Genomic DNA, 55,076 nt, shown 5'->3' on the forward strand with positions numbered 1-55,076 from the left:
CTAATCTTCGGGTGACCGATGCGATCAGGCGATGGCAGGACCTACGCTACCGTTTGGCTGAACCGAGCCGAAAACGCCGCTCACAGAGGGCAACGTTGCGTAAGATATTAAGTTAGCGCATATGCGCGCATGCGGGTATCCACAGAACGTGAGATCAGGCTGCGGTCTTTTCTTTGGCGGCAAAGAGCATGCAAAACTGCCCGTCCACGCGCAGTACCTCCATCGCAGGCAGCAGCCGCGATTGAAAGCCCATGGCCCTGCAGGCATAAGGTACCGACGGGATGTGCGTGATCGCGAAATTTCTGCATTGCCAGCAGTTGGGGCCTTTGGGAAGGGCAGAGTGCAAGATTTGCTGAGGCATACCTGCTTGACGTTAAGTCTTCATTTGAGACCTGCGAGATCTCAGGTTTCAGTTGCGCTTGAGTGACGTTTCATTGACAGGACACTTCCACCATATTCAGGCCAATTCGGCACTATGCTGTCAGCCTTTGAGCAGTTGCATGACGGTCTGAGGTTGTTGATTGGCTTGCGCCAACATGGCTGTCGCAGCTTGTTCGACAATTTGCGAGCGTGCGAGTTCGCTGCTGGCCTTGGCGTAATCGGCATCCATGATGCGACTGCGTGAAGCGCTGGTATTCAGCGATACATTGGCCAAGTTGTCAACTGCATACGTGATGCGGTTGATGACAGCACCAATGCCTGCACGCTCACTGTTGATGACGTCCAGAGCATCATCGACTTGGGTGATCGCATTGGCCGCGTTGTCACGGTCCAGAATATCGGTGCCACTGATCATGTCCAGCTCTCCGTCTGAGCTGAGGTCGGCAATGGTGTGAACGATGGTTTGTCCTTCATTTGCACCAACCTGGAATTCCAGTCTCCCATCGCTGTTGGTGCCGGCAGTACCGTCCAGCACGTTCATGCCATTCCACTGGGTATCTGTTGTGATCCGGTTAATTTCCGAAATCAACTGTTGAAACTCAATGTCGAGATATTCCCGGTCTGTTTGTGAGTAGGTGTCGTTTGATGACTGAATCGCCAGTTCACGCATGCGCTGTAGCATGTTGGTCATCTCGATCATCGCACCCTCAGTGGTTTGAAGCATGGAGACAGCATCGTTGCCATTGCGAATGGCTTGGTCGAGACCTTTGATCTGGGACGTCATTCGCGATGAAATCGCCAAACCCGCAGCATCATCACTTGCGCTGTTGATCCGCTTGCCTGTTGACAGCTGTTGCATGGCATTGGTCAGATCGCGGTTGTTTTTCACAATTGCATTTTGTGATACCAAGGATTTGATATTGGTATTGATGACAGTCATTTTGGGGATCTCCTGATAAATTTTTCAATGCGCCATGCTGCTGGCATGGATTAATGTGTGCTCAGCTGTTTCTGCACCCAGTGAAGACAGTTCTTCTTGGAGGGTTGACTCGTGTGGGTGTAACCGTATTGCTTTTTTTGCGAGGTCCAGCGCTTTTTGAGGTTCCAGTTGGCAGCGAACCACGCGGATCAGGTGATGCCAGACCACGGCTTTGCTGTTCGCCCCTTGCAGCTCCAGCAATTTTTCCAAATGTAGTTGTGCGCTTTGCCAATCTTGTTCCAGCTCTGCCAAGAGGGCGCTGATTGAAAGCATGTCTTCGCTTTCCGGGTAAAGGGCCAGGCCGGCTTCGCTCAATGCGCGGGCCATCTCCATATTGTTTTGAATGACCAGCTCTGCGATGGTTTGTCGAATTTCTGAGGGACTGAAACGCGAAGCGTAGTACCCAATGCGCGGCTTACCAAAGCTGGCTTCGGCAATTAATGTTTGTGTCAGTCTGGTCATGCACTACTCCCACCTCATGGTGTTGACGGTTTGGCCCTTCAGATTGAAGGGCACAATGACAGAAGCTAAGCAACTGTCGTGCCAGCTGGGATTCCGGCTAAAGTGCCGAGCGTAGTGTCTTGCGAATGCTGAAATCAGCTACTTGCAGATATTTTTGAGTATTAATATATTCAAAAAATTGGATGGGCTCATCAAGCCGACAAATCTTCGTCAAAGGTTTGACGCGTCAAGCGGCAACAGTTGGCCGCAATTGGATTGCAGAGAGCTGGAAGAGGTGGGGAACTCAGTAGCGTGATACGTATGTCAACGTAGCAGCGCCAGAACCAGCATAGGTCGATGGTTGGCCTGGGAGAGCATGGCCGTGCCAGCCTGATCAAGAATCAGAGCGCGAGCCATGTCTGCTGTGGTTTGCGCGTAATCGGCATCCATGATTCGGCTGCGGGAGGCATTGCTGTTGAGGGAGACGTTCAAAGCATTGTCTGCAGCGTGAACCAAACGATTTGAGGCAGCACCCCAGGTGCTGCGTGAGCTGGACAGTTGCGTCAGAGCATCGTCGATTTCTATAAGTGCACTTATCGCATCCGATTGTGATGAGATCAGGACAGTCGATTGCATGACATCGTGGACACTGCCGGTATCCAATGAGGACAGGTCTACTGAAAAGGAGTCATTGCTGGAGGCACCCACCTGGAACTTCACCAAGCCACTGGCACCTGCCTCTCCATTTAAAATTTTGCTGCCATTCCATTCGGTGTTGGTCACGATGGCACCCAGTTGAGTTTGAAGCGCTTCAAACTCGGTATGAAGAGCATCCCGGTCGCTTTGACTGTTGGTGTCGTTGGCTGACTGTATAGCCAGCTCTTTCATGCGCCATAGCATGGCGGTCATTTCTTGAGTAGCGCTGTCAGCCGTCTGAAGCAAGGATAGACCGTCATTGGCGTTGCGCACGGCCATATCCAGACCACGAATCCGACTGGCAAGACGATTGCCAACGGCCATCCCCGCCGCATCATCTGTGGCTGAGCGAACGCGCTGCCCGGTGGTCAACCGGCCCATCGCGGTTTCAAGCGCACGGTGATTGCTGGCCAACGCCTGCTGGATTCTCAGGGCAGGCAAGTTGGTATTGATGACAGAGCTCATTGTTCATCGTCCAGGGGCGTAACTCAGTTGGTTGGCAAAGCCTCAATCTGGTCAGATGTCAAAGCAGCCAGTTGGCTAGATGTCAATGCCTTGACTTGGGTCGAGCTCAGCGCGTTCAGCTGTGCAGTGGTCATGGCGCTCACGAAGTCCGAGGTCAAGCCATTGATTTGCTTCGTGGTCATGGCCGCTACATCTTCTGTGTCCAAGGCTGCCACATCATCGGAGTCGAATGCATTGAGTTGAGAAGAGGTCAGGCTCGCGACCTGTGTGCTGGTGAGAGCCTCAACTTGCTCAGAGTCAAATGCCGCGACTTGCGTGGTGGACAAGCGTGACAACTGGCTGGTGTTCAATGCCTGGATCTGATTTGTGCTCAGTTCGGAAATTCGATTGGTAGACAAGAATGCCATCTGGCTGCCGGTCAGAGCCTGGATTTGCGTCGTTGTCAATTCTGTGAATTCGTCTGCGTCAAAGGCTTCGATTTGCTCGTAGCTCATCACGGCCAAACTGGCTGCGCGCAAGGAGCGCAGCTGTTCTGTGTTCATGGCTTGGACGAAAGCTGTACTCAAACTCTTGATCTGCAGACTTGTCAGGGCGTCGATTGCCTCAGTGTCCAAAGCCCCAATGATGTCGGAGTTTGTGGTGTCCAAAGCGCTGATTTGTGCGGCTGACAGTTTGGCGATCTGCGCGGCTGTCAGTGCGTCTACTTGTTCAGAATCCAAACCATTCATGACGTCTGTGCTCAAGCCGCTGATGGCAGAGGTGGTCACATCGTCGATGAGATCGGCCGTCAGCAAGGACAGGACATCACTTGCTGCCAGTTGAGAAAATTGTCGTGCAGTCAGACCAGCAACTTGTACAGAGGTCAGAGCATCCGTCTTATTGGCTACCAGGTAACTCAGTTGCTCACTGCCAAAGTTGGCAATTTGTGAAGAGGTGAGAGCTGTGACTTGGTCGTCGCTCATGCCGTTGATCAGATCGGTGGATATGCTGCCCAGTTGTCGGGCAGTCAAGTTTGCCACCACACTGGTGCTCAGGTTGCTGATCACGTTGCTGTCCAACGCGTTCAATTGGGTCGTGGTCAGAACTTGGACCTGCGCAGACGTCAAGGATGCGGCCTGGGCCGAGTCAAGGTGAGCTAGAACCGCGGTATTGAAACCCTTGATTTGTGTGGTTGTCAGATTACCGATCAGGGCTTCAGTCAATCCTTCTGCTTGGTCGCTCGTCAGGTACGCAATCTGGTTTGAACTCAGGCCGGGCAGTTGTGTGGTGGCATCGAGCTGAGCAAGGTCATCGGACTCAAGGGCGCTGATTTGTGTCGAGGTCAAGCGAGAGAGTTGACTGCTTGTCAGCGCAGTAATTTGAGCAGAGCCAAGGTTGTCAATGAAGTCGGACGACAATTGTCCAAACTGCAAAGTAGAAATGTTGGCGACACCGGTTACCAATGCGGCCACGCCATCGCTGTTCAGGCTGTTGAGTTGTTCTGCACGAAGACCACCAATGGCTGTAGAGCTTAACGCCGCTACTTGGGCTGTGCTCAGCAAGGCCATGGATGCTGTGGTCAACCCCTTGACTTGCGTGCTGCTCAAAGCTTCAATCTGTTCGGTACTGAATGCACCCAGCAGGTCACTGTTGATGTTGTTCAATTGATACGAGGTCAGTCCGCCGATCTGTGCCGTGCTGAGTCCACCAATGTCTTCTGTGGCCAGTGCATTGATTTGTGACGATGTCAGCGCCGCAATCTGGCTGGACGCCAGCAATTGGATTTGGTCTGATGTCAACGCATCGATGAATCCGGTGGTGAGTCCCCGGATCTGGTTGGTGGTCAATGCTGACAGTGCTGTCGTCCCCATGGCTTGAATGGTGCCGCTGCCAAGATTGTTCAATTGTGCGGCTGACATGGCAGAAATCTGACTGCTGCTCATGGCCTGAATTTGAGAACTGGTCAGAGCTTGTGCTTGGCTTGTGGTCAGAAACTTGATCTGGGATGTGGCCAGATAGCCAATCTGGTCATCGGTCAAGGTTTGAATTTGATCGCTGTTCAAGCTGCCGATTTGAAGGCTGGTCAGCGCATTCAGTTGGGCGGAAGTGAGTGCGGTGATGTCATCGGTTTCAATGGCCGCTACTTGTGTACTGCTCAACGCAGAAATCTTCGCAGTCGACAAATTGCCCACTTGATCACTGTTGAGGTTGGCAATGAAATCGGTGTTGAGTTTTTTAAGAACGGCGTTGGAGATGTTATTCAGATCTTCGCTGTCCAGTGCTGCGACAGCACTGGATGACAAGCCATTGAGTTGTTGTGATGTGAGTGCGGCCACCTGTATGCTGGTGAGGGCGGCGGCCTGATTACTGCCCAACTCGGCTAGCTGTGTGGCAGTCAGACCTTTGATCTGAGCCGTCGTCAGTGCTGCGGCCAGTGTGGTTGTGAGTGCAGCCACCTGATCGGTTGTAAGGCCTTTGAGCTGGGGTGCCTTCAGCGCGGCCAGCTGTGTCGTGGTGAGGTTTTCAATGTCTTCGGTGTCTACAGCGGCCAACTGGCTGCTGGTCAAGGCGGCCATTTGGGCTGTGGTCAGCGCATTGATTTGTGTAGAGCTCAAGCCTTGGATGACGTCTGTGGAAATCGTCTTCATTTGAGCTGCACTGATGGCGCGCAGATCGTCCGTTTCCATCGCGATGATTTTGTCACTTGCGATATACCCCAACTGAGTTCCCGACAGAGCGGCAACCTGATTAGTCTGGAGAGCAACCAGCTGGTCGCTGGTGAGGCTACCCAAAAAATTGGAATCCAGGCTGCGGAGTTGCTTGGTCGTGAGCGCCTGGATTTGTTCAGTACTGAATCCTGCAATGACATCAGTAGCGAATTTGTTGAGTTGTGCTGCCGAAAAGTTCGCCATGTCAGCGGTGCTGAACGAGCTGATGTGCTTGGTGTTGAACTGACTGATCTGGGTGGTAGACAATGCCTTGATTTGGGCATTGGCCAGCAGTTCCAAACGGCTATAAATCAGCTCATCGTCCGCTGCCAGAGCCGTGGCGTCGAGGGCGCCAACTTGACTGGCACTGAGGGCCAGCATGTCATCGTCTTCCATCGCCGCAAGCTGAGTGCTGGTCAAGGCATTGACCTGGGCTGTCGTCATGGCTTTGAAATCGCTGGAGGCCAGATTCCTGATCTGGTCTGTAGACAGTCTGGAAATGGCCGTTGCGCTGAATGAACTGATGATCGACATGGTCGCTCCTAGGTTGAGTCGGGGGAGTGCCGGTGTGCGCTGGTCAATGCCAGCTGGACGCGGTCTACTCGTTCAGATTCAGAATCGGACGGGGCAGGAATTTCTTTAGCTTCCCATTTCCAATTTACGGCTCAATGAGCGGCAGATTCTTGCCGATTGGCAAGCGACTGCCCATTCATGACGGATTCTCGGCAGCACCTGGTATGGCGCGAATATTGCTTTTTGGTCTTTGAGTCCATTTTTTGTTTTGCTTATGAACGCTCCAATCGAACCGATCTTTGGCACATCCGACGACATGGTGGCATTGCGCCTGGTCGATTTGATGCACCGTGTGGAAGCTCTGCAGTCGCAGTCCAAGACTGAGGAGGCGTCCTTGCTGTACGAGCAATGGCTGGCTGTGAGCCAGGACCCAATGCGTTACGTGGCGCAGTACAACCATGCGGCCTTGTTGCAAGCACTGGGGCGGGTGGACAAGGCCGAAAAAGCGTATTTGCAGGCGATTGCGGCCAATCCCAGTTTTGGCCATGCCTACATCAACCTGGGCCTCATGTACGAAAAATTGGGTCTGCAAGACAAGGCGCTCGGGCAGTGGAACACGTTTGCCAGTCTGCGCTTCATCGCGTCCTCACTGGACACCGAGATGCTGTGTTCGGCCCTTAACCACATTGGGCGGGTACAGGAAAATAAGAAAGCCTATGACTTGGCCGAGCGTGCGCTGCGTGAAAGCCTGGAAATCCAGCCCGAACAGCCCGGTGTGGTGCAGCACTGGGTGCACATCCGTCAAAAAGCCTGCATCTGGCCGGTGTACCAGCCCTTACCGGGTTTGGACATGGCCCGCCTGATCCGCTACACCTCGCCTCTGGGCATGCTGGCCATGACCGAAGACCCGGCCATGCAACTGCTGACATCGCAAAATTTTGTTCACCGCATGTATGGTCAAGACCATAAGCCTGTGAAGGCCAAAAAGAAAATGGCCCACGGGCGTAAAAAGGTGGGGTTGGTGTCGGCCGATTTTCGTGAGCATGCGGTGGGTTTTTTGCTGCCCTCTTTCATGCAGGGGGCGGACCGCGGCAGTTACGAGCTGTATGCCTATGATTTCACCAAAGAGGAAAACACATCGCTGCGTCAGCAGTTCAAGCGTAGTTTTGACCATTTCGTGGACATTTCAAAAATGTCGGACGAGCAGGCCGCCCAGCGCATGGCCAATGACGGTATCGACATCCTGATCGATCTGCATGGCCTGAGCGCGGGTGCCCGGCCGGGCATTTTTGCCCGACGCCCGGCACCGCAGCAAGGCACTTACCTAGGCTTCATCGGGCCCACCGGTATGCCCTGGTTCGACTTCGTGATAGCCGACCGCGACGTATTACCGCCCGAGTTGGCGATCTATTTCACCGAAAAACCTGTGTACATGGACGGCTCGTTCATACCGTTGGACCGCCAGCAGTTGCCCATGCCGGTGACTGACCGCGCATCTTTGGGCTTGCCCGAGGATGCCTTCCTGATGGCGGCCTTTGGCAATGTGTACAAAATCACGCCTGAGATGTTTGCCGTGTGGATGAACCTGCTCAAGCGCATCGATAAAGCTTGTCTGTGTCTGATCGATGACAACCCGATCACGTTGCGCAACCTGAAAACGGCAGTGGCTGCTGCCGATGTGGACCCTGCGCGGGTGATCTTCCTGCCGCGCACCGACCACCCGACCTTTTGCTCACGCCTGCGGCACTTTGACGTGTTTTTGGATACCTACCCTTACAACTGTGGCTCGACCACCAGCGATGTGGTCAACGCGGGCGTGCCCCTAGTCACCCGTTATGGTCGCACCATGGTTTCGCGCATGGGGCTGAGCATTCTGCGTGAGATAGGGGAGGTTGAGAATGCGGTGAGCAGCTTTGAAGACTACGAGCGTAAGGTGGTAGAGATTGCCCTGCGCCGCCACGCTCAGCCTGACCGGATGTTTTCGACCAAGGTGGGCTCCCTGTTCAATCAGGCCATGCGAAGGGTCGTGCATCCTGAGCCGGGCGAGCCCTTGAATGCATCTGCGCAGCGGGTGCCCGCTCGGCATGCGCTGCAGCTGACGCGTCACCACTTGAGTGAAGCGACCCACGTGGGCGTCAGTGCATCGGGCTTGATGGTGCCTGCCGACGTTGATGCCCATTTTGAGCAGTTGCGTGGTCATTTGCTCGGTCGTCAACAGGCACATGGCGGTTTTTGGGCGTTCTTGCCCGATGCGCAGCTACAAATTTGCGGCCTCGATGTGGCAGCTCTGGAAAACCTGGTGCTGTCACAAGGGCCTCGCCACGACATGCTCATGTTCAACCCCTTCTGGGATGTGAGTGCCTTTCACCTGAACCCCTTCTTGCTGGCTGAGCAGATCCAGCCGGGCGTGCAGGAGGCGGCGCAGCTGTTTGCCGATGCGCTGGGTCTGGGGGTGAATCTGAAGCACTGGGTCAGCTGCAGCGACACTTTCTTGCTGGGACTGAATTTTGTGGCCAAGCGGCGAGTTTGGTTGGACTGGCTTGAGTTGGCTGACAAACTGTTGCGCAGCCAGGAGCCTCGTGTGGTCGAGCACCGGGATCTGCTGTATGCACTGTCTGGTAATTTCATCACGATGGCGAATGCCCCATCGCTGTACGCGCAGGACCCATTCACTTTGCCTGCACTGGCCGAGGGCTCGTCCACATTGCTGGAGCAGGCCATGGCCTGCGATGCTCTCAAAGCTAGTCATGTGCGTTCAGGTCATGAGCGCTGCCTGGCCCAGCACACCAAATTGGCGGCACTTGCACTAGTGAACTGAGACCGCGCTTTGTGCATGGTCACTTGTATTGATTTTCTCCGCCCTGAAAGGGGAATGACCCCATGAAATTTGACGCCAAAGTCACCCAACTGATGTGTGTGCTGCAGGAGGCCTTGCGGCCCGACCATCAGCAGCATCTGCCGTCCATCATTGAGCAAGCGGGTCTTGACAGGGTGATGGACCCTGAGTTGTTCAAGGCTGCACGCTATTTTGAGCGGCGCTCCTTGTTGATGTTTCTGGCCACCCTCGGCTTTGAAAACACCGAGGACAAGGCACACTACCGGCGCTGGCTGGCTGCGACGCAATACTTGAGCCAGCAAATCGATGTCGATGAGGCCGCGCGACTGTGTGCTGTGGGGCGTCCATTGATGACGGGTTTTTACCGCGACGTTCTGCAGGCTGTGGCCCAGCCGGGCGATGCCGCCAGTACCGTGGACTGGGTGGGCAGCCCTTGTCAAACTGCCGACATGCTGTTCGCAACCGAAGTGCTGCTGGACCATCAGGCAGTGCAATGGTTACCTGCGGTTTTACAACGCTGGCGGCAACTGGACACCAGTGGTGAGCCCTGGTTGTGGATGTGTCGAACCGTAGCCGAGCGGGTCGAGTATGCCCAAACGGCACAAAAAGCAAGGGCGCTGGCCTGGGCGCTGGACAGCTTGCTGCAGGAAGCTGCAGTTGAGCACCGCAGTTTAGCGGACACGCTGGCACCCCACCAGGTTGATCTGCATTTGCGAGCCGGGCAGCGTGATGAGGCCCTGGTGCTGGCACAGGTTCTGCACCAGCGCACGCCCAGCATGACCCATGATTACTGGTTGATGCGTTGCCATGCCAGTCGCAGCGAATTTGAACCGGCCATGACGCACGCCAGGGTCTTGCTCGGGGCCATCCTGGACAAGGCGATGCAGCCCACACCGTCGAACGATCAGGCGGTCACGGGTGCCCCGCCCGCCAAAAAACATGTTTTTGATGTGGACGCTGCCAGCGAAAGCTTGAAGACTGTCAATCGGGTGTTGCGCGAGCGGGGGCTGCAACCCTTCATGATGTCGGGCGTTTTGCTGGGTTATTTGCGCGAGGGACAATTGCTGCCTCACGACAAGGATCTGGATCTTGGGCTGATCGGTTGGGAGCACCAGTTTGAGGTGGCTCAAGCCTTGTTGGCGGCCGGTCACTACCATGTGTCCTGGCGGTATCTGCGCGGTGCGCAGACTTTCCTGATTGATGCGGTCGATCTGAAATACGGTGTGGCTATCGACTTTTTCTTTTTCCACCCCAAAGCCGACCACTTGCTGCACGGCATAGATTACAAATACGGTTTCACACAAAACTTGCGTTTCAGTCCGTTCGAGCTGACGGAGGTCGATTTCCTCGGGGAGCGTTTCTGGATTCCCGACAACGCCGATCAGAATTTGACGGAAAACTACGGGGATTGGCGCACGCCGCAATCCTCGTATGTGGTCACCGTCGAATCGCCTGCCTTGGTTGACAAGGGCAGCGAAAAACACCAGTTCATGGTGCTGATTGAGTTGATGCGCAGCGTACAGACTTTCAAGTCGGTCCGGCGTGTTGAGCGTATTTTGGCTTGTTGTGATGCCATGGGCATCCAGCCACTGTCAGATCAGTTGCATCGCAGCTTGTGCCACTGGATGGCGGTTCAAGCCTTGCACTGAAGCCTTGATTTCGGTGGTGGACACGCCTTCGGTGCGTGCCAGATAAACCACATTGCAGGCTTCTTGCATGAAATCGAATTTTCCGGTCCAGTCATCGCCCATGACGAAGACGTCCGCACCCAGTCGCCGGGCGTCGTTCAGTTTTTGTGACCAGTCTTCTTCGGCGAAGATTTCGTCCACATAGCGGCAGGATTCCAGCACGGTCTTGCGGTCTTCGTAACGCATGACAGATTGCTTGCCTTTTTTGGCATTGAATTCGTCGGTGGACAAACCCACAACCAGACGGCTACCCAAATCGCGAGCACGTTTGAGCAACTGCACATGGCCTGGATGAAACAGGTCAAATGTGCCGTAGGTTAAAACGATGCGTTCGTGGGTGGCAGTCATGTCAGTGCTCCAAGGAAAAAACAGGCCGGGGTTGCCCACCGGCCAGTCTGGTCAGGATCAACGCAGGAGAGACAGCACGCTTTGGGGCGCCTGGTTCGCCTGGGCCAGCATGGCTGTAGCGGCTTGCTGGATGATCTGTGAGCGAGCTAATTCAGTGGTTGCGCTGGCGTAGTCGGCATCCTGGATGCGGCTGCGCGAGGCCGATGTGTTCATCGAAATGTTGGCCATGTTGTCGGCAGCATAGGTCAGCCGATTGATCTTGGCACCCATATCGGCGCGGAAGTCATCAACCGCAGCAATGGCTGTGTCAATCTCAGTGATCACAGCTTGTATTTCTCCGGCCGTAGACGCAGATCCGATATCACCTGTAGCAATCGTCGCAGTGCCCAAGCTGGTTGATGTCAAGGCAATGAAGTTGACATCGATCTGATAGGCGGTACCAGAACCAGTCCCGACCTGGAACTTGGCTGCCACACTAGAAGAGAAGGTCGATCCATCGAGGATTTTTACACCGTTCCATTCTGTGTTGCCGGCAATACGGTCAATCTCGTTAACCAGCTGATCGTATTCTTTGCCGATTGCAGCACGGTCAGCTGCACTGTAGGTGTCGTTGGCACCCTGTACCGCGAGTTCACGCATGCGCTGCAGCATGTTCGAAATTTCCTGTGTCGCGCCTTCGGCGGTCTGAATCATCGAGATGCCATCATTGGCATTGCGCACTGCTTGGTTCAGGCCTCGGATTTGCGAGGTCATCTTGTTGCTGATTGCCAAACCTGCGGCATCATCGGCTGCTGAGTTGATGCGTTTACCAGTGGAGAGTTGCTCCATGGCTTTGCTCAGGCTACGGTTGTTGACGGTCAGAGCGTTCTGAGCGACAAGCGACTTGACGTTGGTGTTGATCACTGACATGGTCTTACTCCTTTAAGAGGGAAACTTCACTTTGGTTTGGCAGGAACCTTGAAGGGAGTAGGACCTGCCGGGTCTTGACAGAAATGCTGGAAGAATCTCTGTTACTTGATGAATCGGCACATTGTCGAAAGACTTTAGCCCGTGAATAAAACTGACATCAAATTTTTTCGTCATTGAGCAGACCCTTGAGGTCCGAAAAATGATGCGCCATCCGCAAAGCGGCCTCATTGGGCATCTGCCGAATAACGTCTCCGTTTTTAGAGTCACGAACGCGCACGATCACTTGATTCGATTGGGAGTCAACCGAAAAATTCAAGTTGTAATTGTTGCGTTGTGCCATTTCATTCAAATGGTCAATAGCCTCTGCCAGCTTTTTGCGCAGCAATGCAGGATCTTCCTGCGATGGTTTGGCTGTAGGATGTGCTGCCGGTTGCTTGGTTTCTGCGGGTGCATTGCCAGATGCATGAATGGAGGCTACCTGCACTGGTGTGCGAGCTTGGGGTGTAGGCGTTGGTTGCCCAGTTTGAATCGATGAAATATCCGAACTCATGACAGATCCTTTCAATGTCGTGCAAATTGCACGAAATGACCTGCAGGTCTCTGAAGGAGACCCGTCGGAGTATGAATCGGATGTGTAGGCTTTAACTTTAGCGCGAATCTATCGTTAATATTTTAAGAAAACTATAGAATTATTAATTTAATATATTTATATCAATTATTGTTGCTTGATAACATGGCGGCAAATGTGTTTTTCAAGCTGGAACGCATGCTGGTGCTTTCTCCTACGATGCTCTCCATGACACTGAACTGACTTGTGTACCGTGTCAGCAGTTTTTCCATGCGTTCTTCCAATTGTGTCAACTCTGCTTTGTAGGACTCGATTTTTGATTTGGCCGTATTGGTTTGCTTGGACAACAGACTGGTTGATCGCATCATTTGGTCGAGTGTTTTGACTGCGCGACCAGCCAGTCCTGCGGGAAGCTCACTGAAGACACTTTTGTTGTTAGTGCCCGCACTGAACATGGTCACTACTTCATCAAAGTGGTCCTGTAAAGACGCGTCAAGTTTGCTTTCGTCAAGTTTTAAAACACCCAATCGGTCAATGCTGAGGCCCACGTGCCGCGCAGCTTTGACCGTTTCACCTGGCGTGGAAGAAGTCGTGGTGATGAGGCTTCGAACCTGACTTTGGATTGCATTCAGAAGATTGTCGCCGGCAAGTACACCTCCAAATTCAGGAATTTCACTTTTGCGATCTCCCAGTATCTTGACGCTGTCTTGAAATTCGTTATAGGCATCGACTAAGTTTTGGATACTTTGTTTGATGTCGGTTGCGTCGCGTGTCAGATCAAGTCGAGCTTCGCTTGCAGTTTGCGTGTATAGATCCAGGGTGACACCATCGATCACATCATTGATTCGGTTACTCGGACGAATCACGGTGAGACCATTGATACTGATCTGCGCGTTTTGAGCGCTTTGATTGGTAGAGAAGGTCAGAGGTCTTTGAGCTTCCAGGGTCAGTACAGCATCCAGTGGAACGGATTCGCCGGACGGCAGGACCCATAGGCCTTCGACTTTTTCAAGTGAAATTTTTGTCGCTTCCGTATCACCATCTGCGATGTAGCTGACCATGACTGCAGATGCATCGTTGTCAGCACTCACCTGTAGGTTGTCATTCGATGTGGAGGTCACAACAGGCACATTGTTTGTTGGAATGTGCGCGGATGTGGCAAGTGAAAAACTGTTGACAAGACCTTCCTGACCAGTCAGCACCAATTGGAATCCGCTTCCAGTGTCTATGAGTTGCGCCGTAACACCCACTTTTGCGCCATTGATAGCACTGGCTATGCCTGCTGGTGTGGCGGTGGTGACGGTGATGGGGTCAATGACTTTCCCTGCGACTGTCAAATTCAGGTCAAATTTTTCGCCACTGTTGATCTTGGTGTTGCGAACTGAAAATTTGACGCTTTCACTGCGCTGAGCTTTAGCGAGTTGGTCAACTTGTACGTTGAAGGTGCCAGCTTTCGCTAGAGCACTTGCGGTCGCACTGAATGCACTGCTTTGGCTGGCTTTGGCGCTGATCGAGCTGAAGTCCGAAGCGTCGTTTAGCTTCTCAAAAGCTGCTTTAAGCGTGGAGAGAGCGTACTTGACGGCACCGTAGCCTGAAATCTGGGCCTCTGATTTGTTGATCTTATTTTCAATTCGTTGTTTCCGGGGGGCTCGCTCAGCTTCAACTAGGCTCTCTGCCAATGATTTAATGTCAATGCCAGAGCCCGCACCGAGGGTATTGACGATATTTGTAGAGTTGACCATGGATAAATTTATTTCAGGTGATAGTTTGCAGGACTTGGATCAACTCCGGATGTAATCGAAAAGTGATAATCCAGAGATTTTGGCAAAGCTGCCCATGGCGGCTTCCAGGGCCATCATTTCCTTGTTCATGCGGGTCACGGCCTCGGCATAGTCCAGGTCTTCGATCTCGGAGAGCGTCGATTTGATGCGCAGGGTGGTTTCGTCCAGCACGTCGAGCTGCGATTGCAGGACCGACTGGTCCGAGCCGTTTTGGGCTTGGGCCAGCGTGAGGTTGTTGTGCATCTGGGTGAGGTCGGCCACGCCTTGGTGGATTTTGACCGTTTGGCTGTTGTTCACGCCTTCGATCATTTGGTCCAGGGCATCAAAAAACACCACGGCCTGCCCATCGTCTCGCACCACGCGGCTGAACACGTCGGTGCCTGCGCGGGTGAATTGCACGGTGCGCTCCACACCCGCCGGAATGCGGGTTTGGGTCTGGTCGCCCTGGTAGATGACTTTGCCGCTGGCGTCTTCGGCAAATGCGGGCGTGTTCACCCGGGTGCCCGAAAACAGATAGTTGCCGCTGTCATCGCGCGTGTTGCCCAAGCTCAGCAGTTGGTCGCGCAGGGCTTTCATTTCCATGCCGATGGCCTTGCGGTCGTCAGGGGCCAGGGTGTCGTTGGCTGCTTGCAAGCCCAGCTCTTTCATCCGGATCAGGATGTCGTTGGACGAGGAGAGGGCCGTTTCTTCGGCCGTGTAACGGCGCATGGCCACCTCCAGGGTGCGCGTGTGGCTGTCCTGGCGCTGCACCTCGCCCTTGAGGCGCTGGATGGCGGCGGCCTGGTCGGGGGCGGCACTGGGCGAGAGGATTTGCTTGCCCACGGCCATTTGCGCTTGGGTGGTCGCCAGTTTGTTCTGGATGGTGCTCATGCGCTCGGTGGCGCGGTCAAACAGGAATGAGGTGGAGATTTTCATGAGGGCTCCGTTCAGCGCACTTGCAAGATGGTGTCGAACAATGCCATGGCGGTTTGCATGACTTTGGCGTTGGCCTGGTAGGCCTGCTGAAAACGAACCAAGGCCGAGGCTTCTTCGTCTAGGCTGACACCCGAGATACCGTCGCGGGCCTCTTGTGCTTGCTGATAGACCACGCTCAGAGCCTGCTCGGCAATGGCGGCCTGGCGGGCCACATTGCCCACCTGGTTCACGCGCTCGATGTAGGCCTCGGTCATGGTCAGGCCACCGGGCATGGTGCGCTTGGTTTCCAGATTGACCAGCCGCAGCATGGTTTCGTTGTTGCCGATGCCGTCGCGGTTGCCGTCGATTGTGAACTGGTCGCCGGCTTTGGGCGCGGTCGAAAAAGACAGCTTCAGACCCCGGTAGCTCAGGCTGGGAGTGGCTGACAATGGGTCGGGGATCAGGCGACGCTCGGCCAGCACGGTATTGGTGCGGCTGTCGATGATCTTGTAATCCTGGTCGCTGGTGAACTCGACTTGCAGGGCCGAAGCGCGCAAGGTTTGTTTCATGTCACCCTGGATACCGCTGAATTGGGCGGTGATGTTGACGGTGCTGGCTGGGGCATTTGCGCTGAGGCTTTGGTCAGTCACGAAAACCAGCAAATCATCGGGTGTGCCGCCTTCAATGCTGATGGTGGTGTCAAAGCCCAGGCGCTGCAAGTCGGCAGGTGTGCCTGAGCCCATGCCCAGGCGGATGTCATCGGTGGTGTTGCTCGCGGGTCGGCTCAAGACCAGCTTGCCGTCTTGTATGGATGCGGTGACCCGGCTGCTGACGGGGTCCGCTGCGGTGGCGTCGTTGATCCAGTCAACGACTTTGCTCAAGGTGATCGGGCCGTCTAGTGCGGGCAAGTCTTTTCCGTTGAGCGTGAGGGCACCAGCGGCAAAGCCATCGGTGCTGTTGACAAAGGTTTTGCTGGTCAGTGTGGCGGCGGTTTTGAGGGGGCTTTGTATTTCCCCGGTCACGGCGTTGAATTGTTGGCTCAGGCTGACGCTGGCTTTGGCCCCCATGAAAATGTCCATGCCCAAATAGCTGCCGGGATGCGATGCGTTGAGCGTGGTGGCGCTGTAGGTGGCGCCCGCCTCCATGCCGTTGGCTTGTTTGACCAACAGACCTTGCTGGGTGGGGGTCAGGGCGCTGCCCAGCAGGTGACGGCCGTCGCGGGTGAGCACCTGGAGGGTCTGGCCGGGGCCAGGTGATTGCAGGGTCAGGGACAGGTTCTGGGTGCCAATCGGGATCAACCCCAGGCTAGTAAACCCCTGACTGGGTTCGATGCGCAAACCGGTCAGCGTGGCAATTTGTGGCGCTTGTGCCAGAGCCAGATCGCCACGCAATTGGTTAGGCCCCTGGTAGTCTGGTGGTGAGTAAAGAATGCGTGCTTGGGCCGTGCCGCTGTTCAGCGGGTCGTCAATCACACGGAACTGACCGGCAGCGGCCACCCGATTGGCGTCCTGAATGACCATGGTCATGCTGGCGGCCTTGCCGTCTTGCCCCGGTGCAAAGCCAAACAAATTGCCCCCCAGCTGGCCTTCTGCGTCCACGCCATCGCTGTGAACGGCGTTGACACTGTCCACCAAGGTGGCGGCCAGGCCATCCAGGGCATTGCTGGCGGGTTTGAGCACTTGATCCCGGAAGCTCATTACGCCGCCGATCTTGCCGCTGGTGATGCCGGGCATGGTTTCGGGGGTGCCGTAGGCGTCGATGATGAATTCCAGCTTGCCAGGCTCGATGCTGGACGGAATGACGCTGATGGAGCGAGAGGTGGTTTGGCTGACCAAAATACCCTGATCCAGCGTGTCGCCGACACTGACGGTGACGGCACCGTTGGGTTCAAAGCGGGTTTTGATGGCCACCAGGCTGGAGAGTTCGCGCAACAACAAGTCACGTTGGTCCAGCAGTTCAGAGGGCTGGCTGGCTGCGCTGCTGTGCTTGGCCAGTTGCTTGTTCATTTGTGACAGCTGGTAGGTCAGGGCGTTGACCTGGCCGACATCGGTTTCGACCGATTGGCGTGTTTCAGTGTCCAGAATTTCGAATTGACCGGCCAATTGTCGAAAGCGGGCGGCCAAGCCATCGGCATCGCGCAAGAATATGCTGCGCGAGACCACCGAAGCGGGGTCACTGGACAGGTCGCGCGCCGATTCAAAAAATCGGTTCATGGCCGTGGTCAGACCGATGCTTTCATCGCCCATCACGTCGATCAGGCGGTTCACATAAGACAGTAAAGGCTTTTGGCTGGCCAGATCGCTGTTGCTATTGCGCAGGTTCGACTCGACAAAGGCATCGTATTGGCGCTGTACCGCGTCAAAGCGGGCACCTGTGCCCAGGTAGCTGTTGCCGATTTGCCGGGGTTGGTTGGCAGTGAGGGAGACGTCCTGGCGGGTATAGCCATCGGTGTTGACGTTGGCGATGTTGTTGGACACTGTGGCCAGTGCCAGTTGGTAGGCTGTGACACCCGAGCTGCCGATGCTGAGCAAGTCACTCATGGCTTATCTCCGAGCTTGAAGCCGTTGGGGCGCTCCAGGCGGTAGGCCTCGACTGCGGCGGGTTTGATGGCCATGGGTTCGCGGGGCGGATTCAGGGGCAGGGCGGGTGCGTTCATGCTGACGGGCTGGCGCTGGCGCAGGGCGTCTTGCGTGCTAAGGGTCTGGGCTTGGTTCATCTGGCGCTCCATCATGTCGGCCAGGCCCATGCCGCCACGCTTGACCATTTGCAGCGAGACTTCCTTATCCATCAGGTCCTGGTACATGTCCATGTTGCCGCTGTCCACCAGATCGCTTTTTTCGATCGACTCGCGCATGGTTTTCATCATCTGCTGGATGAAGTAGGCCTCGAACTGCTCAGAGGTCTGGCGGATGGCTTTCGACGGGTCTTGCGCCGCCTCACCCTTCAAACGCGTGAGGGCGTTGAAGTCCAGGTAGGTGCTGGAAGAGGTGTTGGTGGACAAGTCGCTCATGGGGAGGCTCTTTAGATCACGATCAGTTCGGCACGCAAGCTGCCCGAACTTTTGAGGGCTTCGAGGATGGCGATCAGTGCCGAGGGCGTAGCACCCACCTGGTTCACCGCATCGACCACCTGGCGCAAGTCCACACCGGGCTGGAACAGGAACATCGGGTTTTTGGGCTCGGACACGGCGATGTCGGCGTTTTGTACCGCTGCGGTCTGGCCACGCGAGAGTGCATTGGGCTGAGAGATTTCGTTGGTGGCGGCAATCGCCACCGAGATCGTGCCGTGCGCCACAGCAGCGGCTGTGACACGCACATTGCGGCTGATGACCACGGTGCCGGTGCGCGAGTTGATGACCACGCGGGCAGGCGGTTCGCCAGGCACCACGTCGAGGTTTTCCACCATGCTCATGAAGGCCACGCGCTGCGACATGTCGCTGGGGGCCTTGATGGCGAAAGACATGCCGTCCAGTGCCTGAGCGGTGCCTTGACCGAAGTTTTTGTTGATGGCGTTGACGATGGCGGTGGTGGTGGTGAAGTCCGATTCGCGCACGTTCATGACCACATGGTCGGCTCTGTCAAAAGGGGTGTCGACGATGCGCTCGACCGTGGCACCGCCTGGGATGCGGGCAGAGGTGGGCACGCCAATGCTGACCTTGGAGCCGGCTGCACTGGTTTCCACGCCAGTGGCTGTCAAGGCGCCTTGGGCCAGGCTGTAGATCTCGCCGTCAACACCGCGCAGGCTGGTGAGCAGCAAGTTGCCGCCGCGCAGGCTGGTGGCTTTGCCGATGGCGGACACGTTCACGTCGATTTTCTGGCCAGGCTTGGCAAAGCCCGGCAACTCGGCCGTGACCATCACGGCGGCCACGTTTTTGATGTCGATCTTGCCGCTGGTGGCGTTTTGTTCAAAGTCGGACAGCGGGCCATCGATGCCCACACCCAGGCGCGCCAGCATGGCCTTCATGCTTTGGGCGGTGAAGGAGACATCGGCACCGTCGCCTGTGCCTTGCAAGCCGACCACCAGGCCGTAGCCAATGAGTTGGTTGGTCCGACCGGCTGCGACCGAGGCCAGATCCTTGACGCGGTCTGCCCAGGCCGAGCCGGAGAGACCGAGCCACAAGATGAGGGCGAAGAGGGTGGGTTTCATGGGTTTTCCCGCGTGCCTGTGGTTTAGAAAGGCCAGAACTTCATCAGGGCGTTGGTGCCCCAGCCGGCTTTGGCGGCGTTGGCCATGTCACCCGTGCCTCGATAGGCGATCTGGGCATTGGCCAGGCGGCGCGACTGCACAGTGTTGTTGGGCGAGATGTCTTCGGGGCGGATGATGCCGCTGACCTGGATGATCTCCGCGCCTTCGGTCAGGGCCAGTTGTTTTTCGCCACGCACCATCAGGTTGCCGTTGGCCAATACTTCGACCACGGTCACCGACACGTCGCCGATCAGGCTGGCTTGTTGGTCGGCTTCACCACCGCCTACGCTTTCGATGTTGGCTTTACTCAAGTCCACGCCGCCCATGATGCCGTCCAGGCGGGTGCCCAAAATTTTGGTAGGTAGACGCATACGCTGAGCCCGTGCGTTCAAACCATCGGGGGCACTGGCCACCGAGGGGATGATGTCGTTCTTGGCGGCACGTTTGACGCTGCCGCTTTGGGTACGGCCAGCCTGGGTGGATTCATTGAGCAACACGGTGATGACATCGCCCACGTTGTAGGCGCGTACGCGGCCAAACCAGTTGTCGCTTTGACGGCCGTTGTAGATGGCACCTGTGGCCATTTTGGGTTTTTCGACAGCGACCGGCAGCACTGGGGCGAATTGGGGGGAATGGGCCATGGGCGCATTGGGCGAAGCGCAACCGCTCAAACCCAGCACCAAAGCGAAGCCAGACAGGCAGGACAGTGACAGTGTTTTGTTCATGGTGCCCTGCTTACATGTTGTTGTTCAGGAAGCGCAGCATGCCGTCCACGGCCGAGATGGCTTTGGAGTTGATTTCATAAGCACGCTGGGTCTCGATCATGTTGACCATCTCTTCCACCACATTCACGTTGGACGCTTCCAGGGCTCCTTGCATGATTTGTCCGACACCGGCCACGCCGGGCTGACCCACTTGGGGTGCACCGCTGGCGGTGGTCTCTTTCATCAGGTTCTGACCAAGCGATTGCAGACCGGCCGGGTTGGCAAAGCGGGCGATCTGGATCTGGCCGATCACTTGGCTGCCGCCTCCAGCTGCGGTTTCGACCGAGACCGTACCGTCCTGGCCGACGGTGATGCTGGCCACGTTGGGGGGGATGGTGATGGCCGGTTGCAACGGTGCACCGTTGGCCGTGACCAATTGACCCGTGGAAGAAAGCTTGAAGCCACCGTCGCGGGTGTATGCGATGGTGCCATCGGACTGGGCAATCTGGAAAAACCCCTCGCCTTGAACAGCCAGATCCAATGCGTTTTTGGTAGTGACCAGGCTGCCTTGGCTGTGGGTTTTTTCGGTCGAGACAATGCGCACACCGGTGCCCAGCATCAGGCCCGTGGGGGCCTGCGCATCGGCGCCGACCTGAGCCCCTGGTTGGCGCAGGTTTTGGTAGAGCATGTCTTCGAACGAGGCCCGGTCGCGCTTGAAGCCGGTGGTGTTGACGTTGGCCAGGTTGTTGGAGATGACCGACATGCGCGTTTGTTGTGCGTCCAGGCCGGTTTTGGCAATCCACATTGATGCATCCATGGGGGGCTCCTGTCAGTGGTCAGTGTTTAGGCGTTTTTCATCATGGAAGCGCCCGATTCGTCGAGCGATTTCGTTTCCTTGATGATGCGAATTTGGGTTTCGAAGCTGCGTGATTGGTCGATCAGCCGGGTCATGGCCTCAATGGCGCTGACGTTGCTGCCTTCCAGCGCCTGGGGAATCACGCGGGGCACGGTGTTTCCGGCAGGGATGTCGGCACCATCGGCTTGACCGTCCAGTTTGAACAAGCCGTCTTGGCGGCGTCCCAGCTTCACGTCGCTGGCATCACGCAGACGCAGCTGGTCGATGAAGACCGAAGGTGCAGCACCGGCTTGTGTTGGGTCTTTGGCGTAAACGGAGCCATCGGGGTTGATGGACACCATCATGCCCGGGGGCACGGCGATGGGGCCGCCCTCACCGAGCACCAGATGACCGGATCCGTTTTCCAGCTGCCCCTGTGCGTTGACTTTCAGGTCGCCCCGGCGCGTGAAGGCCAGATCGCCGTTGGGCGCTTGCACGGCCAATACGGCTTTGCCGGCCAGAGCCATGTCCATGGGGCGACCGGTGGCCATGACGGGGCCGGGGTCAAGACGGATCAAGTCGCGGGCTACGGCCTGTGCCTGAAAGCGTGAGTCAAAACCCGGACCTTCCACCTTGACCGATTGCAGGGCCACGTCGTAGCTGTTTTTGAAGCCGATCGTGGACACGTTGGCCAGTTCATTGACCAGCACCTGGCGGGCTGTGGCCTGCTCCTTGATGGTGGCATTGGATGTGAAGACAAGGCGGTCCATGGTGGTTTTCTCAGAGGTTCAGACGTGCGGGGTTCAGGGCATCAAGAACGGATGTTGATGATGGCGCTGGTCATGGTGCTGCTGGTCTCGATGGCTTTGGCGTTGGCCTGGAAGTTTCGCTGGGCGGTGATTAGATCGACCAGTTCTTGGGTCAAGTCCACGTTGGCGCGTTCGGTGGCGCCTGCACGGATCGAGCCGAAACCGGCCGAGCCAGCTTCACCGATTTTGGCGACACCCGAGGTGGCCGAAGCGAGGTAACTTGCGTCACCCACCTGCCGCAGGCCGGACGGGCTGGAAAAGTTGGCCAACACAATCTTGCCCAACGAGACTTGCGAGCCATTGGAGTAGGTGGCGTTGACCAAGCCATCCACGCCGATGTTCAGCCCCATCAGCTCGCCCTCAGGCGCACCGTCTTGTGACTGTGATAGCACCGCGAAGGCGCTGGAGTATTGGGTGGATTTGGTGAAGTCGATCGACATGGTCAGCGCACCCTTCCCGCCCGCCAGAAAGGCGGTTTCGAAGGGCATGCCGGTCAATGGCGAGATGGGTTTACCCGTGAGGTCAAAGCTCAGCTCGCCGCGGTCGAGGTAAACAGGCCACCATTCGGTTTGGGTGGACAGTCCGGAGGCGTCTTCTGTTTGAATACCGTTCTTAACAAATTGCAATGCACCGTTTTCGGTGAATTGGGTCAATTTTTTCCACTCACTGGTGGAGCCGAATTGCATTTCGGTGTTGGCCAATCCCCAGTCGGCAGAGCCGGTGACCTGGATGGCAGAGTTTTCCCCGGTTGTGCCCGTTGTGAAGACAAACTGTTTTAATTTGGCATCGAAATTGACCGTGACACCCGAGACGATTCGACCCGTGGATGGATCGACCTTGCCGTTGATGTTGTCTTGCAAGGCCTTAGCAAAACTGTCGATGTTGGTGTAAGTGGTGGGGAAAGAAAGCTCGACCTTGAAGGCATAACCGTCGACAGAGACAAAGAAGTCCTTGTTGGCCGATGTGGTGCTGATGCTCTTGGTGGTGTTGATGGTCATGCTCTCGCCGCGCAAAACCGCTGGTTCACTGGGTTTGCCGCGTTTGGCTTCGTTGTCGGAAGGCTCGACATTAAGACCTGCGCCCGTCAGTCCCATAACACTTTGAGCTGTCGAATTTTCACTGTGGATGAGGATGCTGGAAGAGTCGCCTGTGGTACCCGAGGCAATTGAAAATCGCGATGTGTCTGGATCAAAAGCCACGGTAATGCCAAACCGCGCGTTTTTGCTAAATTCGTTTTCCGCTGTTGCTGTGTTGTCAAGGGTGTCTGCTAACGAACCAAGCTTGTTGTTGATTGCGATTTCAACGTTACGAGCAAGGACCTCTGGATCTTGATCTCCGGCTTTCAGTGCGTAGGTGATAAGTTGATCTGGTGATCCATCAACTTTGATCTGGAAACTCACTGAGCCGGTTCCGGCACCAATCGGTGCAGGTGGTGAACCGGTAACCAATACGCCATTAGCAAAATTGGAAGTTGTCAGCGGTACACCTACAGCCGTTGCTGGCGAGGAGCGACGAATATCAGTCAGTTGGTCCAGAGAATACATTTCGGTGGTGCCAGAACTGGGGACCACACGGGGGTCGCTCTTGGGCAGTACATCGCCATATTTGTTGACAAACAATGCCCCACCCACTTTGTCAGTCGCTTGCTGCAGCGCTGGTTTGACCTGGGTGTCGCCCACAAAAAAGTAGGTTTGCCATTTGGAGCTGGGGGGCGTTTGATCTTGGCTGGCGTTTTGGGTTTTGGCGTAGTAGACCGTGGCCAGGTAACCGTTACCACCGCTGTCGTACACCGTCAAAGCCGTGCTTTTGTTGTAGGTGCTGGGATTGCTTCGGTCAAAGTCAGCCGTGATCACGGCAGAGTCAGCGGGCAGGTTCAGACCCAGCTGGATTTTGGTGGTTTCAACTGCCTCCCCTGAGGTCTTTGGTGGAATGGTCAAAGCGTTGAGGTCGGTCAAGTCAGCCTTGCCGGAGGAGTCAACAGACGCTGCCATCAAACGCTGCCCTGTGGAGTTGACCACGTTGTTTTGGTCGTTCAGGGTGAAGGAGCCGTTACGGGTGTAGATGTCTTGCAGACCGTCTGGTGTCTTCAGCGGGAAAAAGCCATCACCCGTGATGGCCAGGTCCAGCGAATTGCCAGATGTGGAGATGTTGCCCTGGCTGAATTCCTGGCTCACTTGCTTGAGGGAGACGCCTTGACCGATGTTGCTGGACGACTTTTGCAGGGGCGAGGTCGAGAAAATGTCGCCAAAGTCGGCCCGCGAGCGCTTGAAGCCCGAGGTGCCCACGTTGGCGATGTTGTTGGAGGTGACGGCCAACTGGGCCGTGGCCGAGTTCAGTCCGGTGAGCGAGGTGTAGAACGACATGCTGAAGGGCTCCTGTGGTGATGGGTGTGTTGTGGGGTGTCGGGCTGTTGCTTAAAGGCCTACGCGCTTGACGTCGGACAGCAGCATGGTTTTGCCGCCGTCCACTTCGACGCTGACGCTGCCATCGGCCGGGTTGGTGGCGATAGCACGCACGGTGGACAAGGTGCTGACCGGGATCGGGACAGTCTGACCGTTGACCACAGCGGTGGCGCTCAGGCGGTACAGGCCGCTGGGCACGGGGTTGTCTGCGGCGTCCCTGCCGTCCCAAGCCACAGGCATGGTGCCGGGGGGCTGTGGGCCTGCGATCAGTTCTTGGACCAAACGGCCTTGTCGGTCGTGCACGTTGACCTGAATGCCGCTGGCACCAAAGGGCAGGTCAATACTGCCCTCAACGCCGCTACCCGAGGTCACCAGGGTGGGGGTGTCGGTCATGGCCACTTTTTTGCCGATGAGCGAGGCGCTGTTGAGCATGCGTTCGCCCGACATGGCGGTTACGAAGGTGTCCAGCGAGGTTTGCATGTTGGTGAGGGCTTCGAGTTGCGAGAACTGGGCCAGCTGGGCCACGAAGGCTTCGTTCTTGACGGGCTCCAAAGGATTCTGGTTTTGCAGCTGAGCGGTGAACAAGGTCAGGAAGTCCTGTTTGCCCATTTCCTCGCTGGTTTTGGATTTGCCCTTGTCTTTCACGTCTTCGTAACGCGTGACGTTCTTGAGCAGGCTGGAGGAGCTGACGGTATCGGTGGCCATGGTGTGCTTTCGGATCAGGCTTTGGTGATGTCCAGCGTGCGCATCATCAGTTGACGCGCCGTGTTGATCACTTCCACGTTGTTTTGATACGAGCGGGCAGCGGCCATCATCTCCACCATTTCGGTGACTTCGCTCACGTTGGACTGGTAGACATAACCGTCTTTGTCGGCCAAAGGGTTTTTGGGGTCGGATACGCGCCGAGGGGGGGCGGCGTCATCGGCCATGCGGTCGATCTTCACGCCGCCCACATAGGCGGCACCCGCGTTGGTCATTTGCTCGTCAACCAATGCCTTAAAGACGGGGCGTTTGGCCCTAAAAGCGTCTTTTTCTGTGCCTGCGACCGTACCCGCGTTGGCTAGGTTGGACGCGGTGGCATTCATGCGTGTGAGTTGCGCATTCAGCGCGGTCCCGGCGATGCCAAAAATGTTGTCCATGCTCATGCTCAATCTCCTCGCAGGGCTTTGCGCACGCTGCTGACCCGGTTTTCCAAAAACTGCAAGGTGGCCTGGTAGTCGGCAGCCGCTTTGCCGTACTGGGCCTGTTCGACGCTCATTTCAACGGTGTTGCCGTCGAACGAGGTGTTGAAAGGCGTGCGGTAGCGCATGCCATCGTGGCCCATGTCCTCGCCCGCGCCAAAATGTCCGGTGTTGGTAGCAGTCATGGCCGTGTTTTGTTGTTGGGCAGCGCTCATCACCGCCTTGAAATCGATGTCGCGGGCCTTGTAGTGCGGTGTGTCGGCGTTGGCAATGTTTTGCGCCAACACTTCGAGGCGGCGGCTTTTGACTTGCAAAGCCTGTTCATGCACGCCCAGTGCTTGGTTCAACAAATTCATTTTGACTCCTGTGCTACTGAAGGGTGGCGATGTTCTCGGTCCGTCGGTCTTTTGACGTTGTCCACTCAAGTTGAGCGGTTTCGTGTCGAGTGCTGCAAAACTTGTGCCAAGTTTTTCTGTCACCTTTAGAGGGGTCTGCGCAAGGCAAAATACGGCCTTTTTCAATGAGGGCGGCAAAGTTTGGTCTTACGCGGCAAGGGCTTGCCGGTGTGCCGGTTTTGACCGCTTGCCCAAGTTGGTCCTGTTTTTGCTTAGCTCCATGCAACTCACTTGACTGTCAAAACTTCTACACCGATATGAAACACGCTCCGCAAATGCTGTGCCGCCTGCTGGATCTTCTGATCGCCCGGGGTCTTTTGCTGGGTTTGGTGGTGTGGCTCTTCAGTGCGCCATCTTTCGCAGCCAACCCGGGCAAGCCTGCCGGCCCTTCGGCTTCGCCTCAGGAGGTCTTGCAGTCGTCGGTGAAAAACTGGGTGGCCCAGTCGCGAAAAGTGCCTGCCGATCAGGTGTCATTGGCCCCGATGGATGCCCGCGTCAAAGTGCGTGCCTGTGACAAGCCCCTGAACATGGATTTGCCATTTGCCAGCGCCGAGACGGTTCGTGTGCGCTGTGAGCGGCCGGTTTGGCAGCAGTTTGTTCGTGTCAGCGTGGTGGGCAAAGCGCCCGAAATTCAGGCGCAAGCCAAGCCAGAAACCCCGGCCGAGCCTACCAAGCGCTGGGTTTTGGTGGCCAGCATGCCCCTGCAGCGCGGCATGATGCTCAACGAGACTCATGTTCGGCGTGCTCAGGTCGATGCTTCAGTGATGCCAGTGAATGTGCTGGAGCAACCCTCCGAAGTGCTGCACGCCGAAGTGGTGCGGGATGTGAGGTCAGGTGCGCCCTTGCGCAGCCACGATATTCGGCCCACGGTCCTGGTCAAAAGAGGCCAGATGGTCCTGATGTCGGTGGGGCAGTCCCAAGGTTTTCAGATCTCCGCCCGGGTGGAGGCTTTGCAGGACGGGCGTTTTGGTGAGCAGATCAAGCTCAAGAATCGCGATTCCGGCCGTGAACTGAGCGGTCGTGTGCAAGGTCCCAACCAGGTGGTGGGCTTGTGAAACCTGTTGACCGGAGGTTTTGTAGGGTGAAATTCGAAAAATCTAGTTTTCCGGCTCAAGTTCTAGAATCTCATGCCGATTCAGTATTCGAGCAGGGTCTCAGCTCCATGTCCAGAGACCAGAAAAGAGAAACACCATGACCGATCCCATCTCTCATTTAGGCCGCAAGGCCCAAATAGAATCTGCTAACCGCCAAGCGGTTGCCAAGGGTGAGCTGCGGGCTTCTGCGCCAACTTCCGAGGAAGTCGGGCGATCGGCCCCTCCCGTCACGGACGAGTTGCGATTGAGCAAAGTCGCCCAAGAAGCCATGCAAGAGCCCGAATTTGATCGTGCCAAGGTGGAGGCCATCAAGACCGCCATCCAGCAAGGTCAGTACCCCCTGGATTCGCGTCGGATTGCCGAAAACTTTGTGGCGATCGAGAAAATGATCAAAGGCTGAAGATTTCATGAACCAGACGATCCGATCTGATGTCACCGGTCACATCACGGAGGCCGCCTTGAAGGCTGTGCCGGATGATGCGGCACGTCTGGCGGACATTTTGGGGCTGGAGTTCGAAGCTCTGAAAACCCGCGATCTGGCGGCCTTCGAAACCATTCAGGAAGAGAAAACCTTGCTTTTGCAGCGGCTCGCGACCTTGGCCGAGTGGGCTGTCAGCCAGGACACGGTGCCCGTGCTCTGGCAACAGGTTCAAGACAGTCTGCAGCAGAGCAAGCAGGACCACTTGCGCAATATTCAGCTCCTGCAGCGTCAACTTCAGGCTGTCAAGGGCACTTTGCAGGCCTTGCAAGGTGAGTCATCGGCACCTACCGTGGATTTGTACGACCGCATGGGTCAAATTGCCCGCCGCCCAGGCGCGTGGGGTGTTCAGCTGGCTTGAAGGCTGAAGCCGGCCGGGTTGCAAAGCTGTATTCCAGGTCGGGCAGCTCGCCCATCTGTGCGTCCAGCCCATTCACCGGGGCTTTTTTTCATCGCCAGGGCGCATGCCCTTGAGCCAATACACCCACGATAAAATGACAGCCACCGCCGTGTACATCTCGGGCGGTATTTCGGCGTCCAGGTCCACCCGGCTGAGCAGGGCCAGCAATTGCGGGTCTTGGGCCACATAAACCCCGTGTTTCAAAGCCTCTTCGATGATCTTTTGGGCTAGATCGTCTTGCCCCTTGGCGCTGATGACCGGGGTTTTGCGGGCCCCGTATTCCAGCGCGAGGGCTTCCTTGAGTGGGGCTTTCATGTTTGCACGTCCAGCAGGCTACCCGTGTCCGGCGGGGCATACGGCATGGGCGCTTGCGGGCCCTGGCCGTGGATGATCTGCAACCGTGTCATGTGCAGCCCCGCGCTGTCGAGTTCTTGCTCCAGGTTCGCCGCCATGGCTTGGGCCCTTTGTGTCACATCTTCGCGTTCGGCCCACATGACCATGTCCACCTCGGTTTGCTCGCTGATGCGTGTTTGCAGCCATACTTCGCCCAGATCGCGGTTGCGGGTGTGCAGGTGGATGACCAAAGGCGGTTTGTCCTGTCCGGGCTGACGCCTGCCGCGCACCAGCCGCAGGGCCACGGGATCGGCGTCGGCAAAAGGCAGCATCATCGAGAACACCCATTCGCGCCCGTTCAGGCTCTCGCTGGCGAGCAATTGACGCGATTCGATGTCGTCGAGGCTGTCGCTTAGCAAGCTGTCCTTATCAGTGGCACCGCTGCGCAGCAGCTGGCGCAACACGCTTTTCAAGTCCATCAGCCCGCCGCCCAAGCCCTGCGTGAGCAGGTTTTCCGTCATGAAGCCGCTGCGGTGCATGGCTTGCTGCAGCTTTTCGGGGGTGAGTTGGGCCATGCTGGGGCGCAATTTGAGCCATTGCTGCAAAGCGCCCAGCTCGGGTGCCGAGGCGCTCAGGCCTTGCAGCAGGCTGTCGAGCACACCCGGGCGCAGCAATTGAGCCAAGGCTTGCATGTCGGGGGGTCTGAAGCCCAGCTGTTCCGTTCTGCCAGGCAGGCTGGCTAGGGCGGCGGGAGAGGGCGCAGCCGGAGCTTGCGCAGGCGCTGCTTGCAGGGGGCGCAGCAAGATGCTGCCATTGGCCAGCACCTGCACCCTGAACAAGGCGGTGTCACCCGCTGCCAGCCGCAGTCCAGCCGGCAGGTCTTTGGGCAGGTCAATGGCGGCCCCGGCTTGCCCGGGTTGCGAGCCTTGCAGCATCAGGCGCAGCGCGCCGATTTTGGATTCGAGGGTGCCTTGCACCACTTGGCCATCCCGCAAACCCAGCTCGGCAGCGGTTTTTTCGATGACCAGCGGTAGTTTGCCCTCCAGGTAAATGGTGGGCGTTTTGGGGCTGAGGTGGGCGGTTTCAGCACCCGTGATCATGCGAACCCCAGCCTGCTGGCGGTCAAGGAAAGCGCACCCAACGACGCTTGTCGGGGCCGGAGGCTTGTGCGGGCTCGGCAGGCTTGGCAGGCTCGGTCGATGTCTGAAACAGGGCCGCCGTTTGCGGGTACTGCAACAGGATTTGCTGGCGCAGGGCCTCATGCGAGGGCAGCATCAGCACCGTCCCGGGCCGCACGGGGTAGGTGCGGCCCTTCGGGAAAATCCGCGGGTTGGCTTTGGCTAGTGCTTGGCGCATGAACTCGTCATTCAGGATCAGCCCCGGCAAGCCGCGCCGGATGACGGCGTCGATGCTCTCGCCTTTTTGCACCGTGATGCTGGCCCCAGCGTTTGTGCCATCGTGGGTCTGCGTGGCCTGGCCCGATGGGCTGGGTGCGCTTGCAGCGTCGCTCAGCGGTGTGCTCAAAACCTTGAGGGCCGAGGCCGCAGCCGCCGAGGTTTCGGCGGCTTGGACCACCGAGGCGCCGAAGGCGGCGACAGCGCCGCACAGCAGCCAGGTCGCCAACTGCAGGGCGGCCTGGTGCCGTTTGGCGGGGGTGTCGCGCAGGGCGGTCATGGTCAGTGCTGGCATGGGGTGGTGGCGCATCGCGTCAGATCGAAGGTTCAAGGTCAGGCAGGGCCAGTTTAAAGCGGCAGGGCCATCCAGTGCCCTTGTGCTGACAAAGCCGGGCCGGCCAGCTGCTGCAGCTCGGTGCGTTCGGCGCCGACTTTGACTACTTGGGCCAGCGCGAGGTGTTGGGTGGCACCGGGCTCCAGCATCTGGCTGGGAATGTGGCTGGGGTTCACCAGCAGAACACGGTCGCCCGCCCGCAGCCCGCTTTCAAAGCCGGCCTGCAGTTGCAGCCCTTCCTGGCCACTGCGGCGCACATGGAATTGCACCGGTTCGCATTCGGAGCGCTTGTCCAGTTGTTTGACCCAGGCTTGCATGTGCTGCTGCACTTGTTCCTTGAGGCGGTGGACCCAGGCGCTGGGGTTTTGGCTGGCGGCCTGGGGGTCGATCGTGATGACTTGTTCGATCTGCCAGCGCGGCTCGATCGGCCCCTGGCTGGTGTGGCGTTCACCCAAGGTGAAGCTCAGGGTCCAGCGCCAGTCGTGTTCGTTCTGGTTCAGGGCGTGCCAAGCTTGGCGCATGCTCAACCCTGCCGCAGCCGCATGGGGCTTGAGCACCAGCTCGGCGGTCCAGCCGGTCGGGCTTTCACTGGGGCCCGTCAGGGCCCGCATGTAGGCGTTCTCGGGTGGCGTGGCCTTGTGCTGGGCACGCCAGCGCTGCGAGGCCTGCATCTGTTGCGTCCACGATTGGCTGGCGATGTGCATCAAGGATTGGCTGGCGAATTGTTGTGCGCCCGCAAAGCCCTGTTCCACCCGGGTTTGGAGCACCAAGGGCAAGCGCCAAGGGCGTGGCGGGGCCTTGCATTCGGCGGCCTGGGTCCTCGCTTCACGCCAGCCCCAAGGCAGCACTTCGGCGCTGACCTGTGGGGCGGCATCCTGCTCGTCTTGCAGATAGGACAGCACGCGCACTCCCCGCACCTGGGCCTCCGATTGGAAGTGGGCGCTTTCGTGGAGTGCGCCTTTGTCGTCGATCCAGGCTGTGCTGAGCACGCGCGTGGGGCGATCGATGGTGGCTTGCAAAATCGCCTGGCGGATCGCTTCGAGCTGGGCTTCGTGCTGCTTGGCTGAGGGCGAGCGGGCAGCCCGGCTGGCCATGGGGACCTGGGGCTTGTCCAGCTGGTGCGCTTCCGACGGGTTGGTTGCAAAGCTTTGCGCTTGCGCCCCGAGCGCTGCAGCGCACAAAAGCCCCACGGCCAGCCTTTGGCCCAGGCGCATGACTTTGGTCGCAGGGCGGTCGATGTGTTGCATGGACGCGCGCATGGACTTTGATAGGGCCGGTGAGGTGAGCATGGTGTCAGCGGCGGCGTGCGGCCAATTGGCTCAGGTACAAGGTGCGCAGATCGCGCACCACATGCTGGTCGAGCGACAGGGTGGTTTCATACGTGTCTTCACCCACGGGCGCGATGCTGACCAGCACCGCACCGTAGATCACGCCTTCGACCTTGGCGCGGAACGTGTCGCTCATGACGGTCATGTCGGCCACGGTGGTGGTCGCATCGAGTTGCTGGCCATAGACCTGCTCGGTGAGTGAGCGGTAGGCGTCAAGCTTGGACGCACGAATGGCCAACAGGCGTTGTTGGGCGGGGTTCTTGTGGTTTTGCACACTGATCACGGCATAGCCCGTGGCGACCAGGGTTTCGCGCTTTTCAACCATCGGCGTGATCATGGAAGCGGGCGCAGCAGCCCCTGGTGTCTGGGCGTGCATGGGGACCGTTTCACAGCCGGTCAAAGCCACCAGAGTGAGCAGCGCGAACGCCAAGGGTCGGTTGAAGGTCATCTTAAAACTCCAGAGGCAAGCCCGGCGCCTCCCGAAGTGGTTGGCTCGGCTGATTTGTCTTGACTGGAGTATCGGCAGCACCCGGGAAGTCTTGAGCGCAAAACGCCTGTTGCGCGGGCCGGTCGGCACGGTTGAGACGTGTCAAAAATCATACGATATTGTTAAATTTGTCTGTTTGTTCTCTAAAGTAATCATTTATTTTTGCCAAAAGTGTCATAAGTGATTTATAAACTCAATATTGACATTTAAAACGAATTGACAGGGTTGGTGCTCGCGCTCACAGCGGGTTTCAAGCCCGCCAACATCACCCACCACCACCTGGTCATTTGCGGATGAAACCCCACGCCAAACCCCTCATCATCGGTGACAGCCAGGCCACTTTGTTCCTGCGTGAGTTGATCAAAACGCTGTCGGCTTCGTCCTCGACGGCACTGATCACCGGGGAAAGCGGCACCGGCAAGGAGCTGGTGGCGCAAGCCTTGCACATGCAAGGGCCACGTGCTGCCGGGCCTTTTGTGCCGATCAACTGCGGTGCGATTCCCCGCGAATTGATCGAAAGCGAGCTGTTCGGTCACCGCAAAGGCAGTTTCACCGGAGCAGTTTCGGACCGACTGGGGCGCTTCGAGTTGGCCCATGGCGGCACGCTGTTTCTGGACGAAATTGGTGATTTGCCCATGGACATGCAGGTCAAGTTGCTGCGCGTCTTGCAAGAGCGCTGCATCCTGCCCGTGGGCGCATCCAAAGAGGTGTCGATCGATGTGCGCGTGGTGGCCGCCACCCACAAAAAGCTGGAGGCCGAGGTGGAGGCCGGGCGCTTCAGGGAAGATTTGTACTACCGCATCAATGTGTTGCCGGTCGTCACCACACCGCTGCGCGAGCGCCCCGCCGACGTGGCCGCCTTGTTGAATTTTTATGCCGACAAGCACGCTTTGCCCAACGCCAAGGCGGTGCGCTTTTCACCCGAGATGATGCAGCTGCTGCAGGCCTATGCCTGGCCTGGCAATGTGCGCGAGTTGTCCAACCTGGTGGACCGCTTCTCCACTTTGTACCCAGCGCAGTTGTTGCAAGTTCAGACCGTGCCTGCTTGCATGATGCCGCTGGGCCTGGCGGCTCTGCAGGCCGAGTGGCTGGCTCAGAACGGCCTGACGGCCGCCAACGCCTTCCCGCCTTCGCTCAGCGCATCGACAGGTGTGTCCCAGGTGGTGCCTGCTGCAGCGCAGGCGAAAGTCAGCTCGCCTTTTGAGGACGAGAACGATCCAATGGCCCATTTGCTGGCGGGCTCTGCCTCGTCTGTGGTGCTCCCTGCCAAGGTCTTCAGTCCTGCGCCACTGTCGGCCTCCAACGACGAAATCAACGAGGTAGAGCAAGCCATTTTGCTGGCCCAAGGCATTCAGACCTTGCCGCCCGAGGGCATGTCGCTCAAGCAGCATTTGGTCGAAGTGGAGCGCAGCTTGATTGAGCAGGCGTTGACCAGGACCCAGGGCAATGTGTCACAAACGGCCAAATTGCTGCAGTTGCAAAGAACCACGCTGATCGAGAAGATCAACAAGTACGAGTTGCGCGGTGTCGGTTGAGGGGCTGTGTTGCTGACGCCTTGGCTGTGGCAGCCGGGACGACAGGACGACAGGACGCGGCGTTCAAAAGGGGGGCTTGATCACCTTGGCGCAGGTGCCCTTGATCAGTTTGACAGTGCGGCCATCCTGCAGACTCAGGGATTGGGCAAAACTGCCGGTTTTGCGGTCGATCACAAACTCTTCGCCAGTGATCATCACGCCAAAGCGCTGGAACATGGCTGGTCGATAAATTTTCAGACGTGTGCCCATCAGACTGAGCGTGCCCGCGCGGCTTTCAGAGATGGCGATCTTGCCTTGGTACCAGCCCGAATTTTTCTCAAAATCCACTTGCGCCATGGTGATTCTGGAAGGTTCGTTTTCCTTGATGCCCAGCGCCAGTTGTCCGTCCAGGTCCAGCTCCAGTTCGCAAATCAGGTCCATCACGCCCTTGTTGCCCCCTGGCATGCTCTCGCTGGTCAGCGCGGGCGGCGCGACGGTGTCACCCATCAGGTGCACCAGCCCCCAGATGCCGCCCATCACCAGAAGACCGATGGCGATGCCGAGGGCGATATTTTTCAACATGGATGAACCTCTTGCATGGGATGAAACGGGCGAAGGTGATCCGTCATCATAGGGGAAATGGTGCGGTACGAGTTCAGGCCCTGTCACTGGTTGAGCACGGTGATGCTGACACGGCGGTTTCTCGGGTCGGCCGGGTTGCCAGGCACCTTGGGGTTGGTGTCGGCCACACCCTCAATGCGTGAGAACCGGTCGGCACTGATGCCCTGCGATTGCATGAACTGGCGCGTGGCATCCGCCCGCTCGGTCGACAAGGACCAGTTGTTGCGCATGCTCTCGGGCGGGAAGCCGGTGCTGTCGGTGTGTCCGCGAATGGCCAGTTTGTTGGGCAGGGGCTTGAGGGATTTGGTCACCTCGGTCATCAAGGCCGCGGCTTTGGCGCCCATCTCCGAGCCGCCTGAGCCGTACATGGCGAAGTCGGCTTTGTCGATCACCTCGATGCGCAAGCCTTCCTTGTCGCGAGTGATGCTGACCTGGTCCTTGATTTTTTCGAACTGTTTGCTCTCCGACAGCTTTTGCTTGATCTCTTTTTCCAGCTTGTCGAAATTTTCCTTGTCTTGCTTCTGGCCGGGCGAGCCGGTGCCGCCGCCTTGACCCGGCGAGCCGGAACCACTGTCTTTGCCGGGGTCTTGCTCGGAGGGGCCGTCCTTGTTGTTTTCTTCCTTGGACGAGCCAAAACCATCGGCTGGGCCGCCTTGGGCTTGCGGCGTCAAGCGTTCGAGCATGGCGGTTTGTTTGGCGGTGAAAGGAAAGCCGTCGGTGTCGATGATGGATTTGCCCCCGAACAAACCGTTGGAGCCCGCCAACTCGCCAAACACGATCTGGCTGTGAGAGGCCGGCCGGAAATAGTCGGCCACACTCTTGCGTTTGTCTTCGTTGCTGGCGCCCAGGAGCCACATCAACAAGAAGAAGGCCATCATGGCCGTCATCATGTCGGCGAGGGCGATTTTCCAGGCACCACCGTGCGCACCCGCATGACCATCTTCGACGATGATCTTGCGAATGATGGGGCGCATCGCCTCCGCAGCAGCGGCCGCAGCTGCGGCTTCGGCGGCAGCGGCCGCCTCGTCGGGCGCTGCAGGGGCTGCTTTGTCTGCCTCGGCCATCAGGAGCCTCGCATGCCGTCAAAGACTTCGGAGAAGCTCGGTTGGCTGTGGTGCGCAATGCAGGCACGTGCCGACTCGATCACCAGCGGTTGGGGGTGGCCCTTGAGGTTGGCCACGATCATTTCGCGGATCACGTCGAAGGCTTGTGCGTCTTCGTTGATGATTTGGGTCAGGCGCCCGGCAAAGGGCTCGAACATGCCGTAGGCCAGGAACACGCCCATCAGCGTGCCCACCAGCGCGGCACCGATCAGCGCACCCAGCACAGGCGGCGGTTGGTCAATCGCACCCATGGTTTTCACCACACCCAACACGCAGGCCACGATACCCAGGGCGGGCAAACCACCGGCAATACCGGCCAGGGCGGCGGGTGCCAACAGGGCTTCGTGGTGGTGCACCTTGATGGCTTTTTTCATCAGGTCGTCCAAGGCGTCGGCATCCAGGTTGCCCTGCGAGATCACCATCAAGCGCAGCGGGTCACAAATCATCTGGACGATCGAGTGGTCTTTGGCCAGTTTGGGGAATTCGCCAAAAATCGGGCTGGAGTCGGGGTTTTCCACGTGGGATTCGAGGGCCACCACGCCTTCTTTTTTCATCACGTTTTGCAGTTTGCCAATCAGCAGCATCAGGGCCAGGTAGTCGGCCTGGTGCCACTTGGGGCCCTTGATGCATTGGCCGATGCCGCCCATCGCGGCCTTGAACACAGGAAAACTGTTGGCCACCAAAGAGGCGCCGATGGCCGAGCCTCCGATGATGATGAATTCGAAAGGTGCGGCCTTGATGATGGGGGCCATCTTGCCACCAGCAAGGATGTACCCGCCAAACACTGCACCAAACACAACCGCTAAACCGACAAAGAAAAACATGGTGGCCCTTTAAAGCTAGACAATGCACCAAACGCCGATGCACCAACCCAGTGTCCATTGAAAGATGAAGTCCATCAGATTGCCCAGCAACAGGACAGGCAATCCCAGATACAGCGCCCCCCAGGCCCAACCCGAAGCCGTCAGGCGGGCTTTGGGGATGTCATGGCCCAGGATGGTGTGGTCTTTGGGGGATGACGCGCTCATTTTTTACATGGACACCTGTGTGCATCGGACACAAATGGGGTATCTTGAGTGAATTTAAAAATTTTGCCTATTATGACGATATGGATGTGAAGTGGGAGCTTTTGCCAAAGGCCGAGTGGGAAGCCTTCCATTCGGCGCAGCATGGGGCTTTGCAGCAAGCTTGGGGCTATGGTGAGGCCTTGACGGCAATGGGTGTGGGCATGCAGCGGGCCATGGTTTGGGAAGAGGGCCGACTGTTGGCCATTGCCCAGTTCATGTGCAAGCGCGTGCTGGGCTACATCTCTTTGGCCTCGTGCACGCGGGGGCCTGTTTTTCTGCTTGAGCTCAGTCCCGCTCAACGTGCGCAGATCTACAAACGCTTGCGCCAATCTTTGCCTTTGCCGCGTTTGAAAGTGGCTTTGTTTTCGCCCGACCGCACAGCGGATCGCGTGGACCCGGCAGAGACGCGGGGCATGTCGCGCGTGATGACCGGCTACGCCACCGTGCTGCTCGATTTGACGCTGCCGTTGTCCACCCTGAAAGCCCAGCTGGACGGCAAATGGCGCAACCGCTTGAACAAGGTGCTCTTGAATGACAAGCTCCGGGTTCATGTGCAAGCGAGCCGCAAGCGCTGCGAATGGCTGCTGGCGCAGGAGCAGGCCCAGCGGGAGGCGAAAAAGTTCCATGGCCTGCCCACCGATTTTGTGCAGGCTTACATCGCTGCTGCGGCAGACACCCGTCAGGCCTTTGTGGTGGCCTATGCCGAGCTGGGCAAGAACACCGTGGCTGGCATGTTGTTTTTGATTCATGGCCGGGTGGCCAGTTACCATATGGGCTGGGCTGACGAAGAAGGCCGGCAGCTCAATGCCCACAACGCCTTGTTGTGGCAGGCCATGGCTTATTTGCAAGGCCAGGGCGTGGAGGTGCTCGATCTGGGGGGCGTCAACACCCACGATTTGCCCGGCATCTCGCGCTTCAAACTGGGCACAGGCGGCCTCGCCGTGACCCTTGCGGGGACTTATTTTTGAGAACGAACATGACTTTGCCAGGGTTTTCAATGCGTGCTTTTCTTCGCTGTGGTTGGTGCTGTGTGGGCTTGTTGGGTGGCTTGGCCCCGGTGTCGGCTTGGGCCTGGACCCGCATCGGTGAAACCCCTGAAGTGACGCTGTACGTCAACCGCAACTCCATCGAACGGGCGGACACCATTCGCCGGGTCTGGGAAATGCAGGACCTCAAGGCCCCTGACGCCGAAGGCGTGCGCTCCAGACGCTACCTCAACGAGTACGACTGCAACTACAAAATGCACCGCATGGGACAGATGACCAGTTTTGCCGGTCCCAAGATGACGGGCGAGAAAGTCGCCGTCGTCAACGAGATGGGGTACTGGCGAAAAATACCGCCCAATGGCGTTTTCGTGCTGACCTACATTGCGGTGTGCATCGAGTGAGCGCACGCTGAAATCCCGTTTTCCAGGGGCCGTTCAGGGCTTGGTTGTCGTTGTGGCGGGGCTGCCGGACGCCGCATTCGGGGTGCTCTCTCCTGGCTTGGGCGCGGTGTAACGCGGGAACTGCACCGCCCGCTCGCGTGAGGCGCTGGCGTTGTTCTTTTGCACCGTCTCGAGGTAACGCTCTTTTTGCAAGGTCACCAAGGCTTCGACATCGCGCTTGAGACTGTCGACATTGCCGACAGCCGATTTGAGCGATTTGACTTCGTTGCCCAAGGACTGGACTGCATTGGCCTGGGTTTGCAGTTTGGCATTGATCCCCTGAACCTGGCGCACCACCGAGTCGCTGGTGGCAGCGACCTGTTTGGCGGTTTCGCTGGGCACTTTTTGGACCAGACTTTCCGATTGCTTGAGCGAGGCGTCAATGCGGCCCTCGATTTGGCCTTGTGATTTGGTCAAGACCATTTGCTGGGCGGCCAGTTCTTTCACGCTTTGGTTGACCCCTTCAAGGGACTCCATGCCCGCGTTGAGTTCGACCACGCGTTTGCCAACGGCGGTGAGCATGGCATCGAGCTGGTTGATGCGGCTGACCAGGCGCACGCCCATGATCAGGAAGAAGATCAGGCTGATGACCAGCACGCCCCCGGTGATGGCCAGCAACAGGCGGGCTTTCTTGTGACCGTCTTCGGTGAGGGCCTTGAAGTCGGTCGTGGTTTGACGCAGCTGGCTGCTGACGTTGGCGGCCGCCTCGGCCGACTTGGTGGCCAGCTCTGCCGAGTCCAGAACCACTTGTGCCAGGGACTGGTACTGCTGGTAAGCGCGTTGGTCTACCGTGATGCCAGCATGCTGGGGTGGGGTGGGCGGGGTGGGTGTTGAGGCCTTTGCGGGGGGGGGCTCAACCTTCGCGTTGGGGTGTTCGTTGGTGGTCAGTGGCGTGGTGCTCACCGCAGCCGCTGCGGCTTCCATGGACTCTGCCGAAGCCATGTCTTGCGGTTCGGCGGCAGGTGTAAAGGTGTTCTCGCTCATGGTTTTTTTCCTCGGGCTTGAAAAGGGGGCTTCAGTCTTTGGAGTTGCTCACCCAAAAGTGCGTTGCGTGATCTCAGTTGTGCCAAACGGTTTTTCACCGGGCTGTCCTGTTCCCACAAGGCGGCTTCGTCCAGCACAGGGGGTGTGGGTGCAGTCTGAGGTGTTTCAGTTGAACGGAGTGCTGGAGGGGCTCCAGGGCTGTCCGCCTGAACAGACGTTTTCAGCCGGGCTTTGGTACGGGGCTTGGGCGGCGTGCGTGGGCTGGCTTTGACCGGAGCGCTGACGACTTTGGTCAACGGTGGCGTGTTCGCTGAGTCATCCCCCTTGGCTTTGTCCGCAGGCTCTTTGACGCTCGCCGCCTTGCGAGTCGTGCGCTCGGCCACATTGGAGCCCGCCTGCATCTTGACGGCGTGCGGGGATTCGTTGCGCAGGACAGTGTTCTTTTTCATAGGTTCGCTTCCATGACTCAGTTGGGGCTCTTGAGCAATTCTTGCAAGCCACGTGTAGGCCGTACCCAGCTTCTGGGGATGCCGGGACGCTTGGAGGCCTCGTAGCCTTGGTTCAATTCGCTGAAGGGGCCCGAGACGATCACAAAATGAGCCAGCTTTTCACCGGGACGGTAGGCCGCGATGATCTGGGCGTCCTTCAAGGCGGGGTGTTTGCGTTGGATGTCCAGGACCTTTTCGTAGCTGCTGGCCGTGCCGTGCTGCAGCAGGAAGCTGCTGGGGTCCAGTTGTTTGAGCCAGGCCTGGCCTGGTGCGGTGGCTTCCGGCGGCTCGATGGCGGGCGCGGGTGGCGTCACGGCCATGGGGGCTGGCGGGGTGGGGGCCTCGGGTGGCGTGGCGGTTGGGGCGGCAGCGGGCAGGGCGGCCGCCAATTGCGGGCTGGTGAGCGGCGCAGCCGCAACGGGCTTGGTCGATTTCAAGCCAAAGGCTTCGGGTTGAATCCACAGCATCATCAGTGTGGACATGACCAGCGCAAAGGCGATGCCCAGCGCCAGCTTGCTGTTGTGCCGCAGCCATTGGGGCGCATGGCGCAGGCGCTGCCCGGCTTGCTGCCATGAGCGGACGGCAGCGTCACCACGTTGCTGAAAAGTGTTGATCTGGTTTTGCAGGGAAGACGTGCTTGGCTTGTCCGCTTCCGTGCTGGGCTGACCGGCGCTCAAGACCGGGGCCTGAAAGTGCACGTCCAGCTCGGGGGGGCGCTGCTGGCGCTGGATGCGTTGCACCAATTGCTGCACGGCATGGAAGTGCCCTTCGTGGCGTGCCAAGTCGAGTGCGGCCTGGGCCTGGTCTTCGGTGGGCGCTTCGATGTCCCAGCGCAGGATTTTTCGGCCAAAGGCCGACAACGGTGATTTTTGGGCATTGGCGTGGCCCGACATCAGCAAGATGGCCCGGATGTTCGCGCCCGGGAAGTTCTGGATCAGGCGGGCGAGCAATTGGATTTCGCTCTCGGGCAGGGTTTGCGCGTCGTGCACCAGCCAGATTTGGGCCTGGTGGGTGCTGGACGGTGCCTTGACCGCCTGGTTGAGCGATTGGCTGGCCAGCACCTCGTTGAAGCGGCCCAGCAAGGAGTCGATATTGGCCGGGAAGTAGACCTCGATGCGGTGGTCCGGGGCTTGTTGGCGCAAGCGTGCCAGCAGCAGGTTCACATAGTGGTCGAGCAAGGCCTCAAACGGGCAGTAGAGCGCCAGGCTCAGGCCTTCGTGGGCCACGGCGTTGGCGCAGCCGTCGATCCGCATGCGGTCGGCCGCGCGGAAGACGCAGTGGTTCAAGGCAGCGTTGTCGGGGTGGATCTGGATGTTCATGCGCGGGCTCCCGCTTTTTCAAGTCGGCTGCCGTCCGGGTTGAACAGCATGCTGGGCGGGACTTTGACTCGGGGTTTGGCTTGCGGTGGGTTCATGGGCGATGCTGCCTCCAGGCTGAAGACGTAGGCAATCACCTGGGCCACGGCGTGGTAGAGGTCTTCGGGGACTTGTTGCTCGACTTCGGTGGTGAAGTAAATGGCACGGGCCAGTGGCGCGGCTTCGAACAGGTGCACGCCATGGGCCTTGGCTTCTTCGCGGATGAGGGCCGCCATGTGGTCCGAGCCCTTGGCCACCATGATGGGCGCACCGTCGCCCGTGGGGTCGTACTCGAGCGCCACCGCAAAGTGTTCCGGGTTGGTGATCACCACGTCGGCGTCTTTGATGCGGGCCATCATGCGCGAGTTGGCCATCTCGCGCTGGCGGCGGCGAATCTGGGCCTTGACTTCGGGGCTGCCTTCCATTTGCTTGTATTCGTCCTTGACTTCTTGCTTGGTCATGCGCATGCGCTTGTTGAACGAATATTTCTGGTACGGAACATCGATCAGGGCAATGACGGCCAGACTCAAGGCAACCCACAAGGCCGATTTCATGATCATCACACCCGCGGCAGCGAGGGCGGGTTCGAGGCCCATCTGGCCCATGCGGATCAGGTCATCCATGTTGGACATGAGCGACCACCACAGCACGGCCGAGACAAGCGTGAACTTGAGGATGGCTTTGCCCAGTTCGACTGCTGCGTGGGTGCCAAATATGCGTTGGAGTCCGCTGATCAGGCTGAGTTTGGAGCCCTTGGGGGCCACGGCCTTGAGCGAAAACAGATAACCCCCGGTCACGCCCGAGGCCACGATGGCCGCAATCACGGTGAAGACCATGATGGGCATGACGGTGACAAAAGACGAGAGCATTTGATCGCCAAAGTGCGCGGGCAGCAGCAGAGGCTTGTTGATGGTGGTGCGGTCAAACACAAAACCGGTGGCAAACACGGTGGCCATGCGGGAGATCAGCCAACCACCGGTCATCAGCAGCAACATGAGTGCCCCGATCACGATGACGGCAGCGGGCAATTCGGTGGAGCGGGCCACCTGGCCGTCTTCCCGCGCCTTGCTCAGCTTTCTGGATGTCGGTTCTTCAGTTTTGTCCTGTCCTGTGGCTTCAGACATTGGGTACCCCCAACACGTCGCGCACCACGGTGAAGCCCTGGACCCACAACCATTCGATGCGGGCGCCAATGCTCTCCATGGAGATGATCAAGATCAAAAAGCCCGCAATGATCATGGCGGGGAAGCCCACGGCAAAAATATTCAGGCTTGGCGCCGCGCGCGTCACCACGCCCAAACCGATGTTGATGAACAGCAACGAGACCATCACCGGCAAAGCCATCAGGACCGCCCCGAGGAACACCATGGAGCTCCACTGCAAAACACGGCCGTAGACGTTCTGGTTGAGGATGAAAGTGCCAATCGGCAGGGTGTTGAAAGACTCGGAGATCAGACCCAGCATGATGGCATGACCACCAAAGCCAACGAAGATCAGGGTCGACATGACGATCATCAGCTGGGAGATCACGGGCACGTTGCCCATGTTGGGGTCCATCATGTTGGCCATGGACAGGCCCATGGCCGCCGCGATGCTTTGGCCGCCCACGACCATGGCGGCCACCACCACCTGGAGGATGAGGCCCATGACCGAGCCGATCATGATCTGGTTGAACACCTCCACCAAACCGGGGGCGGTGGACGGGTCGATGACTGGCCAGCTGTGCAAGGGGTAGACCAGCCAGGCCAATACCAAAGCCATGAGGATGCGCAGGCGCAGGTTGAAGGCGTTGACCGAAAAAATCGGGGCCGTGATCATCAAGGCCGAGATGCGCAGCATCGGCCACAGAAAGGTGTAGAACCTTTCGACGATGTCTGCTGCGAGGAAATTCATGGCCGTTCTGTCCGGTTTCAGGAGAACAAGGTGGGGATGCGCTGGAAGATGGTGCGCGTGAAGTCGATCAGGGTGACCAATTGCCAGCTGCCGAAAATCAGCAAGGCCAGGGCCAGCGCGATCAGCTTGGGAATGAAGCTCAGCGTCATTTCGTTGATCGAGGTGGCCGCCTGGATGATGCCGATCACCAAACCCACGGCCAGGGCCACGCCCAGCAAGGGGGCGCAAACCAGCACGGCTGTCCACAGGGCATGGCGCCCCAAATCAATGACCATTGCGGTGTCCATGGTCTGCTCCTTTAAGGCATGGCAAAGCTGGCAGCCAGTGAGCCCATGATCAGGCTCCAGCCATCGACCAGCACAAACAACATCAGCTTGAAGGGCATCGAAATCATCATGGGCGAGAGCATCATCATGCCCATGGACATCAAGACGCTGGCCACGATCAAGTCGATGACGACAAAGGGGATGTAAATCAGGAAACCGATGGTGAACGCGCTTTTCAACTCGGAGGTGAGGAAGGCCGGCACCAGCGTCATGAAGGGTACATCCTGCGAGCTGGCCACGCCTTTGTTGCGGGCGATCTCCATGAACATGGCGATGTCGTCTTCACGGGTTTGCAACAGCATGAAGGCGCGGATCGGTTTTTCGGCTGCGGCCAGGGCTTTGTCGAACGACATCCCCTGGTTCATGTAGGGCAGCAGGGCATTTTGGTAGACGTCGTTCAGCACGGGCGACATCACAAACAGGGTCAGGAACAGCGACAAGCCGACGATGACCATGTTGGGTGGGGTCTGGCCAGTGCCCAAGGCCTGGCGCAGGATGGACATGACGATCACGATGCGCACGAAAGCGGTCATCATGAGCAGCAGCGACGGCAGCACCGACAGGGTGGTCATCAAGGCCAGCAACTGCAGCGTGATGCTGTACTGTGTGCCTTTGCCCGTGTTGGTGCTGGTGATGGCCGGCATGTCGGGGGCGGCCTGCGCCAGGATGGGCAGCAGCCCCAACAAAACCGTGAGGATCAGGCCAATGTGGAAAGAGCGCTTCATGGTTGGGGTGTTCCAGAGGCGGTGGCCTGCGAAGCGTCAGAAGCGTCAGGCCAGGGGGTCAATACGGTCATTTGTTGGGCGGTCACGCCCACGAGGATTTCACGGTTGTCGATCCGGATCAGCATGATTTTTTGACGCGTGCCGACCGACAGGGTTTCCAGGGTTTGCAGGCGCTGTGTGTTTTTGCGCAGCAGTGAAGAGCCGTTTTGCAGTTTGCGCAGCGTCCACAAAAGCGTCAGCAGCAAACCAATGACGAAAATGAAGCTGAACAGGTATTGCAGCCAGTCTCCCAATGTCCATACCGAGTTCATGCCCAGGCCGCTCCGCTCCGGGTCAGAGGTTGTCGAGTCGTTCGGAGGCGGGCACCACGCGCGTCAGGCGGATGCCATAACGGTCGTTGACCAACACCACTTCGCCTTGGGCCACCACGGTGTTGTTCACCAGCAGGTTCAGGGGTTCGCCTGCGATGCGGTCGAGCTCGACCACGCTGCCCTGGGTCAGGCGCATGAGGTCGCGGATTTTGATCACAGCCCGGCCCACCTCGATGGACAGGGTGACGGGGATGTTTTGCAGCACATCGCCGTGGATTTGGCCTTTGTCGGCAGCTTCGGTGCTGGATTCGGCGGTGGGGGTCAGTTCGCTCATGGGCGCTCCTCGATAGGGGGTCAGGCGTGGGTGTTGGGGCTGATGGCTTGGACGATCTTGACCGCCACCTGGCTGCCCAGGGCACCCACTTCAACATCGTAGACCGGCATGTCCTGAATCAGCGCTCTGGCCGATTCTGGCTTTTTGAATGGCAAAACATCGCCAGCTTGCATGGACTGCAGCTGCTGGAGCGACAGCTGGAGCTTGCCCAGCAGGATCTGGATTTCCAGGTCCGCGTCCTTCACGGCATCGGCCAGCTGGCTGCGCCAGACTTTGTCGGATTCTTCGTTGCCGTCCCCGGTTTGCACGCGGCTGCGCAGCAAGTCGCGCACGGGCTTGAGCGCCACATAGGGGATCACCATGTCAATGAAACCGGCCCCTTGGGCGGTGGCATCGGACTCAAAGCGGCTGAGAACGACCAGGTCGTTTTCATCGGCAATCTGGGCGAATTGGGGGTTGATTTCGGAGCTCACATGCTCGAAATCGATGGCTGCCACGGGCGACCAGGCCTCTTTGAAGGAGCGAAAGAAGACCTGCAAAATGATTTTGATGATGCGGGTTTCGGTTGGTGTGAACAGCCGACCCGGTGGCAGCTGGCCCACGCCGCGGCCAAAACCGCCAAAGAAACTGTCCAGCGAGCTGAAGACCACGGTCGGCTCGATCACCACCATGGCATAGCCACGCAAAGGCGCCATGCGGATGATGTTCACCGACAAGGGCGCTTTCAGGTCCTTGATGTAGTCGCTGAAGCGAACGATCTGGGCGCGGCTGGGGTTGATGCGGGGGCTGGTGCGCAGCACTTCGAGCATGCCCAAGCGGAACATGCGGATGAAGCGCTCGTTGATCATGTCCAGCGAGGAGACGTTCACCCCCAGGCTGCTGTCTTCTGCCGCCAGATCGTGCTTGCGCACCTGGGCATCCAGGTTGTAGCCCGTGTCGACGTCCAGACTGCCGTCGCTGATGCTGGCCGACAAAGCGGCCAGTTCATCCGGGGACAACAGGGGTTGGTTTTCAGCCATGGTCAGGGTTTCTTTTCAAGAGCTTGTGGGTTCACTGAACCACGAAGCTGGTGAAGAAAACCTCTTCGATGCCGCCGAAATCTTCGTATTTCTGCAAGACCCCGTTCATTTCTTCACGGATCTTGGCGGCCAGTTCCTTGCGGAACTCGGGTTTGGCCAGGTCGGCTTCGGTCATCTGACGCATCACATCGAGGGCGACCGAGCGCAGCGCGAATTCATGCTTTTTGGCGTTCTTGAAAACCCGTTCGTCGTAGTGAGTCATGATGGCCAGGTTCAACTGGATCACTTTGCGGGTGTTGGTCAGGTTGGAGACCAGGGGCTTTTCCAACTCCATGTAGCTGTTTTCAAAGCGCTGCAGTTCAGGCGATTCCTTGGCCTTCTTTTGGGGCGCGGCCTCGCTCGCTGCCGCTTTGCTGTCGGCAGCACCGGCTTCCATGTTTTTCAGGGCCTGCTCGGCAGCGGCCGTGTCTTTCTTGTCGAAGAAGCCTGTGACGAACATCGTGCCCACGGCCGTGCCGACCAGCAACAAGATGGCTACCAGGGCGATCACCACAATTTTGATCAGAGGCGATTTTTTCTTGCCTTCAACTTCAATTTCTTCGTCTGCCATGTCGATTCCTTGATTGATTGCGTGTCAAACCAGCACATCCCAGCCGTCTTGTCCCATTTTCATGCGCGGGGCGTTGACGGCAGGGGTGGTCGTGGATTCTGAAGCGTTGACGCCGGTATTTGTCGATTTTGACATTTGTCCGGGTGTCGACTCTCCGCCACGTTGTCGGGTTTGCCCGTCACCTACCTGCATGGAAGCAACATCCATGCCCATTTGATTGAGCGTCTCTTTGAGTTTGGCCATGCCGTCTTGCAGCAGTTCTCGCGTTAAGGCTTGCGGGGCCGTGAAAACCGCATCCAGCTCACCGCTGCGCATGCGCATCTCGACCTCGATGTGGCCCAAGGTGGCGGGCCGAAGCGAGAGTTTGAGGTGCCATTGCCCTTTTTCGATCTCGGACAGGATGCGCTGGCCCACCGCTTGACCCATTTTTTCGGCCAGGTTCTGCACGTTTTCGCTGCGTTGTGCCAAGGCGGCGTCGGGTGCGGAGGCGCTGGCGTCTGGGTTCTGGCCATCCTGACGGGCTGCAGCCGCCGGGTCCAGGCGGTGTGAGCCATGGCCAGACAAAGGTGTGGGGGCGGCGCCCGGAGTGGCCGAGGCACCGCCTTCAGCCATGCTCTGGCTCAGGCTTTCCAGCAGTTCAGGTCTTGCCGCCTCGCTCAAGTCCAGTTCGCTCAACGCCACACCGCCTTTGGTACTAACGTTCTCCTTGGTCGGGGAGGGGGCAAGACCATGTCGCAGCATCCAGATGGCTGCTGGAGGGGGCGGGGGCATCATCTGGAACGTCATTTTCGTTGCATCGGGGGACGCTTCGGCTGTTGGGCTGGTGACGCGGGCTTTCTCGGTGGCTTGGCTCATGGCCCACAGTGCGGCGCTGTTCAAGCTGCTTGGTAATGCAGGCGTGTCGGTCTTGAGCCCTGCGCCTGTTTTCATGGGCTCCCCGGGTAAGCTGGCGGCAGAGTCTGGCGCGGTAGCTTCGGGAGGCATGCCTAACGTATTCAAAGAAGTGGCTTGTGGGAGGGGGCTCGCTGCGTCCGCCACGCCAAATGGTCCGCCTTGGGACGCCAAGCCGCTGACCTGGCCGGGCACCGCAGGGGGCATCATGGCCGGTGCGGTGCCCATGAGCCATTGCACAGCGGTTTCGTCCAGACCTTGCGAACGGGCAAAGGCTTCCAGGCTTTGCTCGTCGGGCGCAGTGGTTTCCGCAGTGATCACTTTGAGGTGGGGTCCCAGATGAACGGCTTTGAGCGCATCGTCCCCGAAGGCGACGCCGAAGGGGGCCGGGAAGACCGGGTTCTGGGTCATGGCTTGCCCAGCCATCGGCAGCTGCATCCCATTTTGCGGGGGAGCAGTCATCAAGACAGCTGGCTCTGACAAGCCCGGCACAAGCTCTTTGAGTGGCCCCATGACATCCGACATCACTTGCCCAAATTCGGAGGTGTCTTGGCGTGAGCCTGGCTCGCTTTTGAGCCCCAAATCGATGGGGGCACTGCTGTTGGCAAGGCTGGCGGTATCTATCAAGGCGATGGTCATGGGCGTGTCGTCTGGTCAGGGGTTTCACGGGTTCAAGCGGTTCAGGGGCAGCGGCCATTTTTTGCCGCTGGCGTCTGTGATCACCTGATTGAGCAAGTTGCGCACCAGCTTTGCATGGGTGTGCCGGATCTTGAGATAGGGGTGTCGGTTGGTGTGGCATGCGCCTTGCTTCAGGGTGTTGAAACATTTACACCCCAGCCCTCTGTTCACTCTGTCAGCGCCCATTTCCACATGACCACATTGACCCTGTCAGCCATCCGACAGAACTTTGCCCGCTTCGATCTGGCGGGTTTGGGTTTGCCCGCATTGGTCCTGTTGATCATGGCGATGTTGGTGGTGCCGCTGCCCCCCTTGCTGCTGGACATCCTTTTTACTTTCAACATCATGATCGGCCTGGTGGTGATCATGATCGCCATCGGCACCCGCAAACCGCTGGAGTTTTCGTCTTTCCCCTCGGTTTTGCTGTTTGCCACCATGCTGCGTCTGGCCTTGAACGTGGCCTCGACCCGTGTGGTGCTGGTCAACGGCCACGAAGGCCCGGAAGCGGCCGGCAAGGTGATCGCGGCGTTCGGCGAGTTCGTGATCGGCGGCAACTACGTGGTGGGTTTCATCATCTTCGTGATCTTGATGATCGTGAACTTCTTTGTGGTGACCAAGGGTGCCGGCCGTGTCTCCGAGGTCAATGCCCGTTTCACCCTGGACGCGATGCCCGGTAAACAAATGTCGATCGACGCCGACTTGAACGCCGGGGTGATCGACCAGGAAATCGCCAAAAAACGCCGCGAGGAGCTGGCCCAGGAGTCGGACTTCTTCGGCTCCATGGATGGTGCCTCCAAGTTCGTCAGCGGCGACGCCATGGCGGGCCTGCTGATTTTGATCATCAACATCGTGGGTGGCCTGGTGATTGGCATCAGCCAGCACAACCTGTCGGTGGGCGATGCCAGCCGCATTTATGTGCTGCTGACCATTGGCGATGGTCTGGTCGCTCAAATCCCATCTTTGTTCTTGTCGCTGGCCACCGCCATCATCGTGACCCGGGTGACCACCTCCGAGTCGATGACCGAGCAGGCCACCAACCAGCTGTCGAACGTGCCGGCCCTGTTCATTGCGGCCGGTATCTTGACCATTTTGGGCTTGGTGCCGGGCATGCCGCACCTGGTCTTTTTGACCCTGGCGGCCGCTACGGCCGGGGTGGCTTTCATGGTCATGCGCAAACAAATGCTGCTGCAGCAAAGCTCGGCCGCTCCGGCTTTGCCCGTGAACGAAGCCCCCAAAGAGCTGGACTGGGACGATGTGGAGCAGGTGGATTTGATCGGCCTGGAGATCGGTTATGGCCTGATTCCGCTGGTCAACGTCGAGTCGGGTGGTCAGCTGATGACCCGCGTGAAGGGCGTGCGCAAGAAACTCTCCGCTGAGTTGGGCTTTCTGGTGCAACCGGTGCGCATCCGCGATGCGCTCAATCTGGAGCCCGACGCCTACCACATTGTTTTGAATGGTGTGGTGCGCGGCCGTGGCGAAGTCAAGGTCGGCCGCGAGTTGGCCATCAACCCGGGCAAGGTGTACGGCAAAGTCGAAGGGCAGGCGACCAAAGAGCCCGCCTTCGGTCTGGAGGCTGTCTGGATCGAGCCCGCCTGGCGCGACCAGGCCCGGGCGCTGGGCTACACCGTGGTGGACCCCAGCACCGCCATTGCGACCCACATGAACAAGGTCTTGCGCGACAACGCCTCCGAACTGATGAGCCACGACGAAGCCCAGAAGCTGCTGGACAAACTGGCCGCCAAATCCCCCAAGCTGGTGGAAGAGCTGGTGCCTGCCAAACTGTCCTTGGGCGTGGTCACACGCACCTTGCAGAACCTCTTGCAGGAATCAGTGCCGATCCGCGACATGCGCACCGTCGTGGAAGCCCTGACTGAAGTGTGCGGCCGCACGCAAGACCCCGACCAATTGACCCAATTGGTCCGCCCCAAGCTTGGCCGCATGATCGTGCAAAGCCTGACCGAGAACCGCGACACCTTGTCGGTCCTGACCCTGGACCCTCAGCTGGAGCAGCTGCTGCACAACGTGTTGCAGCAAAACACCAACTCGGCCGGCATGGTGCTGGAGCCAGGCCTCGCCGAAAGCCTGTTTGCCGCGTTGCGCGAGAGCGCCCGGGCCACCGAAGAGCAGGGGCTGCCCGCGGTGCTCGTGGTCTCGCCCGCCATCCGGCCCTGGATGTCCCGTGCCGTGCGTTACCGCGTGAACGACCTCACGGTGCTGTCCTACAGCGAAATTCCGGACGATCAGGCCGTCAAGGTGATCAACACCGTGCAAGCCGATCCACGCAACAACCCCTCTGTGACCCAAGCCTGATAAATCATGGAACTCAAACGCATCATCGCCCGTGACAGCCGCTCAGCCAACGAGAAAGCCATTCAGATGTATGGCCCCGATGTGCTGATCATTTCAAGCCAAAGGGTCGACCAGCAGACCGAACTGATCGTGGCGGTTGACGTGGCCAACAAAGCGGTGCAGCCCCCAGCCAACGCGTCGTCTGCGCTCACATCTCCGGCACAGGACGTGTCCTTCCAGGCGGACAAAGACGCGTCTTTGCCTTTTGCCGAGGTGTTTCAAAACGCAAACTCACAGGCCGCCACAGACCTTGCGCAAGAGGACACGGCGCAAGAAGAAGCCGACCTGGATTTGCAGACGGCTCAGGAAGCTTTTCGTGCACGCAGCCTGCCTGCCCAGCCTCAGGCTGTGGTCACGCCGACCCAGGCGCCGGGCGAGGCCGCCCTGCACCCAGCGGCCATCCAGGCGGCGCGTTATGAACAGCAACGCAGCCAGGAAATCGTCGAGATGCTGCGCCAGGAAATGTCGGCTTTGCGCAAAGAGTTCGCCTTGTCGCGCCAAATGCAATCATGGCAAGCCGCGCAGGGCTTGTCGCCCGATATCCAGAAGTTGACCCTGGCCATGCAGGAAGTGGGCATGCCGGTGGCGCTGCGCAGTTTGCTGACCGACAGCATCCAGGGCCTGGAGACCCTTGGGGAGGCCTGGCCTGTGGTCGAAGGCCTCTTGACCGACGCCATCAGCCGCCCGGCCATGAAGGTGCCTGATGTGGGCGTGCATGCCTTGTGCGGGCCTTCGGGCGCGGGCAAAACCTCGATGCTGGGCCGATTGGCCTACGCCGCAGCCCAAGCGCACGGCGCTGAAAAGCAGGTCATGATCAGTTACGGTGACCAGCGCCCCGGTGCCTGGTCGCAAATCCAGTTGCTGGCTTCGCAAGCGGGTGCCGCGTGCTATCGCGCCGCTGACCTGGCCATGCTGCAGACCTTGCTCGACGAGCTGCAAGGCAAAACGATCTGGATCGACACGCCCGGCACCGATTTTGCGGTCCACGCACAGCAGTTGAAACAGTCTTTTTCGGCCCTGGGCATCCATGCGGTCTTGCCTGTTGATGCTACAGTGACCAGTGTGCAAAAAATCCTCCAGAATTCAGACATGCGCTGGGCTTCCCTGATGCTCACCAAAGTGGACGAAGCGGCCTACCCATGGCCTTTGATCAAGGGTCTGTGCGACCAGCCCTTGGCCGTCTCCTGCATGGCCGAAGACAGCAAAATCAACGTGCCGCCCCTGCGCTTTGGCGCCGAGCGCTTGGTTGGCCTGGCCATGACGCCCTTGCATGCCTTGTTGCCCGAGATCTCGCATGTGCAAGCCGCTGCCCAGCTTGCCAAGGCCGCGCGCAAACCCCGTGTCAAAAAAGAGGTGGCCTTGGCCCCTGAAGTTCAACCCAAGACCCGTGCCGTCAGGCCACGGGCTGTGACGGCCAAGTCGTCTGCCAAAGCTGTTCATGGATAAAAAAAGTTTCCCCCAAGTCATCGGAGTCGCCAGCGGCAAAGGGGGGGCCGGTAAAACCACCGTGTCGATCAATTTGGCCGTGGCTTTGGCCATGCGCGGCCACAAGGTGATGCTGCTGGACGCCGACCTGGGCATGGCCAATGCGCAGATCGCGCTGGGAGCGCATGCGCCTTTCAACATCAGCCATGTGCTCAACGGCAGCAAAACCTTGCAAGAGGTGCTGATCACGACCGCGCAGGGCGTGCGGCTGGTCCCCGGTGCTTCCGGTTTGCGCGACATTGCCGCGCTCGATTCGGCGCAAATCGCCACCATGATCCATGCGTTTGACACCTTGGACGAACCCGTCGATTACCTGGTGGTGGATGTCGCAGCGGGCATTGCGCCTGCCGTGTTGGAGTTCATGGCCGCTTGTCAGCGCCGCTTTGTGGTGGTGTGCGACCAGCCGTCCTCGATCGCCGACGCTTACGGTTTGATCAAGGTCATGGCCACCGAGCAGTCCCTGGACGAGATTTACCTGATTCCCAACATGGTGGGCAGTGCCCATGAAGGACGCCAGCTCTACAGGCGCCTGAACGATGTGTGTACCCGTTTTCTGGGGGTGTCCATCCGTTACTTGAACGCCATTGAGGGCGATGAGTTGGTGCTGCAGGCCTTGCGCAAATACCAGTCGGTGCTCGATTACGCGCCCGGCAGTGCTGCTGCGCGGGATTTCCGTGCGCTGGCCGAAGCGGTGACCCAATTACCACTGATCCAGTCGGCATCCGGGCGGATGCAGTTTTTCATGGAGCGCATGCTCCGTGTTCCAGTGGGTGGGTGAGGCGCATGAGCAGCAACGTCTCCTTGTACGAAGAGGTCGGTAACCGGCACGAATCGCTGATCCTGGCGCACATGCCCATGGTCAAGCGGGTGGCTGTGCACCTGAAGGCCCGTTTGCCGCCTTTCATGGAGCTGGATGAGCTGGTTCAGGTGGGCATGGTCGGTCTGATCGAGGCCGCACGGTCTTTTGACCCCACCAAAGGTTTTGAATTCGAGCATTTCGCACTCAGCCGGGTGCGCGGGGCCATCCTGGACGAAGTGCGCAGGCAATCTTTTTTGCCACGCTCGGCCGTGGCGTTCAATAAAAACGAGAACGAAGCCGTGCACGTTTTGGCCGCCGAGCTCGGGCGTGCCCCCACCCAGGCCGAATTGGCCTTGTACATGGGCAAGGACATCGAGGAATTCCACAAGGAGCGGGGGCAGGCCAAGCGTTTTGAGACCTTCTCGATGGAAGTGGTCAACGACGAGGTCATGAGCATGCCTGGCGACAGCGCCATGCAGCCCGAGGTCATGGTGGAGGAGGCCGAGTTCATGGAGGCCGTGGTCCAGGCGATTGACCAGTTGCCTGAGCGCGAGCGCATGGTCATGTCGCTTTATTACGTCGAAGAACTCAATCTCAAGGAAATTGGCGAGGTTTTGGGGGTCAGCGAGTCCAGGGTGAGTCAAATTCTTTCGACAGTGGTGAAGAAGTTGCGGCAAAATCTGCAAATCTCTTAAAACCATTCAAAACTCCAATGCTCAGTATTTTCAATCGCAACAATCCGGCTGACGAGATGAAGCGCGCCGTGGCGGCGTTTGAAAAAGTGGTGTCTTTGGACTCTGACTCGCGCGAAGCACGGAGCCTGCGGATGCGCATGGGCATGCTTTGTCGCGCACATCTGGACAAAACATTCATTGCAGGGGCTGAACAGACCGCGGCTTGGCAGGAGTTGGCCAGTCTGTCGATCGCAGCTGGCAAGCCCGTGCCAGAACTGCCTGTGCCTTCGAAATTTCAGAAAATACGCGCTGGTGAGTCCGATATTTACGCTTATTTGCCCGAAGAATATGTGACTGAGGCTTTCGCGATGGGTGCGCGGTACCAAAAAATGGAATTGTCCGCACAAAAAGCCATTGAAGCCATGCAGGCCTTGGCGAATCAAATCAGCTATTACGATTTGCGTTTGCAAGAACCCTTCCAGGTCCTGAGTTTCCTGCGTGACGAGCTGGCGGCCGAAGAGGGCTCGCAAGCCAAGGCGGATGGTGCGGATTCCAATGAATCCCCTTCAGGGAGCTCTGGCTCCGTTTGATCTTTATGGAAGCCTTGGTCAATGCCTTGATGGCGATCGGCTTGCTGCTGATCCTGATACTGGTCATCTATCTGATTGACCGTGTCAACGCGATTGAAAAAGAAACCCGCAAGGTGATGACGTCCATCAATGAAAAGTCGGCGCGTGCGGCGGTACCGTTCATGGGCTTGTCTTCCAAAAAACTGTGGGACACCATGACCGGTCGGGCAGCCGAGGGACTTGACGCTGACGCCATCGCTGAGTTGCGAAGCCAGTACCAGGTGGTGCTGTCCAAACACATCGAAGCCCTTTACCAGGAGGGCTTCAAGGACGGGCAGCGTGGTTTTTCGGGTGAGCCAAAAAATACCAAGCAAGTCTCCACCTCCAAGGGGCTGGTGGAGTCGTGGATTCCATCGGCTCAGGCCAATGCCTTGTACCAATGTGGACTGAACGCATCGCAAACCCCGGAGGCGGAGTGGGCCCCAATTCGGGCTTCCATGGATGAAGCCGGGCAATTCTTGCTCAGTAAAACCTTGTTGGATACCGGCAGCCCTTTGTCTGACTGGTTGATGCCTATCCTGAATCCTCCGACTGCCACCGCCCAGGACCCACAAGCTGTTGTGCCTCCAGCAGTAGAGCCCGAAGGTTCGCCCGGTGCTGCGCTGAGGTGAAATAAAGCAAGCTGCAAGGTGGGTCCGGACTCAAGTTTTCCGAGATTCTGCCGATTCCTCTGTTACTGAAGTAGTAAAGAGGTTTTTCCATGCGTGCCTATTCCAAATTTGCTGAGAGTTATGGTTCTGTCCAAGTCACCGCCGGTGTGGCCACGGCGGACAACATTCAGCTGATCCAGATGTTGTTTGATGGCTTGCTGGAGAGTCTGGCGACGGCGACCGGCCACATTCAGAACAATGCCATTGAGGATAAATCCAAGGCCTTGGCGCGTGCAGGTCGCATTGTGGTGGGTCTGCAAGGTGCGCTGGATTTTGAGCGCGGCGGCGAGTTGGCTCAAAACCTGAACGAGTTGTACGCGTACATCACACGTCGACTGTTTCACATCAACGCACACAACGACTTGGCAGCACTTGAAGAGGTCAAAACCCTGATCAGGGACATCTCGCAAGCATGGCAGACTTTGCCCAGTTTGTTGGCAGACACTGGCCGCAAGACGCATTACGCCAACTGATGGCACAAGGCTCGGGCATGGCCGATTGGTCTGCCCGACAGGGATCGAACCTGTGACCCACAGCTTAGAAGGCTGTTGCTCTATCCAACTGAGCTACGGGCAGAAGTGTCAAACAATCCAGAAACACAAAAGGCCCTGACGGGCCTTTTTTTGTGGGTTTGCCTGAGAACAGACTTTGGAATCTTCCTGTGGTTGAGCCATCAAGAAATGGTCGGAGCGGCGGGATTCGAACTCGCGACCCTCTGCTCCCAAAGCAGATGCGCTACCAGGCTGCGCTACGCTCCGACTGCGCATATTCTAACCTCCAAATGGCCTGTTTCAGGCCATGGCATTCAAAAAAGTCCGTTGGTCATGCGCAAGACCCATCGCCAGCGCACTGACAGGGAACGGCCTTGAGCGTCAGGCACTGGAAGGACGCCAATCCAGTGAAAACGGCCTGCAGAGCAGGCCGTTTTTCCGGGGGCTGATGGGTGTTCAGCTGCCGCGTGTCACGGGCATGTTGACATCGCCGGGCAAGCTCAACTGCTTGGCCAATTCCAGCTTGGCCAGCGAATTGCGGTGCACCTCGTCTGGACCGTCGGCCAGGCGCAGGGTGCGCTGGTGGGCGTAGGCATAGGCCAGCGGGAAGTCTTGTGATACCCCACCACCGCCGTGCGCTTGAATGGCCCAGTCGATGATCTGGCAGGCCATGTTGGGCGCCACGATCTTGATCATGGCGATCTCGGCCTTGGCGACCTTGTTGCCGACGGTGTCCATCATGTAGGCGGCTTTGAGGGTGAGCAGGCGGGCCTGCTCGATCATGCAGCGCGACTCGGCGATGCGCTCTTGCCATACGGTCTGGCGGGCCACTTCGCGGCCAAATGCGACACGCTCGTTCAGGCGTTTGCACATCAGCTCGAGCGCCCGCTCGGCAATGCCAATCGAGCGCATGCAGTGGTGGATGCGGCCAGGGCCCAAGCGACCTTGCGCGATTTCAAAGCCACGGCCTTCGCCCAGCAAAATGTTCTCGGCAGGGACACGCACGTTTTTGAGTACGACTTCCATGTGGCCGTGCGGGGCGTCGTCGTAGCCAAACACTGAGAGGGCACGCACCACGGTGATGCCCGGCGCGTTGGCGGGCACCACGA

The 55,076-nt window shown here is 58.3% G+C and carries 57 protein-coding genes and 2 tRNA genes (1 of these 59 running past the window's edge); 16 read left to right on the forward strand and 43 right to left on the reverse strand.

Going from position 1 to position 55,076, the window contains the following annotated elements:
• Positions 1-481: 481 nt before the first annotated feature.
• From B9Z34_RS00010 to B9Z34_RS00025, 4 genes are all read right to left on the reverse strand, one after another.
• On the reverse strand, positions 482-1,321 hold the full coding sequence (locus B9Z34_RS00010; RefSeq protein ID WP_108426058.1) for a flagellin: 840 nt from the start codon (positions 1,319-1,321) through the stop codon (positions 482-484).
• A 24-nt stretch (positions 1,322-1,345) separates the two neighbouring features.
• On the reverse strand, positions 1,346-1,822 hold the full coding sequence (locus tag B9Z34_RS00015) for a tetratricopeptide repeat protein (protein ID WP_108426059.1): 477 nt from the start codon (positions 1,820-1,822) through the stop codon (positions 1,346-1,348).
• A 303-nt stretch (positions 1,823-2,125) separates the two neighbouring features.
• On the reverse strand, positions 2,126-2,962 hold the full coding sequence (locus tag B9Z34_RS00020) for a flagellin (RefSeq protein ID WP_108426060.1): 837 nt from the start codon (positions 2,960-2,962) through the stop codon (positions 2,126-2,128).
• Between the two features lie 23 nt (positions 2,963-2,985).
• The gene (locus tag B9Z34_RS00025) at positions 2,986-6,183 is read right to left on the reverse strand and encodes a hypothetical protein (protein ID WP_146179603.1); all 3,198 of its coding nucleotides are present in this window, start codon (positions 6,181-6,183) and stop codon (positions 2,986-2,988) included.
• 253 nt (positions 6,184-6,436) lie between these two features.
• Here B9Z34_RS00025 and B9Z34_RS00035 point away from each other — a divergent pair, with 253 nt between their 5' ends.
• Positions 6,437-8,980, forward strand: a complete 2,544-nt coding sequence (locus tag B9Z34_RS00035; RefSeq protein ID WP_108426063.1) for a tetratricopeptide repeat protein — start codon at positions 6,437-6,439, stop codon at positions 8,978-8,980.
• Positions 8,981-9,042: 62 nt separating this feature from the next.
• Positions 9,043-10,647, forward strand: a complete 1,605-nt coding sequence (locus tag B9Z34_RS00040) for a hypothetical protein (RefSeq protein ID WP_108426064.1) — start codon at positions 9,043-9,045, stop codon at positions 10,645-10,647.
• Here the strand turns inward: B9Z34_RS00040 and tagD are convergent.
• From tagD to flgB, 15 genes are all read right to left on the reverse strand, one after another.
• Positions 10,591-11,034, reverse strand: coding sequence for a glycerol-3-phosphate cytidylyltransferase (gene tagD / locus B9Z34_RS00045; protein WP_108426824.1), 444 nt, complete (start codon positions 11,032-11,034; stop codon positions 10,591-10,593). The two genes, B9Z34_RS00040 and tagD, sit on opposite strands and share 57 nt — an antisense overlap.
• A gap of 57 nt (positions 11,035-11,091) precedes the next feature.
• Positions 11,092-11,943: a flagellin gene (locus B9Z34_RS00050; protein WP_108426065.1), complete on the reverse strand. Its 852-nt coding sequence runs from the start codon at positions 11,941-11,943 to the stop codon at positions 11,092-11,094.
• A 157-nt stretch (positions 11,944-12,100) separates the two neighbouring features.
• Positions 12,101-12,493: a flagellar protein FlaG gene (locus B9Z34_RS00055; protein WP_108426066.1), complete on the reverse strand. Its 393-nt coding sequence runs from the start codon at positions 12,491-12,493 to the stop codon at positions 12,101-12,103.
• A gap of 161 nt (positions 12,494-12,654) precedes the next feature.
• On the reverse strand, positions 12,655-14,253 hold the full coding sequence (gene fliD / locus B9Z34_RS14660; RefSeq protein WP_233249350.1) for a flagellar filament capping protein FliD: 1,599 nt from the start codon (positions 14,251-14,253) through the stop codon (positions 12,655-12,657).
• A 39-nt stretch (positions 14,254-14,292) separates the two neighbouring features.
• Positions 14,293-15,207, reverse strand: coding sequence for a flagellar hook-associated protein FlgL (gene flgL / locus B9Z34_RS00070; protein WP_108426067.1), 915 nt, complete (start codon positions 15,205-15,207; stop codon positions 14,293-14,295).
• An 11-nt stretch (positions 15,208-15,218) separates the two neighbouring features.
• Complete coding sequence (flgK, locus tag B9Z34_RS00075; RefSeq protein WP_108426068.1) at positions 15,219-17,726, reverse strand: flagellar hook-associated protein FlgK; 2,508 nt, start codon at positions 17,724-17,726, stop codon at positions 15,219-15,221.
• On the reverse strand, positions 17,723-18,196 hold the full coding sequence (locus B9Z34_RS00080) for a rod-binding protein (RefSeq protein WP_108426069.1): 474 nt from the start codon (positions 18,194-18,196) through the stop codon (positions 17,723-17,725). Before B9Z34_RS00080 ends, flgK begins: the two co-directional genes overlap by 4 nt.
• 11 nt (positions 18,197-18,207) lie before the next feature.
• Positions 18,208-19,332, reverse strand: coding sequence for a flagellar basal body P-ring protein FlgI (locus tag B9Z34_RS00085; protein WP_108426070.1), 1,125 nt, complete (start codon positions 19,330-19,332; stop codon positions 18,208-18,210).
• 23 nt (positions 19,333-19,355) lie between these two features.
• Positions 19,356-20,096, reverse strand: coding sequence for a flagellar basal body L-ring protein FlgH (locus tag B9Z34_RS00090; RefSeq protein ID WP_108426071.1), 741 nt, complete (start codon positions 20,094-20,096; stop codon positions 19,356-19,358).
• 10 nt (positions 20,097-20,106) lie between these two features.
• Complete coding sequence (gene flgG / locus B9Z34_RS00095; protein ID WP_199220032.1) at positions 20,107-20,892, reverse strand: flagellar basal-body rod protein FlgG; 786 nt, start codon at positions 20,890-20,892, stop codon at positions 20,107-20,109.
• 26 nt (positions 20,893-20,918) lie between these two features.
• The gene (locus B9Z34_RS00100; protein ID WP_108426073.1) at positions 20,919-21,680 is read right to left on the reverse strand and encodes a flagellar basal body rod protein FlgF; all 762 of its coding nucleotides are present in this window, start codon (positions 21,678-21,680) and stop codon (positions 20,919-20,921) included.
• Between the two features lie 41 nt (positions 21,681-21,721).
• Positions 21,722-24,082: a flagellar hook-basal body complex protein gene (locus B9Z34_RS00105; RefSeq protein WP_108426074.1), complete on the reverse strand. Its 2,361-nt coding sequence runs from the start codon at positions 24,080-24,082 to the stop codon at positions 21,722-21,724.
• Between the two features lie 51 nt (positions 24,083-24,133).
• Positions 24,134-24,826 carry a flagellar hook assembly protein FlgD gene (locus B9Z34_RS00110; protein WP_108426075.1) on the reverse strand — a complete coding sequence of 231 codons (693 nt, stop codon included), beginning with the start codon at positions 24,824-24,826 and terminating at the stop codon, positions 24,134-24,136.
• Between the two features lie 14 nt (positions 24,827-24,840).
• Complete coding sequence (flgC, locus tag B9Z34_RS00115) at positions 24,841-25,266, reverse strand: flagellar basal body rod protein FlgC (RefSeq protein WP_108426076.1); 426 nt, start codon at positions 25,264-25,266, stop codon at positions 24,841-24,843.
• A 2-nt stretch (positions 25,267-25,268) separates the two neighbouring features.
• On the reverse strand, positions 25,269-25,658 hold the full coding sequence (gene flgB / locus B9Z34_RS00120) for a flagellar basal body rod protein FlgB (protein ID WP_108426077.1): 390 nt from the start codon (positions 25,656-25,658) through the stop codon (positions 25,269-25,271).
• A 296-nt stretch (positions 25,659-25,954) separates the two neighbouring features.
• Here flgB and flgA point away from each other — a divergent pair, with 296 nt between their 5' ends.
• The 3 genes from flgA (at position 25,955) to B9Z34_RS00135 (ending at position 27,630) form a co-directional block, all read left to right on the forward strand.
• Entirely contained in the window at positions 25,955-26,752 is a 798-nt protein-coding gene (gene flgA, locus B9Z34_RS00125; RefSeq protein ID WP_108426078.1) for a flagellar basal body P-ring formation chaperone FlgA, read from the forward strand.
• Between the two features lie 136 nt (positions 26,753-26,888).
• Positions 26,889-27,191, forward strand: a complete 303-nt coding sequence (gene flgM / locus B9Z34_RS00130; protein WP_108426079.1) for a flagellar biosynthesis anti-sigma factor FlgM — start codon at positions 26,889-26,891, stop codon at positions 27,189-27,191.
• Between the two features lie 7 nt (positions 27,192-27,198).
• Complete coding sequence (locus B9Z34_RS00135) at positions 27,199-27,630, forward strand: flagellar protein FlgN (protein ID WP_108426080.1); 432 nt, start codon at positions 27,199-27,201, stop codon at positions 27,628-27,630.
• Between the two features lie 72 nt (positions 27,631-27,702).
• Here the strand turns inward: B9Z34_RS00135 and B9Z34_RS00140 are convergent, their stop codons facing one another.
• The 5 genes from B9Z34_RS00140 to B9Z34_RS00160 are packed head-to-tail and all read right to left on the reverse strand — an operon-like array spanning position 27,703 to position 31,506.
• Positions 27,703-27,984, reverse strand: a complete 282-nt coding sequence (locus tag B9Z34_RS00140) for an EscU/YscU/HrcU family type III secretion system export apparatus switch protein (protein WP_108426081.1) — start codon at positions 27,982-27,984, stop codon at positions 27,703-27,705.
• Positions 27,981-29,102: a flagellar hook-length control protein FliK gene (locus B9Z34_RS00145; protein WP_108426082.1), complete on the reverse strand. Its 1,122-nt coding sequence runs from the start codon at positions 29,100-29,102 to the stop codon at positions 27,981-27,983. Before B9Z34_RS00145 ends, B9Z34_RS00140 begins: the two co-directional genes overlap by 4 nt.
• A gap of 22 nt (positions 29,103-29,124) precedes the next feature.
• Entirely contained in the window at positions 29,125-29,727 is a 603-nt protein-coding gene (locus B9Z34_RS00150) for a hypothetical protein (protein ID WP_146179604.1), read from the reverse strand.
• A 17-nt stretch (positions 29,728-29,744) separates the two neighbouring features.
• On the reverse strand, positions 29,745-31,019 hold the full coding sequence (locus B9Z34_RS00155) for a hypothetical protein (RefSeq protein ID WP_146179605.1): 1,275 nt from the start codon (positions 31,017-31,019) through the stop codon (positions 29,745-29,747).
• 4 nt (positions 31,020-31,023) lie between these two features.
• The gene (locus B9Z34_RS00160) at positions 31,024-31,506 is read right to left on the reverse strand and encodes an LPP20 family lipoprotein (RefSeq protein ID WP_108426085.1); all 483 of its coding nucleotides are present in this window, start codon (positions 31,504-31,506) and stop codon (positions 31,024-31,026) included.
• Between the two features lie 332 nt (positions 31,507-31,838).
• Between B9Z34_RS00160 and B9Z34_RS00165 the strand changes: the two genes are divergently transcribed.
• Entirely contained in the window at positions 31,839-33,080 is a 1,242-nt protein-coding gene (locus B9Z34_RS00165; protein ID WP_108426086.1) for a sigma-54-dependent Fis family transcriptional regulator, read from the forward strand.
• A gap of 63 nt (positions 33,081-33,143) precedes the next feature.
• On the opposite strand, the gene B9Z34_RS00170 is transcribed toward B9Z34_RS00165, so the two are convergent.
• The 4 genes from B9Z34_RS00170 to B9Z34_RS00185 form a co-directional block, all read right to left on the reverse strand.
• Positions 33,144-33,641: a hypothetical protein gene (locus B9Z34_RS00170; RefSeq protein WP_108426087.1), complete on the reverse strand. Its 498-nt coding sequence runs from the start codon at positions 33,639-33,641 to the stop codon at positions 33,144-33,146.
• An 83-nt stretch (positions 33,642-33,724) separates the two neighbouring features.
• Positions 33,725-34,744 (reverse strand): flagellar motor protein MotB, encoded by a 1,020-nt coding sequence (locus B9Z34_RS00175; RefSeq protein ID WP_108426088.1) that lies wholly within the window; start codon positions 34,742-34,744, stop codon positions 33,725-33,727.
• Entirely contained in the window at positions 34,744-35,607 is an 864-nt protein-coding gene (motA, locus tag B9Z34_RS00180; RefSeq protein WP_108426089.1) for a flagellar motor stator protein MotA, read from the reverse strand. Before motA ends, B9Z34_RS00175 begins: the two co-directional genes overlap by 1 nt.
• A 15-nt stretch (positions 35,608-35,622) precedes the next feature.
• Positions 35,623-35,811: a hypothetical protein gene (locus tag B9Z34_RS00185; RefSeq protein WP_108426090.1), complete on the reverse strand. Its 189-nt coding sequence runs from the start codon at positions 35,809-35,811 to the stop codon at positions 35,623-35,625.
• 80 nt (positions 35,812-35,891) lie between these two features.
• Between B9Z34_RS00185 and B9Z34_RS00190 the strand changes: the two genes are divergently transcribed.
• Together B9Z34_RS00190 and B9Z34_RS00195 are read left to right on the forward strand one after the other, a co-directional pair.
• Positions 35,892-36,818 (forward strand): GNAT family N-acetyltransferase, encoded by a 927-nt coding sequence (locus B9Z34_RS00190; protein WP_108426091.1) that lies wholly within the window; start codon positions 35,892-35,894, stop codon positions 36,816-36,818.
• A gap of 29 nt (positions 36,819-36,847) precedes the next feature.
• Positions 36,848-37,237 carry a surface-adhesin E family protein gene (locus tag B9Z34_RS00195; protein ID WP_233249351.1) on the forward strand — a complete coding sequence of 130 codons (390 nt, stop codon included), beginning with the start codon at positions 36,848-36,850 and terminating at the stop codon, positions 37,235-37,237.
• 33 nt (positions 37,238-37,270) lie between these two features.
• Here B9Z34_RS00195 and B9Z34_RS00200 read toward each other — a convergent pair whose 3' ends face one another.
• The 12 genes from B9Z34_RS00200 to B9Z34_RS00255 are packed head-to-tail and all read right to left on the reverse strand — an operon-like array spanning position 37,271 to position 46,650.
• The gene (locus B9Z34_RS00200; protein WP_108426093.1) at positions 37,271-38,260 is read right to left on the reverse strand and encodes a hypothetical protein; all 990 of its coding nucleotides are present in this window, start codon (positions 38,258-38,260) and stop codon (positions 37,271-37,273) included.
• Positions 38,257-38,709 carry a hypothetical protein gene (locus tag B9Z34_RS00205; RefSeq protein ID WP_108426094.1) on the reverse strand — a complete coding sequence of 151 codons (453 nt, stop codon included), beginning with the start codon at positions 38,707-38,709 and terminating at the stop codon, positions 38,257-38,259. The genes B9Z34_RS00200 and B9Z34_RS00205 overlap by 4 nt, the downstream gene beginning before the upstream one ends.
• 17 nt (positions 38,710-38,726) lie before the next feature.
• Positions 38,727-40,067: a hypothetical protein gene (locus B9Z34_RS14580; RefSeq protein WP_199220033.1), complete on the reverse strand. Its 1,341-nt coding sequence runs from the start codon at positions 40,065-40,067 to the stop codon at positions 38,727-38,729.
• A complete protein-coding gene (gene flhB, locus B9Z34_RS00215) occupies positions 40,064-41,227 on the reverse strand; it encodes a flagellar biosynthesis protein FlhB (protein ID WP_108426095.1) in 1,164 nt (387 codons plus the stop codon). Before flhB ends, B9Z34_RS14580 begins: the two co-directional genes overlap by 4 nt.
• A complete protein-coding gene (gene fliR, locus B9Z34_RS00220) occupies positions 41,220-41,996 on the reverse strand; it encodes a flagellar biosynthetic protein FliR (protein ID WP_108426096.1) in 777 nt (258 codons plus the stop codon). The genes flhB and fliR overlap by 8 nt, the downstream gene beginning before the upstream one ends.
• Before the next feature lie 17 nt (positions 41,997-42,013).
• Positions 42,014-42,283: a flagellar biosynthesis protein FliQ gene (gene fliQ / locus B9Z34_RS00225; protein WP_108426097.1), complete on the reverse strand. Its 270-nt coding sequence runs from the start codon at positions 42,281-42,283 to the stop codon at positions 42,014-42,016.
• Between the two features lie 11 nt (positions 42,284-42,294).
• Positions 42,295-43,047 (reverse strand): flagellar type III secretion system pore protein FliP, encoded by a 753-nt coding sequence (gene fliP / locus B9Z34_RS00230; protein ID WP_108426098.1) that lies wholly within the window; start codon positions 43,045-43,047, stop codon positions 42,295-42,297.
• Entirely contained in the window at positions 43,044-43,358 is a 315-nt protein-coding gene (gene fliO, locus B9Z34_RS00235) for a flagellar biosynthetic protein FliO (protein WP_108426099.1), read from the reverse strand. The genes fliP and fliO overlap by 4 nt, the downstream gene beginning before the upstream one ends.
• 22 nt (positions 43,359-43,380) lie before the next feature.
• Positions 43,381-43,692, reverse strand: a complete 312-nt coding sequence (fliN, locus tag B9Z34_RS00240; protein ID WP_108426100.1) for a flagellar motor switch protein FliN — start codon at positions 43,690-43,692, stop codon at positions 43,381-43,383.
• A 20-nt stretch (positions 43,693-43,712) separates the two neighbouring features.
• Positions 43,713-44,711, reverse strand: coding sequence for a flagellar motor switch protein FliM (fliM, locus tag B9Z34_RS00245; protein ID WP_233249352.1), 999 nt, complete (start codon positions 44,709-44,711; stop codon positions 43,713-43,715).
• A gap of 31 nt (positions 44,712-44,742) precedes the next feature.
• Complete coding sequence (gene fliL / locus B9Z34_RS00250) at positions 44,743-45,321, reverse strand: flagellar basal body-associated protein FliL (RefSeq protein WP_108426102.1); 579 nt, start codon at positions 45,319-45,321, stop codon at positions 44,743-44,745.
• 24 nt (positions 45,322-45,345) lie between these two features.
• A complete protein-coding gene (locus B9Z34_RS00255; protein ID WP_233249353.1) occupies positions 45,346-46,650 on the reverse strand; it encodes a flagellar hook-length control protein FliK in 1,305 nt (434 codons plus the stop codon).
• Positions 46,651-46,723: 73 nt separating this feature from the next.
• Between B9Z34_RS00255 and B9Z34_RS14530 the strand changes: the two genes are divergently transcribed.
• The 8 genes from B9Z34_RS14530 (at position 46,724) to fliS (ending at position 53,949) form a co-directional block, all read left to right on the forward strand.
• Positions 46,724-46,939 carry a hypothetical protein gene (locus B9Z34_RS14530; RefSeq protein ID WP_158268685.1) on the forward strand — a complete coding sequence of 72 codons (216 nt, stop codon included), beginning with the start codon at positions 46,724-46,726 and terminating at the stop codon, positions 46,937-46,939.
• Positions 46,940-47,082: 143 nt separating this feature from the next.
• A complete protein-coding gene (gene flhA / locus B9Z34_RS00265; protein WP_108426105.1) occupies positions 47,083-49,200 on the forward strand; it encodes a flagellar biosynthesis protein FlhA in 2,118 nt (705 codons plus the stop codon).
• Between the two features lie 6 nt (positions 49,201-49,206).
• Positions 49,207-50,685: a hypothetical protein gene (locus B9Z34_RS00270; protein WP_108426106.1), complete on the forward strand. Its 1,479-nt coding sequence runs from the start codon at positions 49,207-49,209 to the stop codon at positions 50,683-50,685.
• Positions 50,678-51,502, forward strand: coding sequence for a MinD/ParA family protein (locus B9Z34_RS00275; RefSeq protein WP_108426107.1), 825 nt, complete (start codon positions 50,678-50,680; stop codon positions 51,500-51,502). The genes B9Z34_RS00270 and B9Z34_RS00275 overlap by 8 nt, the downstream gene beginning before the upstream one ends.
• A gap of 5 nt (positions 51,503-51,507) precedes the next feature.
• Positions 51,508-52,218: an RNA polymerase sigma factor FliA gene (gene fliA / locus B9Z34_RS00280; RefSeq protein WP_108426826.1), complete on the forward strand. Its 711-nt coding sequence runs from the start codon at positions 51,508-51,510 to the stop codon at positions 52,216-52,218.
• 131 nt (positions 52,219-52,349) lie between these two features.
• On the forward strand, positions 52,350-52,787 hold the full coding sequence (locus tag B9Z34_RS00285) for a hypothetical protein (protein WP_233249354.1): 438 nt from the start codon (positions 52,350-52,352) through the stop codon (positions 52,785-52,787).
• Between the two features lie 5 nt (positions 52,788-52,792).
• Entirely contained in the window at positions 52,793-53,437 is a 645-nt protein-coding gene (locus B9Z34_RS00290; RefSeq protein ID WP_199220034.1) for a hypothetical protein, read from the forward strand.
• An 89-nt stretch (positions 53,438-53,526) separates the two neighbouring features.
• Positions 53,527-53,949, forward strand: a complete 423-nt coding sequence (fliS, locus tag B9Z34_RS00295; protein ID WP_108426109.1) for a flagellar export chaperone FliS — start codon at positions 53,527-53,529, stop codon at positions 53,947-53,949.
• A gap of 26 nt (positions 53,950-53,975) precedes the next feature.
• Here fliS and B9Z34_RS00300 read toward each other — a convergent pair.
• From B9Z34_RS00300 to B9Z34_RS00310, 3 genes are all read right to left on the reverse strand, one after another.
• Positions 53,976-54,052: transfer RNA gene (locus B9Z34_RS00300), tRNA-Arg, on the reverse strand.
• Positions 54,053-54,157: 105 nt separating this feature from the next.
• Positions 54,158-54,234 (reverse strand) — tRNA-Pro (locus B9Z34_RS00305).
• A gap of 189 nt (positions 54,235-54,423) precedes the next feature.
• On the reverse strand, positions 54,424-55,076 hold the 3' portion of the coding sequence (locus B9Z34_RS00310) for an acyl-CoA dehydrogenase family protein (protein ID WP_108426110.1). Its footprint extends 607 nt past the window's final position; 653 of the gene's 1,260 nt are visible here — the last part of the coding sequence; its start codon lies off the right edge, out of view; the stop codon is at positions 54,424-54,426.

The sequence above is a fragment of the Limnohabitans sp. Hippo3 genome (assembly GCF_003063665.1).
Lineage (GTDB): Bacteria > Pseudomonadota > Gammaproteobacteria > Burkholderiales > Burkholderiaceae_C > Limnohabitans_A.

Bases quoted from the DNA above. Each gene is read 5' to 3' on its own strand.
- B9Z34_RS00010 (WP_108426058.1), bottom strand. From the start codon at position 1,321: ATGACTGTCATCAATACCAATATCAAATCCTTGGTATCACAAAATGCA.
- B9Z34_RS00015 (WP_108426059.1), bottom strand. From the start codon at position 1,822: ATGACCAGACTGACACAAACATTAATTGCCGAAGCCAGCTTTGGTAAG.
- B9Z34_RS00020 (WP_108426060.1), bottom strand. From the start codon at position 2,962: ATGAGCTCTGTCATCAATACCAACTTGCCTGCCCTGAGAATCCAGCAG.
- B9Z34_RS00025 (WP_146179603.1), bottom strand. From the start codon at position 6,183: ATGTCGATCATCAGTTCATTCAGCGCAACGGCCATTTCCAGACTGTCT.
- B9Z34_RS00035 (WP_108426063.1), top strand. From the start codon at position 6,437: ATGAACGCTCCAATCGAACCGATCTTTGGCACATCCGACGACATGGTG.
- B9Z34_RS00040 (WP_108426064.1), top strand. From the start codon at position 9,043: ATGAAATTTGACGCCAAAGTCACCCAACTGATGTGTGTGCTGCAGGAG.
- tagD (WP_108426824.1), bottom strand. From the start codon at position 11,034: ATGACTGCCACCCACGAACGCATCGTTTTAACCTACGGCACATTTGAC.
- B9Z34_RS00050 (WP_108426065.1), bottom strand. From the start codon at position 11,943: ATGTCAGTGATCAACACCAACGTCAAGTCGCTTGTCGCTCAGAACGCT.
- B9Z34_RS00055 (WP_108426066.1), bottom strand. From the start codon at position 12,493: ATGAGTTCGGATATTTCATCGATTCAAACTGGGCAACCAACGCCTACA.
- fliD (WP_233249350.1), bottom strand. From the start codon at position 14,253: ATGGTCAACTCTACAAATATCGTCAATACCCTCGGTGCGGGCTCTGGC.
- flgL (WP_108426067.1), bottom strand. From the start codon at position 15,207: ATGAAAATCTCCACCTCATTCCTGTTTGACCGCGCCACCGAGCGCATG.
- flgK (WP_108426068.1), bottom strand. From the start codon at position 17,726: ATGAGTGACTTGCTCAGCATCGGCAGCTCGGGTGTCACAGCCTACCAA.
- B9Z34_RS00080 (WP_108426069.1), bottom strand. From the start codon at position 18,196: ATGAGCGACTTGTCCACCAACACCTCTTCCAGCACCTACCTGGACTTC.
- B9Z34_RS00085 (WP_108426070.1), bottom strand. From the start codon at position 19,332: ATGAAACCCACCCTCTTCGCCCTCATCTTGTGGCTCGGTCTCTCCGGC.
- B9Z34_RS00090 (WP_108426071.1), bottom strand. From the start codon at position 20,096: ATGAACAAAACACTGTCACTGTCCTGCCTGTCTGGCTTCGCTTTGGTG.
- flgG (WP_199220032.1), bottom strand. From the start codon at position 20,892: ATGGATGCATCAATGTGGATTGCCAAAACCGGCCTGGACGCACAACAA.
- B9Z34_RS00100 (WP_108426073.1), bottom strand. From the start codon at position 21,680: ATGGACCGCCTTGTCTTCACATCCAATGCCACCATCAAGGAGCAGGCC.
- B9Z34_RS00105 (WP_108426074.1), bottom strand. From the start codon at position 24,082: ATGTCGTTCTACACCTCGCTCACCGGACTGAACTCGGCCACGGCCCAG.
- B9Z34_RS00110 (WP_108426075.1), bottom strand. From the start codon at position 24,826: ATGGCCACCGATACCGTCAGCTCCTCCAGCCTGCTCAAGAACGTCACG.
- flgC (WP_108426076.1), bottom strand. From the start codon at position 25,266: ATGAGCATGGACAACATTTTTGGCATCGCCGGGACCGCGCTGAATGCG.
- flgB (WP_108426077.1), bottom strand. From the start codon at position 25,658: ATGAATTTGTTGAACCAAGCACTGGGCGTGCATGAACAGGCTTTGCAA.
- flgA (WP_108426078.1), top strand. From the start codon at position 25,955: ATGAAACACGCTCCGCAAATGCTGTGCCGCCTGCTGGATCTTCTGATC.
- flgM (WP_108426079.1), top strand. From the start codon at position 26,889: ATGACCGATCCCATCTCTCATTTAGGCCGCAAGGCCCAAATAGAATCT.
- B9Z34_RS00135 (WP_108426080.1), top strand. From the start codon at position 27,199: ATGAACCAGACGATCCGATCTGATGTCACCGGTCACATCACGGAGGCC.
- B9Z34_RS00140 (WP_108426081.1), bottom strand. From the start codon at position 27,984: ATGAAAGCCCCACTCAAGGAAGCCCTCGCGCTGGAATACGGGGCCCGC.
- B9Z34_RS00145 (WP_108426082.1), bottom strand. From the start codon at position 29,102: ATGATCACGGGTGCTGAAACCGCCCACCTCAGCCCCAAAACGCCCACC.
- B9Z34_RS00155 (WP_146179605.1), bottom strand. From the start codon at position 31,019: ATGCTCACCTCACCGGCCCTATCAAAGTCCATGCGCGCGTCCATGCAA.
- B9Z34_RS00160 (WP_108426085.1), bottom strand. From the start codon at position 31,506: ATGACCTTCAACCGACCCTTGGCGTTCGCGCTGCTCACTCTGGTGGCT.
- B9Z34_RS00165 (WP_108426086.1), top strand. From the start codon at position 31,839: ATGAAACCCCACGCCAAACCCCTCATCATCGGTGACAGCCAGGCCACT.
- B9Z34_RS00170 (WP_108426087.1), bottom strand. From the start codon at position 33,641: ATGTTGAAAAATATCGCCCTCGGCATCGCCATCGGTCTTCTGGTGATG.
- B9Z34_RS00175 (WP_108426088.1), bottom strand. From the start codon at position 34,744: ATGGCCGAGGCAGACAAAGCAGCCCCTGCAGCGCCCGACGAGGCGGCC.
- motA (WP_108426089.1), bottom strand. From the start codon at position 35,607: ATGTTTTTCTTTGTCGGTTTAGCGGTTGTGTTTGGTGCAGTGTTTGGC.
- B9Z34_RS00185 (WP_108426090.1), bottom strand. From the start codon at position 35,811: ATGAGCGCGTCATCCCCCAAAGACCACACCATCCTGGGCCATGACATC.
- B9Z34_RS00190 (WP_108426091.1), top strand. From the start codon at position 35,892: ATGGATGTGAAGTGGGAGCTTTTGCCAAAGGCCGAGTGGGAAGCCTTC.
- B9Z34_RS00195 (WP_233249351.1), top strand. From the start codon at position 36,848: ATGCGTGCTTTTCTTCGCTGTGGTTGGTGCTGTGTGGGCTTGTTGGGT.
- B9Z34_RS00200 (WP_108426093.1), bottom strand. From the start codon at position 38,260: ATGAGCGAGAACACCTTTACACCTGCCGCCGAACCGCAAGACATGGCT.
- B9Z34_RS00205 (WP_108426094.1), bottom strand. From the start codon at position 38,709: ATGAAAAAGAACACTGTCCTGCGCAACGAATCCCCGCACGCCGTCAAG.
- B9Z34_RS14580 (WP_199220033.1), bottom strand. From the start codon at position 40,067: ATGAACATCCAGATCCACCCCGACAACGCTGCCTTGAACCACTGCGTC.
- flhB (WP_108426095.1), bottom strand. From the start codon at position 41,227: ATGTCTGAAGCCACAGGACAGGACAAAACTGAAGAACCGACATCCAGA.
- fliR (WP_108426096.1), bottom strand. From the start codon at position 41,996: ATGAATTTCCTCGCAGCAGACATCGTCGAAAGGTTCTACACCTTTCTG.
- fliQ (WP_108426097.1), bottom strand. From the start codon at position 42,283: ATGGACACCGCAATGGTCATTGATTTGGGGCGCCATGCCCTGTGGACA.
- fliP (WP_108426098.1), bottom strand. From the start codon at position 43,047: ATGAAGCGCTCTTTCCACATTGGCCTGATCCTCACGGTTTTGTTGGGG.
- fliO (WP_108426099.1), bottom strand. From the start codon at position 43,358: ATGAACTCGGTATGGACATTGGGAGACTGGCTGCAATACCTGTTCAGC.
- fliN (WP_108426100.1), bottom strand. From the start codon at position 43,692: ATGAGCGAACTGACCCCCACCGCCGAATCCAGCACCGAAGCTGCCGAC.
- fliM (WP_233249352.1), bottom strand. From the start codon at position 44,711: ATGGCTGAAAACCAACCCCTGTTGTCCCCGGATGAACTGGCCGCTTTG.
- fliL (WP_108426102.1), bottom strand. From the start codon at position 45,321: ATGGCAGACGAAGAAATTGAAGTTGAAGGCAAGAAAAAATCGCCTCTG.
- B9Z34_RS00255 (WP_233249353.1), bottom strand. From the start codon at position 46,650: ATGCAGCTGCCGATGGCTGGGCAAGCCATGACCCAGAACCCGGTCTTC.
- B9Z34_RS14530 (WP_158268685.1), top strand. From the start codon at position 46,724: ATGACATCCGACATCACTTGCCCAAATTCGGAGGTGTCTTGGCGTGAG.
- flhA (WP_108426105.1), top strand. From the start codon at position 47,083: ATGACCACATTGACCCTGTCAGCCATCCGACAGAACTTTGCCCGCTTC.
- B9Z34_RS00270 (WP_108426106.1), top strand. From the start codon at position 49,207: ATGGAACTCAAACGCATCATCGCCCGTGACAGCCGCTCAGCCAACGAG.
- B9Z34_RS00275 (WP_108426107.1), top strand. From the start codon at position 50,678: ATGGATAAAAAAAGTTTCCCCCAAGTCATCGGAGTCGCCAGCGGCAAA.
- fliA (WP_108426826.1), top strand. From the start codon at position 51,508: ATGAGCAGCAACGTCTCCTTGTACGAAGAGGTCGGTAACCGGCACGAA.
- B9Z34_RS00285 (WP_233249354.1), top strand. From the start codon at position 52,350: ATGCGCATGGGCATGCTTTGTCGCGCACATCTGGACAAAACATTCATT.
- B9Z34_RS00290 (WP_199220034.1), top strand. From the start codon at position 52,793: ATGGAAGCCTTGGTCAATGCCTTGATGGCGATCGGCTTGCTGCTGATC.
- fliS (WP_108426109.1), top strand. From the start codon at position 53,527: ATGCGTGCCTATTCCAAATTTGCTGAGAGTTATGGTTCTGTCCAAGTC.